A 57,671-nucleotide genomic window follows, 5' to 3' on the forward strand; every position below is an offset into this window, starting at 1 on the left:
GGAGCACACCCATGCACGTTCACCACGGCGCGCGACGCCCCGGCGCGGCGCGCGTCACCCTGCTCACCGAAGGCACCTATCCCCACAGTCACGGCGGTGTCAGCGTCTGGTGCGACCAACTCGTCCAGGGCATGCCCGACTTCGACTTCGACGTCATCGCGGTCACCGGAACCGGCCGCGAACCCGTGGTCTGGGACCTGCCCGGTCACGTCGTGGGCGTCCGGCCCGTCCCGATGTGGGGCGACCCGCCGGAGGGCCACGCCCCCCGGGGTCGCGCCCACCGCCGGCTGTCCGCCGTCTACGAACAGTTCCTGACCTCGCTGCTCGACCCCTGCGCCGAGGACCGGTTCGGCCCCTCGCTCTACGCGATGGCGCGCGCCGCCGCCGACGGGGCCCTCAGCCCCTTCCTCCGCGGCGACCACGCCATCGCCATCCTGGCGGCGGTCTGGAACCGGCCCGGCATCGCCGCGCGCGAGGCCAGGCCGACCCTGCGCGACGCGCTGACCGCGACCTCACTGCTGGAACACGCCCTGCGCCCGCTGGCCGCCCCGCCGCCGCAGCACGGGGTGGCGCACGCCGTCAGCGGCGGCGTCGCCGTCCTCCCCGGGCTGGCCGGGCTGGACCGGTACGAGGTGCCCCTGCTCCTGACCGAACACGGCGTCTACCTGCGCGAGCGCTACCTCGGGTACCGCACCGCCCCGTACCGCTGGCCCGTGAAGGCCGTCGTCCTCGGCTTCTTCCGGCTGCTGGCCGAGGAGAGCTACCGCAGGGCCGCGCTGATCACCCCCGGCAACCGCTACAACCGGCTGTGGGAGGAACAGGGCGGCGCCGACCCGCAGGCCATCCGTACCGTCTACAACGGCGTCGATCCCGCGGCCTTCCCGCCGGCCGGACCGGAGCCGCAGGCACCCACGCTCAGCTGGGCCGGGCGGGTCGACCCCATCAAGGACCTGGAGACCCTGATCCGCGCCTTCGCCCTCGTCAGGGAGCGCGTGCCCGAGGCCCGGCTGCGCCTGTTCGGCGGCACCCCGCGCGGCGGCGAGGCCTACCGGGAGCGGTGCGAGGCGCTGGCCCGGGACCTCGGACACGCGGACGCCGTGACGTTCGAGGGCCGGGTCGAGGACATCAAGGACGCCTACGCGGCGGGCAACGTCGTGATGCTCTCCAGCATCAGCGAAGGCTTCCCCTTCACCCTCATCGAGGCCATGTCCTGCGGGCGGGCCACCGTGTCCACCGACGTGGGCGGGGTCCGGGAGGCCGTCGGCGACGCGGGTCTCGTGGTCCCGCCGCGCGACCCGGCCGCCATGGCCGAAGCCGCGCTGGAACTGCTGGGCGACGCCCGGCGGCGCGCGGCGATGGGCGAGGCGGCGCGGCTGCGCGTCATCGAGCAGTTCACCCTGCGCCAGACCATCGACACCTTCCGCTCCATCTACCAGGACCTGCCGACGCTCGGCCGGACCCGGCGGACCGCCGCCGTCCGTTCCGTGGCGCCCGTACCGGCCGGCCCGGCGCCCGTCGCCGCGCACGCCGCGCATGCCGCCGGGGCCTTCACGCCCGCACCGGCGATCCGGCTGGGGGCGACGGACGGACCGTCACCGCGCGCCGCCCAGGCAACGTCCGTCACCGGCACGGGGAGTCTGGCCGGATGAGCGGACCCATGGCACTCGAACCCGGCGGAACGGAACAGGACACGCTGGCGCTGCGGCTGGCCGACACCCGCAGACGCGTCCCCCGCCGGCTGCCCGCCGACGCCACCCTCACCCTGCGGCTGCCCGGCTTCGGCCCGAACGAGGAAGAGGTCAGCCGGCTCGCCGCCGAACTCGCCGACCGCGTCGGCCCCGCCGTCCACCCGTACGAGGTGGCCGCCCTGCTGGAGGCCGACGGCCTCTCCGCCGACATGATCCGGCAGCGGTACGGGCACCCCAACATCTTCTCCCTCGCGGCCGCCCTGTACGAACGGGTGCCCCGCGTCTTCCCCGAGCCCGCCGCGACGCCCGACCCCTGGCGGCCGGACCACGTGCGCTGCCTGCTGCGCGGCGTGCTCTTCGCCCTCCCCGGGCTGGCGTACCTGCTCACCGCACCCCTGTGGCACCCCGGCCGGCACGCCGCCGCGCTGATCGTCGCCGGCGTCATCTCGTGGGCCTGGGGACAGGCCCTCGGCCACCGGGCCTACCTGCGGATGGTGGCCGGGCAGCGCGAGGCCGGCCGGACCCTGCTGGTGGGAGCCCCGGCCGGGGCCGCCGCCGCCACCGCCGGCGCCGCGCTGGCCGCCTGGGGCGGAGCCGTGACCTGGGCGGCGGCCGCCCAGTCGCTCTACCTGGCGGCCGCGGGCGTCCTGCTCGTGCTGGGCCGGGAGCGGCTGCTGCTGGCCGCGCTCACCCCGCTGATCGCCGGCGCCGCCGTACTGCCCTGGTGGGAGCCGGGCCCGCTGCTGCGCACCGGCCTCCCGGCGCTGGCGCTCGCCGCCACGCTCGCCGCGGCCGGCCGGGCGCTGCGCGCCGCCCACACCGCCCCCGCCGCGGCCGGGGAGGCGGGGGCCCGGCCACCGCTGCGGCGGTCCCTCCCGTACGGGCTGTTCGGGCTGGCGGCTGCCGTACTGGTGCTGCTGGAGGGCCGGCAGGCGCCGTACGCGGTGATCGCGCTGACCGTCAGCATGGGGCCCGCCGAATGGCTGCTCTACCGCTTCCGCGGACTGTCGGCCACCGCCCTCGGCGCGGCCGCGACACCCCTCGGCTTCCTGCTGCGATCGGCCGGAGTGCTGGGCCTGTGCCTGTTCTCCTACGTCCTGCTCCTGCTGCCCGTGGCCCTGCTGACCGGCGCCGCGCCGGCCGCGCTGCTGCTGCTCGCGGCCACCCTGTGGACCGCACTGCTGCTCCAGGCCTTCGGGGTGGGCTGGCCGCCGGCCGTGGTCTGCCTGACGGCCGCCGCGGCGGCGGGCGCGGTCACCTTCCTCGCGCCGGTACGGGGCCCGCTGATCCTGCCGCTGTGCTGCGGCGCCGCCGCGCTGTGCCTCGCCGGATGCGCGCTGTGGGTCCTCGGCCGCCCCGCCCGGCACGCCTGATCTCCCGTCCGAACACCCGTCAACCAACAAGAAGGAAACCTCAGTTGACCACCGCACCGCTCGCCGCCGTCACCGGAGCCGAGGGCTTCATCGGCTCCCACCTCACCGAGGCCCTGGTCGCCCGTGGTCATCGGGTCCGCGCCATGGCCCAGTACAACTCCTTCTCCTCGTACGGCTGGCTGGAGACGCTGGCCCCCGACGTCCTCGACCAGGTGGAGATCGTCCTCGGTGACGTCCGCGACCCCGGCTCCGTCCGGGGCCTGCTCGAAGGCGCCGAATCCGCCTACCACCTGGCCGCGCTCATCGCGATCCCGTACTCCTACCGGGCGCCGCACAGCTACGTCGACACCAATGTCACCGGCACCCTCAACGTGCTGGAGGCCGTCCGCGCGCTGGGCACCCCGCGCCTCGTGCACACCTCCACCAGCGAGACCTACGGCACCGCCCAGACCGTGCCGATCACCGAGGACCACCCCATCAACACCCAGTCCCCGTACGCCGCCTCCAAGGCCGGCGGGGACCGGCTGGCCGACAGCTACCACGCCAGCTTCGCCACCCCGGTGGTGACGCTCCGGCCGTTCAACACCTTCGGACCGCGCCAGTCGATGCGCGCCGTGATCCCCACCGTCATCGGCCAGGTGGCGGCCGGGGAACGCGTCATCACCCTCGGTGACCTGCGGCCCACCCGCGACTTCAGCTACGTCAAGGACACCGCGCAGGCCTTCCTCGCGGCGGGCACCGCCCCCGCCGAGCAGGTCGTGGGCCGCACCTTCAACTCCGGCACCGGCGGCGAGATCTCGGTCGGCGACCTGGTCCAGCTGATCGGCAAGGTGATGGACGCCCCGATCGAGGTCCGCGAGGACAGCGAGCGGCTGCGGCCCGCAGCCTCCGAGGTGATGCGGCTGGTCGCCGACGCGAGCCGGCTCACCGCCGCCACCGGCTGGCAGCCCGCGCACACCCTGGAACAGGGCCTCGCGCACACGGTCGAGTTCTTCCGCGACCCGGCCAACCTGGCCCGCTACAAGACCGGCATCTACAACATCTGACCGCCGGGCGTTCCGCCGACGCACACGCACATCCCCACGCCACGCAACGTCCCCCACGCAACCTAGGAGGAGACCCATGTACGCAGTGATCCTGGCGGGCGGCAAGGGCGTTCGGCTCCGGCCCTACACCACGGCCCTGCCCAAGCCGCTCGTCCCCATCGGCGACCAGCACGCCATCCTGGAGATCGTGCTGCGCCAGCTCTCCGCGGCCGGCTTCACCCGCTGCACCATCGCCATCGGCCACCTGGGCGAGATCATCCGGGCGTACGTCGGCGACGGCTCGCAGTGGGGCATGAACATCGACTACGCCACCGAGGAGAGCCCGCTCGGCACCATGGGCCCGCTCCTGAACCTGCGCGACCGGCTCCCCGAGAACTTCCTCGTGATGAACGGAGACGTCCTCACCGACCTGGACTACGCGGACGTGCTGCGCAGCCACGAGGCGTCGGGCGCCCCGCTGACCATCGCCACCTACCCCCGCAAGGTGCACATCGACTTCGGGGTGCTCACCACCGCCGACAGCCGCGTGGTCGGCTTCACCGAGAAGCCCAGCATGGACTACCACGTCTCCATGGGGGTGTACGGGCTCAGCCGGTCCACCCTCGACGGCTACACACCCGGTCTGCCGCTCGGCTTCGACGAACTCGTCATAGACCTGCTCGGCGCCGAGAACCCGCCGCACTCCTACGCCTTCGACGGCTACTGGCTCGACATCGGTCGTCCCGACGACTACGACCGGGCCAACGCCGAGTTCACCAGCCGCAAGTCCTTGCTTCTCAAGGGAGCCTGAGCACGTCATGCGCATTCTCGTCCTGGGCCGAACCGGCTACCTGGGCGCCCACGTCGCCGACCGCCTGCGCGCCCTCCCGGGCGCGCGGGTGTTCGACGGCGGCCGCTCTCCCGACGCCGACTTCGGCGTCGACCTCGCCGCCGACCCGCCCGACCGGCTCGCGGCGGTCCTGGCCGCCGCGGCACCCGACGCGGTGGTCAACTGCGCGGGCGCGACCGGCGGGGACGCCGTGACCCTCGCCGAGGTCAACGCCCGCGGCCCCGCCCTGCTGTGCGCCGCGCTGCACGAAGCGGCGCCCGCGGCGCGCCTGGTCCACCTGGGCTCGGCCGCCGAGTACGGCCCCGGCGAGCCCGACACCCGGGTCGCCGAATGGGCCGCCACCCGCCCCGTCACCCCGTACGGCGCGACGAAACTGGCCGGCACCGTCGCGGTGACCGCCTCCGGCCTGGACGGCGTGGTCCTGCGGGTGGGCAACCCGGTGGGAGCCGGCGCACCGGTCACCGGGCTGCCGGGCCGGATCGCCGCGCTGCTGCGCGGGGCCGGGCAGGACCCTGACGCGGTGCTGCGGCTGGGCGACCTGTCCGCCCACCGCGACTTCGTGGACGTACGCGACGTCGCCCGGGCGGTGGCGCTCACGGTCACGACGCCCGGACCGCTGCCGCCCGTACTGAACATCGGCGCCGGGCGCGCCGTACCGGTCCGCGACCTGGTGCACACCCTGGCCGCCGCGGCGGGGTTCCGGGGGCGGATCGAGGAAGAGGAGGGCGGCTCGGCCCGCTCGTCCCAGGTGTCGTGGCAGTGCTCCGACATCACGGCGGCGGGCGAAGCCCTCGGCTGGCGCCCCGCCCACGGGCTCGGCGACATGCTCGCCGCGCTGTGGGCGGCGACGGCCGCGGAAGGCAGCGGAGCACCGTGAGCCTGCTCGTTCCGCTGTACGTCCACCCGGCCGAGGAACCCGGCCTGTGGCACCGGCTGATCACGGACGCCGCCGGCACCTACGGGGTCGTGCTCAACCCCGCCGACGGACCGGGCACCCGCCCCGACCCGGCGTTCACCGCGGCCGCCGCGGCGCTGCGCGCGGCCGGGGCACGGCTGCTCGGCTACGTGGACACCGACTACGGGGCACGCAACCGGACGCAGATGGTGGACGAGATGCGCCGGCACCAGGAGTGGTACGACGCCGACGGCTGCTTCCTCGACCGGGTGACGGCGACCCCGGACGGGCTCGGCGAATGCCGTCGGCTGGTCCGGTCGCTGCGCCGGCTCGGGGCGGCCACCGTGGTGCTGAACCCGGGCGTCCACCCGACCGCCGGGTACGTGCGCCTCGCCGACCTGACCGTCACCTTCGAGGGGCACTGGTCCACGTACGTCTCGGCCTTCACCAGACCGGCGTGGACGGCGCGTCATCCCCCCGAGCGGTTCTGCCACCTCGTCTACGGGGTACCCGAGGCCCTGATCCCGCTCGCCGTCCGCACCGCGCGCGAACGCGGCGCCGCGGTGTCGGGGCCGGTGACGGGCGAACCGCCCAACCCCTGGAACAAACTGACCCCCGCACTCACCGGGATGGAACGATGAGCCGCACGATACTGGCCCGAGCCGGCCTGCTGACCGCCCTGACGGCCTGCGTCCTGACGGGCTGTTCCACCCCGGACGCCGACGAAACCCCACCCCCGACCGCCCCCGCGGAACCCTCCCGGTCCGCGACCCCGGCACCTTCGGACGGACCGTCACCGGAGGCGTCACAGGGAACACCACCACCGGCAACACCCTCGCAATCCCCGGGGACCTCACCCGCACCACCCGACCAGGCGAAGTCCCGCTGGCACCCGGAACCCGGCCTGGCCTGGCAGTGGCAGCTCGACGGCCGCTCCGACCCCTCGGTCGACGTACCCGTCTACGACATCGACGGCTTCGAGAACTCGGCGGCCGACGTGGCCGTACTGCACCGGGCCGGCCGCAAGGTGATCTGCTACATCAACGTGGGCGCCTGGGAGGACTTCCGCCCCGACCAGGCCGACTTCCCGCGCGCGCTCCTCGGCCGGCCCAACGGCTGGCGCGGCGAACGCTGGCTGGACATCCGCCGCATCGACCTGCTGCGCCCGATCATGGAGAAGCGCTTCGACATGTGCCGGGCCAAGGGCTTCGACGCGGTGGAGCCCGACCTGATGGAGGGCTACGGCAACGACACCGGCTTCCCGCTCACCGCCGACCACCAGCTCGCGTTCAACCGCATGATCGCCGCCATCGCCCACGCCCGAGGCCTCTCGGTCGGCCTCAAGAACGACCTGCCGCAGATCCCGCAACTCGTCGGCGACTTCGACTTCGCGGTCAACGAGGAGTGCGCCCAGTTCGAGGAGTGCGCGTCCCTGACCCCCTTCGTCAAGGCGGACAAGGCGGTCTTCCACGTCGAGTACGAGGGCTCCACCGCCGCCTTCTGCGCCGACTCCCGCCGCCTCAAACTCTCCTCGATGCTCAAGAACCCCGAACTGGACACCTGGCGCAAGCCCTGCTGACGGAGGCAGGGTTGACGCATGGCGATGCGCATGCGGGGCGAGCGGGTACCGACGAGGCCGAGCGAGACCCGCCAGGGGATCGAGTGGCTGACCAATTTCGCCCCGGGTGACACCGCCGCGGCCCAGCTGTTGCTCAACAGCCTGCACGTCGTCTCGGAGACGACGTTCAGGCAGGAACTGTCGGAGCAGCTGAGGTCGACGTTGACGACCGATGCGAACGTGCCGGCGGCTCTGTACAGCGTCCGCTCCTGCCGGCCGACGGACACGATGTTCATCGGCGATGTGTCGCCGCTGGTCTCCAGTGGCGACGGGGGCGGCAGCGAGTTGATCGTTCAGAACATCCTCCGGCCCACGGAGCGGAGTCTGGACACCGCCGTCGTGGCGCGCAGCGCCACGACGATCGACGTCCTCCGGGCGAGGCGTGTCCGGAGCCTCGTGTTCGTCTCCGACTACGCCGGCTCCGGCGAGGAGTGTCTGGCATACGCGCGGGCCTGGCTGCGGAATGCGACGATCCGCAGTTGGCGCTCCCTGAAGCTCGTCCGGCTGCACCTGATGCTCTTCGCGTCGACGACGGCCGGGCTGCGGCGCATCCGCTCCAGTGGGCTCTACGACCAGGTGTCAGTGATCCATCACGGGATGGACTTCGCTTCGATGCAGTGGAGTCGGCAAGAGGCCGAGCGGGTCAGCGAACTGTGCGTGGAGTACGCGCGGCGCCCCGAAGAGGGACTGGGCTGGTCGCGCAGTGGGGGACTCCTCGTGTTCGAGCACACGGTGCCGAACAACCTCCCGGCCATCCTGCGCCAGACAAAGGGACGCACCAGGCGTCCTGACGGACAGTGGGCGCCGTTCTTCATGAACCGCGTGGTCCCGCCGGGACTCATGCGGGAACTCGTCGGATACCGACCCGAATACGATCCGCTCCTGGGGCTGCGCGCTGTGGGGCAGGTGCGACTGGCGCGGGCCGGCGAGCACCACACCCGTGCGCGCGGCGGGATTCGTCATCTCGTCGAGGTGCTGGCCCATGTCGCCAAGGGCCGCAGGCATCCCGAGCAGTTGGCGAGCGCGGTGGCGGTCTCCGTTCCGGCGGCCAGGGAGATCCTCGCGCAAGCCCGCCGGTGGGGCCTCGTGGATGACCAGACCCGGTTGACCGACGCGGGACGGGACGAACTTCGAGCCGCCAAGATCCGTCCACGACAAGTCGTCAGTCGTTTGCGGGGCAGTCAGGAGCCCTACTACCCTGTTGCCCTGCGGGAGAGTCAGTGACGTCTAGCGCGATCGGCGAGGTCATCGCCGAGTCAACGACCCGCACGCGCGGGTCAGGCTGCGGTCGTGAACCGCATGCTGTGGACAAGCTGTCGAACGCCTGGATCTCGCGAGGCGCCGGTGCTCCTACGTGGGCCTGGCGCGCGACTCGCGAGCGCCTGGCGGCATGCACCGAAGGTAGGCCGTCATCGACTCTCCCGCGCGCTACCGGAGCGAAGGCCGACGAAGAGGCGTCCCGTCCGACGTCATCGAAGAGGCGCTGGCGCAGACGCGGCGGCTACAGGGGCGCGATCTCACGCCCGTACTGACCCTGGCGCACCTTGCTCACCAGACGGGCGCACCGTACATCTACCTGCGGGAGATCGTCCAACGGGTCCGGGACCCCTACGCGGAGTTCTCCCGTCCCAAGCGCGAGCCCGGCAAGGCCCGTGTGATCGCCGCACCGGACGGTGTCCTGATGGACGTACAGCGCTGGCTGCTGGCAGGCCTGTTCGGCAGGATCGCGCCCCATCGAGCGAGCTATGCCTATCAACAGGGCCGCTCTGCCGTGCAGTGCGCGCAGCGTCATCTGGGTGCCTCCTGGCTGCTGAAGTTCGACCTGCACGACTTCTTCCACTCCATTGACGAGCGCGCGGTCCAGGCACTCGTCCGGGAGGCCGGCTACAACCGGCTGGTCTCGTTCGAGATCGCCCGCGTCTGCACCCGGCTCCCGGGCGGGAACACCGCGCCGTACACCAGAAGTGCGTACCAGGGCATCCCCACGTACAGAACGGGGACCCTGGGATTCCTTCCCCAGGGAGCCCCTACGAGCGGGGCCATCGCGAACTTGATCGCTCGCACACTGGACGACTCGCTCGTGGCCATCGCCGACCGGTACGACATGACGTACACCCGCTACGCGGACGACATGACGCTCTCCACTTCGCGGAACCTCGACCGCTCCGTCCTCACACGCTGCGTCGCCGAGATCTCGGCAGCGGTGGCAAGGACACGGTTTCGACTCCACAGGAAGAAGACGCGGATCGTCCCGCCGGGCGCCCGCAAGATCGTCCTGGGCCTCCTCGTGGACGGCGACAGGGTCCGGCTGCCCCGCCATACGCGCAGGAGGCTCGAAGACCACGTCCGGGGCACGACGTCCTTCGGCCTCACCGCCCACGTCGCTCATGCCGGATACAGCTCGCTCCAGGGGTTCGTGAACCACATCGACGGCCTGCTGTCCTACGCCCGAGGTGTGGACGCCGCCTGGGCCGACCAACTGAAGGCGAAGTGGGAGGAGGCGATGGCCGCCGAGGGCCTGACCGGCCTGGAACGCCACGCGTGGTGAATGCCCATCTTTACTACTTGGCCCCGACGTGGAACAGCCAGACGTCCAGGCGCTGGTTTCCGGCGGTGGTCGTCTTCTGGAAGACCGCCCCCTTCCTGAGGGGGACGCATACCACTTCCCAGGCGTCCAGTCCGATGTTGAACAGCTGCACACCGTTGTACCAGGAGTTGATGAACTGCTTCTTGCCGGATTCGTCCCTGACCACGGCGATCATGTCGGCCGGGACGGCGTAGGAGTATACGTTTCCGTTCCACGCGAGCTTGGTGACAGCGGGGAACAGACCGCTGATCGTTCCGCTGAGCGTGGTGGGTCCCTTGGCGTTGAGGGGCCCCATGGTGTTGACGGTGGCTGCCGCCGCGGTGTCGAAGCGGCCCGTCTTCAGCCAGAGGTACCCGTCGGCTCCGGGGTCGACGGTGAGGTTCTTGGTGGTGGTGGAGCCCTTGAGGGTGGTGGCGCCGGCGACGGTCAACGTACTCGCGATATTGACTTCACGGCCCTCGGTGGAGAGGGTCAGGCGTCCTCCGATGGCGAGCGAGCCGTAGTCGCCGCTGCCTTCGATGGTTCGGACATGCAGGGTGTTCGCCTTGTTGACCGTGAGGTCCTTGGTGGTGGTGGCGCCGTTGAGGCTGGCGGCACCGTTGAGGGTGGTGATGCCGGTGACGGTCAGTTTGCTCGCGACGTTGACCTCACCGGCCGTGGTGGAGAGGGTCAGCTTTCCGCCGATCTTGAGGGCCCCGCTGGCGCCGTTGCCTTCAATGGTCTGGGCGTACAGCGTGTTTGCCGCATTGACGGTGAGGTTCTTGGTGGTGGTGGCGCCATTGAGGTTGGTAGCGCCGTTGAGGGTTGTGGTACCGCCGGCGGTGATGCCGGTGACGGCGATGTCCGGGTTGTTCACCTTGACGTAGGTGGTGAGGTAGCGGACCTCGTTGCCCATCTTCGCTTCGAGCGTGAAGCTGCCGTCGTCCACCAGGTTCTCCGGTGACGTCCATGAACCGCCGGTGGCCGGCGACGACCCCTGAGTACCGTTCGGCTTGCGGTAGTACATGGTGTACGTCGCGTTGGCCGTACCCTCCCAGTGGAGGACGGGCTTGGTGTTGCGGCTGATGGCCACCGAGGCCGGGCGGAAGCTGTGCAGGTAGAACGAGTCGTCGCGCTTGCTGACTTCACCGCGGCCGATGCGTCCCTCGTACGGGCCGTTGGGTCCGGTGGCGGAAGTGGACTCCTCCCAGACGATGCTGACCGGCCCGACGCCGCCGTTGACCTCGATGCCCCAGAGTTTCAGTTCGACGTGCCAGGTTCCGTCGAAGGCGGCGGGGTCGTCCGGCGGCGGTGTGCAGGTGAAGACGGTCTGGTTGGGGTCGCGGGTGTCCCGGGCGACGTTCCACTCCCGTTTGCCGGCGGGCACGGTCAGCTCGTGGCGGATCAGAGCGGGTTCACTGGTGAGGGCGGACGCCTGACGGCCCGTCGGAATGCGGACCTTGAACTCCTTGCAGTGCACCGGCCAAGTGGCGGAGCCGGCCTTGGTCTTGCCGTAGGTGAACGTCAGGTCGGCGTACTCCGGTTTGGCGAAGGTCGAGACCCGCAGCGGGCTCGGGCTCTCCTCCTTGGCCGGGGGCAGCAGCATGGGGAGTTCGGGGGTCGTCACGGTGGGAGGTCTCCTTGGTGCCGGGGGTGGTGAGGGCGTCAGCGGGTGTCGTGGGCGGCGGTGAGGTGCGCGTTGCCGGCGCGGCGCTGCGGGCTGTCGTCGCCGAGCGCGGTGTCCTCGGTGACGCGGCTCTCGGCACCGATCGGTGTGCTGATGTCGAGGGTGAGGGTGAGGGCCCAGGTGCCGTCGAAGAGGGCGGGGTCGGCGGGGGTGAGGGTGAGGAGGGTGGCGGCCGGGTCCGTGGTGGTGGTCTCGACCAGCCATTGCCGGCCCCTCCCGGGGCCGCGGGGGAGGTCCAGCCGGGTGCGCAGGACGACGGGCTCGTCGCTCGTCGCGGACGCGCCGGTGGCGTGGGGGAGGTCGAAGGTGATCCCCCGGCACCGCACGGGCCAGGTGGTGCGGCCGTCGGGGCCGTCGCCGACGGTGAGACGGACGCGGTGGAGGGCCACGCCGCCCGGTTGCGCGGCCGTCGCCGGGGTGTGCTCCAGGAGGTAGGGGAGGAGCAGGGCCGGATGGGGGCTGGTCACGACGTGGGTCCTTCCGGGGCCGGGGTGGTGCGGGTGTGCCCTGGGGCGGCCGGTTGGAGCTGGAGGTAGCCGGAGCGGGCGACGGGGAGGGGCGCGTCCGGGTGGGAGAGCTCGTCCGCGTGGTGGATGACGTGCTCGTCCCAGGAGGGCAGCCGCGGGCCGGTCGCCGTTCCGGCCACGAGCAGCGGCTCGGCCCAGGTCCAGTCGCCGTGCCAGGCCGCGGGGCGGGGCATCACGAGGGACTTCTCCGGCGGCTCGGCCACGGCCGTGAACGCGCGGACGGCGCACGGACCGGCGGCGGGGCTGGTGTGCCGCAGCCGCAGGAAGCGGGCGGTGAGGGGCGCCGGGGGAGTGTGGTGGATCTCCGTCGCCCGGGTGTCGCTACGGAGCACGGTCCACTGCTCGCCGTCCGCGGAGGCCTCCAGGTCGGTGGCCACCGGGACATGGCTGCCGTCCGGGCGGCCGAGGAGGACGCTGACGGCTTCCACGCGCCGTTCGGTGTGCAGGTCGAGACGGACCCAGTCGCCGGTCGCCGCGGGCTCGGCGCTCTCGTAGGCGGTCGTCGGGTCGCCGTCGGCCATGGCCGAGGCCGGGTGGCCGGCCAGGGACGGGGCCGAGGCCGCCGCCGTCGGCGGGCCGAAGCGGTCGGGGGCGAGGAGCGGGTTGAGCCGGAAGGAGGCGCGGATGCGGGCGAGCGCCCGGTGGGTGGTGTCGGCGTCCACGGCGATCTCGGCCACCGGCAGGATGTCCGTGGTGGCGTGCACGGCGGTGTGCGGGCAGGCCAGCAGGGTGAGGTGGTGGGTGGCGGGGCGGTCGGCGGGGCGAGCGGGCAGCGTGAGGTGCGTGCCCTTGCCGATGGCCGTCAGATAGGCGTTGGCCGGGCCCGTCGGGTCGACGGCGTGCAGCTGGTCGTAGCGGGTCGGCCGGTCGTGGTCGTCGGCGGCGAAGTAGCCGATGAGGCCGTCGGAGAGCCGGTCGGGGTCGCCCAGGCGCACGGTCCAGCGGAGATCGGGGTACGTCTCCTGCGGCGGCTCGAAGGCGTGCTCCCAGCTGGGATCGGTCAGGGGTTCGCCCATCAGGTCCAGGTTGAGGCCGACGCGGACGAGGGCGACGGGGCGGCCGATCAGCCGGGCCGGGGAGCGGTCCTCGGCGGGCGAGGGTTCGAGGATGTGGTCGAGCGCGCCGTCGATCGTCTCGGCCAGGGCGTCGAAGGCTTCCGGCCCGTGGGCGAGCAGGCCGCGGGCGAACGCCGCGAGGTGCGGGTAGGCGGCGGCGAAGTCGTCGTCGTCGGGGTGGCGGTGGGGGGCGTGCGGAAGCGCGTTCCAGGCGGTGGTGCGCGTGTTGCGGGCGTCGCGCACCACGCGGAGTTCGCCGAGTGGCTCTCCGTCGGGACCGTAGGTCAGCAGCGTCTTGTCGAGGTGGTTGACCAGGAGCCAGCCGGCCACCGGCGCTTCGGCGCCCGGGCGGGGCGCGACGTCACCCGAGAGGGCCGTCCCGGCGGGTGGACCGTCGGCTCGCAGCGGCACGGCGTCCAGGCGGACACGGGCCGGTTGGACGAGCCGGGGCGGCAACTGCACGAAGCGCTGGGGTCCGGGCGGGTTCGGGAACAGGTGCTGGTCGGGCAGGACGCTGGGCGCGCGGACCGGCTCGAACTGGATGGGCTGGGTCTGGTTCGGCTGTACCAGTGAGCACACCCGTCCGAAGCGGTCGATGACGACCAGTTCGATGAAGTGGAACTGCCCCGCGCGCACGGGCTGGAACCGCCGCGCGCCCGAGCCCTCGGCGCCGTCGGGCACGTGGTGGGTCTCGCCGGCCAGGGACAGAACCGAGTGGTCGGTGACGGCCTGGGCGGCGCCGTCGTGGTGGACCAGCCAGTCGTGGAAGCCGTCGAGGGCCTGGGAGAGCACGTCGATGCCCTCCAGTTCCTCACCCATGGCCCTTAGCTGTCCGGCCAGTTGGGGTGGAGCGTGCGCGGCGAGCCGCCGGGCCTGTTCGCGGAGCACGTACCGGGTGGAAGGGGTGACGAAGGAACGTCCGCCGAAGGCCGTCCACCTCCGTCCGCCGTCACCGTTGCCGGGGGCGGCGTTGCCGCCCTTCCAGCGGTAGCGGTCGCCGTCGAACTCCCAGGCGGGATCGGTGGATCCTTCGCTCCGGTAGGGAGTGGCGCAGTGTTTGATCTCCCACTGCAGGTAGAGGGGGAGCCAGGGCTGGCGCCATACGCGGGTGTACTCGGGCCAGGGGCCCTCGCTGCGGGCGGCCGGGTCGTCGACGATGTCGTGCAGCGCCGTGCGACCGGGCGCACCGCCGGTGGCCGGGGTGCGCGCAGCCTGGTCGAGCAGGGCGAACTCGGCGATCAGCGGCGTGATGACGCCCGGAATCCCGGGCGTGTTGGCGGGCAGCAGGGGGTCGGCCGGGGCGGGCACCGGCGCGTTGCCGATCTCGACCCGGGTGAGGAGCCGGGACGGCAGACGGCAGGGCAGCGGGTCGTCCTCGTCGCGGCCGAGCGACTGGCCGGTGCCCTTGCCGCTCAGGGCGAGGACGGGGTCGGCGGGGCGGTGGTAGCTCTGCCGGGGGGTCCGCTTGAGCTCCAGGTCCGCGGGCAGTCTCCTGACCTTGGTGTAACCGTTGATCGCGGCCTGGACCTCTTCCGGGGTGCGACCGTGCGGGACCGCGCGGCTCAGCCGGTCGACCTCGGCCCGGCATTCCGTCACCTGGGACCCGACGGCGGCGATCTTCTCGTCCCAGGCCGCCTCGTCGAGCTCGAAGCCCAGCGGACGGCGGCCTTCGGGCAGGTGGCGCAGCCACCACAGCGTCCACAGCCGCCACTGCGCGGCGCTGAGCCGGTGGATCGCCCGATCGTAGGCGTCCTGGTCGTCGTTGAGAGCGTCGACCCAGTCCGGCTGGACGGGCGGCGGTGCCTGTGCCTCGGTCTGGTCGCCGGGCCGGTTGACGACCCGCCAGGTGGCGCCGCCCTCGTGGCCGCTGAACCAGGACCGGCGGGTGATCTCGTCGAGCGAGTTCCGCCAGTCGGGGCCGTCGAGGTCGTCCGGGTTGCCGTGGTAGAGGGCACGGACGAGGTCGGCGGCGCGGTTGCTGCGCGTCTGGTGGGCGGCGAGCGCCGCGGCAGCGTCCGCGGTGCTGTGACCGACCGCGACCTTGACGTCCCGGCTCGCGGGCCGGTCCGAGTCGTGGTGTCCGCCCTCACGGTCCCACGGGATGCCGAGCACGGTGCCGGCGTACCGGGTCCGGACGATCGTGTCCGGCATGCCGTCGGGGGCGGCCCAGCCCAGGGCCCGCAGCACGTCGGCCGTGCTGTCGGGGTCGGCGTCCGGGGGCAGCAGGCCCTCGACGTCCCGCGCGGTGCGGAGGATGTCGGCGTCGTCCTGGCTGTACCAGCCGATCACGCGGTAGCTGACGGTGCACGGCGGCGGATAGCTCTCGTTGGCCTTGAGGTCGGCGAGGGTGTCGTGGAAGAGGAAGACGTTCTCGTGGTACGGAGCGAAGGCGGCGAAGGCGGGCAGGCCGCTGCCGATGGCGGTGAGGAACAGCGGACGCCGCGCGGGCTCGCTCCAGGGGCCGTCGGTCAGCGGGTGGACGCGGCCGATGTAGTCGGAGCGCGGCGCCTCCTTGGGAGAGGCCGGGTCGACGAACGGGGTGAACGCCGATTCGGCGGGCCCTCCGTCGGCCTTCTCCAGGTAGTCGCTGTGCACGAGGAACCCCGCGGCCTTCAGCTCACCTCGCACCTGGGCGTAGCGGATGACCAGCCAGCGGTTGGGCACCAGCGGGAAGGCGCTGACGCCCGTGACGGGGTCGATCACCCCGGTCGCCAGGGCCTCGGGCAGCTGCCACTGCACGTGGACGCCCTCGCCCGGGCTGCCCTCGGAGCTGTGGATGGACGGCTCGGCGTTGCTGCGGTGGCCCTCGGAGAACGTCCACGCGTACTTCGGGGTCCACCGCCGGAAGTCGTCGTACTCGTTCACGGAGCGGGTGGCCAGGAGCGCGTGGACCTCGATGGGGACGATCAGATCGGTGTCGGTCATCGGGCGGTCTCCTGGCAGGGCGCGGGATCGAGGGTCAGGCGCTGCTCGACGGGGGCGTTGACGAGTTGCAGGGCGAACTCGCCCGGTGCGAGGTCGTCCAGGCCGGGGTCCAGGGCGGCGGCGAGGGCGGGGACGAGGCCGCGCTCGCCGCGCAGGGCGAGGACTTCCGGGGCGTCGTCACCGGTGGACCGCCGCAGGTGGCGGGTGAGCAGGCCCCCGTCGGCGGGATAGTCGCGGCGCAGCGGGTGGCCGAGGCCGGTCCCGGGCCGGTGATCGCGCAGATTGATGACGCTGTTGTCGCCGGTGGCGCCATTGGCGTCGAGACCGAAGTGGATGCCCTGCCCGGGTTCCCGGATGACGATCTCGTCGGGCATCGCGTTCAGGAGGATCAGCAGGGTGTCGGGGGCGGGGTGGTCGCGGCGCAGTTCGCCGAGGCTCCGGCCCGCGGCGGTGGCGAGGAGGTCGAACTCCGGCCAGGCCCGCACGAGGTCCGAGCGGATGAGCAGCCCGGCGGCCGGCCGGGAGGCGGTGGTGCGGGCGCGGCGGCGGTCGACGCCGGCGGTGAGCGCACGGTCGACGAACGCGTCCAGGGAGGTGTGGACGCCCACGTCCCGCGCCCCGGCGAGCAGCGCCTCGGTCCAGTTCGCGTCGATACGGAACAGCCGGATCGACTCTGGCGGGAGCATCGCGGGGTGTGGCACCAGATAGTTGAACGGCACCCTGCGGAGCAGCGTCAGCTCGTCCAGCCACGCCGGGATCGTACGGGTGTGGCGCTCGGCGGCGGCCTGTAGGGCCGCCGCCCCGGGCTCGTCCGCGAGCACGGCCCGGCCGGCCTCCCGGGTGAGGCGGGTGCGGCGGGCGGCGGGAGCGGGGGCCTGGCCGGGCGGGGCGAGGGGGCGGGCGAGCGCCTCGCGCAGGCCGGCGGCGAAGCCCGAGTCGGCCAGCTCCCGCAGGGCCCGTCCGGCCAGGTCGCCGGGGGCGGTGGCGGCGAGCGTCGGCTCGGTGGCCACGGCCATCATCGTCGCGGCGGTGTTGGCCAGCTCGCGCCGGGCGCGGGTGATCTCCTCGCCGTAGCCGGGGTCGCTCAGCGCCAGGGTGCGGCCCAGCGTCCAGGCGGCCGCGTAGGAGATGTCGAACAGGCCGTGCTCCGGCTCGTAGATCAGCGCGTGGTCGGCGGTGGTCTGCGGGGCGTCGCGGGCGAAGTCGCGGGTGGCGGCGGCCATGACGGGCAGGAACGGGCCGCGGTACCAGCCGTAGGTGGTCTCCCCCGACAGCAGCCGGTACGGCAGCGGGACGTAGCCCAGGTGCAGTCGGCGCTCGGTGTACCGCTCGGCTTCCGGCGCGGAGCGGGACGCCACGCTCCCGCCGGGGCGCAGGCGCAGCGCCAGGTTCTCCCGGTCGGTACGGGCGGGCGCGACGAGGTCGCTCAGCAGGGAGGCCGGGGCCCGGGTGCCGCCCGGGTCGCTGGTGAACGTCCACGAGTGCAGGGCGCACAGCCGCACCGCGTTCGTACCGGCGGGGAGCCGGCCCGGTTCGAGGCTCTCCTCGAAGCCCTCCAGGGAGACCAGGTGCGCGGTGTAGGTGCCGGGCCGCCCGGGGAAGCGGTTGGCGGCCAGGACGGCGTACTGGCCCTTGGCGAGGACTTCGCCGTCCTCGGCGCGCTTTCGCGGCCGTGGGGAGACGTCGCGGACGTGGGCGAGGTAGTGCAGTTCCTCCTCGCGCGGCACGAGGGCGGTGAACAACGCGGCCGGGACGTCGATGCTCTGGCAGCGACCGGCCTCGATGGCCGGGGTGATGCCGATGTCGCTGAGGTCCGGCCCGAGGGTGCCCGCCGGTGGGCGGCGCAGCTCGGCGACGGTGCGCGTGGTGCTCAGGCCCAGACCTTCCGGGTCGTCGGGCAGTTCGCCCGCGCGGAAGACCATCAGCGCCAGCCACGGCGCCTGCCCGGGCACCGCGCGGGCCTTCAGCAGTCGCTCCCAGGGCAGGATGGAGCGGTTGAGGGTGATGTGCGGGAGGGTGCGGCCGAAGTCGCCGACGGCTCCCTCGGCCGGATAGCGGGCGTGGACGGACGAGGGGTCGAGGACGAACCGGACCGCACGGATCTCGAACCGCTGCTCCGTCGCGGGGATCGCGGGTGAGTCGACCCGTGTGTCGTCCTTGGTCAGGCGGTGCTCCGCCGTGAGGGTGTAGACGCCGGCGGCGGCTTCCGGCCGACGGTAGTCGTGGAAGGCGACCCGCAGGTCATCGGTGGCGCTCAACGTCGGTTCACCTCTCGGCTGTCGTGGTCATGGGCGGGTTGGTGAACACGGTGTGCGCGAGCCGGGCGTAGTCAGCCAGCGGATCGTCGGTGCCGGGGGCGAGGCCGAGAGCGGCCAGGGCGGCGTGCACCGAAGCCCTGCGGTCGGCGGTGCCGGGCGAGGCGATGCCGGTGTCCGGGTCGACGATGGCGGCGATGGCCGTGTCGCCGTCCTCGTCCACGACGGACGGCGGCCCCTCCGGCTCCGAGCCCAGCAGCGGGATCGCCGCGTCCGGCAGTCCGTCGGCCTCCAAGGCCTCGGCGTCGACCCAGCCGACCGCCGGGGCCAGCTTGGGCGCGGGGATCTCGAAGGTGATGCCGGCCAGGCAGCCGTCCAGCACTCCGTCGCCGTCGAGGACATCGCGGGGGTCGGCCGGCGGCGCCCCCCACATCGCCTTGGGCATGCCCTGCCGGAACGGGGTCACCGTCCACCCGGTGGGCGTGTACTCGTCCTCGAAGCGGCGCAGCGTGACCAGGTGTTCGGAGACCACCCCTCGCAGGCCCATCGGCCGGATGTCGATGGTGTCGGTGCCGGACCCGGCGAAGGACTCGGCGTTGAGGACGAGGTGACCGGCGGGGACGGCCGCCTCGGTGCGGACGGCGAACCCGTCGGCGGAGACGAGCAGTGGCTCCCCCGCCGCGGACCGGCCGGCCGCCTCCTCGGGGTCGACGTCCACCAGCAGCCCCCGCAGCGGGGCGATGGACAGCGGGGCGGGCAGCTGGACGCTGAACTCCGGCCAGGCGATCGACGGCACGCCGTCGCGGCCGGTGCCGAAGTCGATGGTGAAGGTGATGAACCAGACCTTCACCCGGGCGCGCCCACCGATCGGCGGCCCCCACAGGTCCAGGGACACCCCGACTTCCAGGGAGACCCGGACGCGGACGAACAGCACCTTCACGGTGGCCGCGACGCCGATGCTCAGCCCCATCGACAGGTCGAAGTAGAACGGCTTCCACTGCACCAGCGCGTCCAGCCAGGCGGTGAACCACGCCTGCAGCTGGATGCCGTGGCCCGAGTCGTAGTTCGCGGAGAGCTCGCCGCCGGCCATGAACGCGCCGTCGGTCAGCGCGGCGTACACCTGGCCGCGGATGGTCACCGGGCCGCGCGCCCATCGCCATCCGACGCGGGGCGGGTTGGGATAGTAGGCGGGCCGTTTGAAGCGGTCATGGTAGCCGCCCAGGGTGAACACGAAGCCCTTGCCGCCGCCCTGCGCGGTGCGGTCCTCGCCCCAGATGTAGAGCGACAGCCCGCCGGTGAGCTCGGCCGCCGGGTCGATGACGTACGAGCCGGGCGCGACGACCGCGTCCATGGAGAACAGGGCCTGGTCGTGGTGGTAGCCGATGGCCAGGTCGATGACGAGCCGGGCGATCGGGTCCTTGAGGGCCTTGCTGCGCGGCAGGTCGATGGTGGTGCGGCCGATCAGCATCACCTTCCAGGACTGGCCGCCCTCCACGAGCAGCAGCGCGCGGGTGCGCAGGAACTCGAACGAGCTGAACTCGATCCCTCCGGCTCCCCAGTACTGGCCCTCGCGCGGGGTGATCCACCCGCCCGGCCCGGCGAGCTGCTCCAGCACCTGCTCCGGGGTGTCACCGCCGCCACCGCCGTCCAGCCGGTTGACCAGCGGGAACCGCCCGACCTGGTCGATGGACGGGGTGCGGACGGTGCTGTTGACGCCGAAGCCGAGCGAGATGCCGATCACCCGGAACGGGGGCGGCCCGAACAGCCCGCGCTCGCCTCCCGAGACCTCGCCGAACAGGAACATCGACGACCAGCCGTCCACCGCCTTGGCGTACGAGCCGGCGGCGTGCAGCGCGAAGAACCCGGTCTCGATCGCGGCGAGCCCGACGAACTGCTCCTTGAGCCCCGGAGAGACCTCTGCTCCGGTGCGCCGCTCCACCATGCCGGAGATGTGGAGAGGCGGTTTGTCCATCACCACCCCGGCCCCGCGCAGCGCCGGGGTGATCTCGAAGCTCGGGCTGACGCCGATGCCGAGTCCGAGCAGCACCAGCTGCACCGGCCCGACGGTGAGGACGGCGTCGAGGGAGAGGAACAGGCTGCCGTCGCGGTGGGCGAGCCCCAGGCCGCTCAGCCGCACCGGGCCGAGGACCAGGTTCATCTCCTGTGACGCCGCCTCCTCGGCCCGGCGTTCGCGCCCCAGGACGACGGCCGGCCGGGGAGCGCCCGGGCGGACGACCAGCGGCGGCAGTTCCTTGTTGTCGGCGGTGACGGTGACCCACGCCAGGAGCCCCCGGGCGAGGTCTTCGTCGGGGAAGCGCGGGAGCCGTCGCGCGGTCGTGTCGTCGGCCGCGCCGACGAGCCCGTTCAGGGCTCGGACCTGGGCGGCCGTCCACAGGGCGGAGGCATGGGCGAAGTGGAAGCCGTCCAGTACGACGTCACGGCCCGGTGGGATGGCCTCGCCGATCAGCGGCAGGTCCGAGGCCCTGGCGTCGATGCGCCCCCGTACCCCCACCAGCCGCACGGAGCCCGGTCCCGACGCGGCGGGCACCTGTGCCACCACCATGCCGAGCCGGTCCGTGGCGGCGGTCACCACCAGCGACCCCGGCCCGGTGCTGGTGCGCTCCCAGGCCAGGGACGCTCCCGTTACCACCGGCCGCAGCTCTTCGGGGAGTTCCCCGAGCAGGTCGGCCGCGCCGTCGAAGCCCAGGCTGTCGAGCAGGCCGGTGATCGGCACTCCCGCGCCGCCCGTCTCGGCGGAGGTCTGCCACCTCGCGCTGATACCGGTGCTCCCCGGCTTCGACACCCACTGCGCGTCGAACAGGAGGGGCATGGTGCCCGGCTCCGCCGCCAGGTCGTCCACGGCCAGCGTCGCGCGCAGGACGCTGCTGCCGCCCGTGCCCTGCCGGTCCGCCGCGAAGTGCAGCCGTGCGTGGATGTCGCCGGACACCAGGCCGCTGTCGCAGACGAAGGTGAAGTCGCGGCTGGTGAAGTCGTAGGTGACCACCAGTGCGTCCACCGTCACCTCGGGGATGACGGGGACGTCGATCCCGAAGGCGTCGGCCGCCCATCGGGCGAGGTCGGAGAGGGACAGGCCGCCCAGGGCGCCGGTGGCCGTCCAGCGGTCGGACCGCTCCAGGCTGACGCCGAAGGACACACCCTCGACGGCGGCGGCCGCGTGGACGGAGAGGGCGAGACGGGTGGCGGGGCCGTGGGAGGCGGTGACGTACAGATCGGTCAGCGTCAGGGGGCCCATCGCGATCTCGCCTGCGAGAGCGCAGGTCAGCGACCACTCCTTCGTGCGCAGGCTGCCACGGGCCGACACCGTCAGGCCCGTACCGCCTTGCTGCGGGGGCAGCCCCAGCCCGTCCAACTGCTGCGCCACGGAGGCCGGGAGGACATCGCTCGCGCCGGATCCCACGGGCAGGGAAGCGAACAGTTCAAGCGTCAGATCCGGCACCGAGACCGTGGCCACCAGTTCGGCACCGCCCAGCACCACGGTGGCCGAGAGCCCCATGGCGGCCGACGCGTCCAGCCCGTCGCCGGGGAGGACGAGGGCGCAGTCCACCATCACGTTCTTCAGGGCGAGGGGCAGATCGCCGCCGAGTACGGACCACTCGCGCAGCAGACGTACCCGGGCGGCGACCGACCGCAGAGCGCCTGAGGAATCCACGGCGAAGGACGCGCCGTGCAGACGCGGATCGCCGGCACCCGCAGCCGGTAGGCCCTCGGGCAGCTCCGGGACCAGGCTTCCCGGGCCGGGCAGGAAGTCCAAGTCGGCGAGCGCGGAGAGGGCGATGCCCTCCTCGTCCAGCGCCGACGAGAGGCGGCAGGTGCCGTCGGGATCCACGGCCGCCTCGAAGGGGACCTCCGCCCCCGGCCCGGGCAGGTGGACGAAGACCCGGCTCGCCGCAGGACCGTCCACGGCCGCCGTGACGCGGGCCCGCGCCGCCGCCCCCGCCCCCAGGTGCCCGCGCAGGCCGTTGAGGTCCCAGGAGGTGTCACTGTCGTGGTAGCGCCAGTCCGGGAGGGGGAGGTCCAGCCGTACGGTGTGCACCGCCGTGTCCCCGGTGAAGGTCACCGTGACATCGGCCCGTTGCTCCCCGCCGGCCAGGCCGACCGAGCCGACGGCCGCCACCTCGCCGGCGGCGCCGGGCAGACGGCGCGGTGTGCTCAGGACGACGTCCTCGCCGCCGCCGACGAAGTCCCACAGGGCGGCGAACGACACGCCCACCTCCTGGGCGCCGACGGTGAACGGGCCGCCGCCGGAGACGGCGTCGTCGAGGCGCCCCCCGATGGTGTCGAGACTCAGGTCAGCCATTGCCCGCCTCCTCGGCGACGTGACCGTAGACGGCCTCATGGCCCACGGTGGAAATGACGGCGCCGCAGTCCGGCGGCCCGTCGCCGGCCACGCCCGCGACCACGATGCGGCGTGGCCGCCCGCTGTGGTGGTCCGGGACGGGCGGGCCGAACTGGGCGGGCAGGCCCTGCGTCCAGGGCCACCACTTCCCCGCCTCGGGGCTGGGTCTGCCGGTCACCACGGCCAGGGAGGCCGGAGGCGTGAACACGGCCGGCGCGCCCGCGCCCTTCAGGATCTTCTCGACGGACCGGGCGGCGGCCGTGTCGGCGTCGGAGGCCAGCAGCAGCCGCACTCCGCCGTACGTGACCAGGAGAACCGCGCTGCCGGACGCGCCTGCCTGCCCGTGGGCCGAGCCGTCGAGGTGGGCTCCGAGGACGTGGACTGCGGCGGCCCCCGCGGTCAGCAGCGGGCGCTTGAGCGTGGAGAACGCCGCGGGGAACTCCCGGGCGTCGTGCTCCTTCAACCACTCGGAGGCAGGGATGCCTCCTTCGAGCGACGGCGCGTTGTACGCCGGTGCCGGGGAGGTGTGGTGCACCATGCCGACGGACAGCCCCTGGGTCGCCGCGGCCAGCATGTTGTAACGGCGGGGAACGGAACGGGAGATGACGACAGCGTCCAGATGCCTCCTGCCGTCGGGGGCGGTGGGGAGGACCCGCTGGAACAGCGCCCTCAGTTCCGCCACCACCGCACCGCCCCGGGACCGGTCGTCACATCCGCAGTCGACGAGGACGGCATGGGCCGGGGGGCCCGGGACCACCAGCAGGTGGTAGTCGACCGCACCGTCGTCCGGCATGTAGAGGTGTACGGGCGCCTGCCGCGAGCCCGTACGTCCGGACAGCGGCCGGGCCCCCGCCCCCGGGGTGCTCACGTGTACGACGCTCGCCGTCACCGGGGAGCCTGCGGGGGTCTTCCCGGAAAAATAGCTCTCCACCTGGGCCCGCACGTACGGGTCCCGAGCCGGGGTGAGGGCCGATCGGACCAGCGCCCAGACGTTCTTCTGGTAGCGCAGGGCGCCCTTGGCCTGCTCGGCGCCTTTGGAGTCGGCGACGAAGACGTTGTACTGGGCCTCGGTGGCCACTTTCTCCTGCGCTTGCCGGTCCGTCGCCAGACCCGGTCGCGCGACACCGGTCTCGACGGCCGTCAGGGTGTCGGTGACCAGTCGGGCCAGGACTTCCGTATAGGCCTCGTCCACTTCGGTACTGACGTCTTGCAGGCCGCAGCCGAGACCGGAGTGCGCGTGCATGAGCTCGTGGGCGATCAGGTGGCGGCGCGCCGGGCCGTGGCGGTCCGCGCTCAGCGTCAGCTGGTAACGGACGTCCGCGGGGAGGCGGTCGGTCATGATGTCCCGGTGGACCGCCACGACCCGGGCCCTGGACAGGGCGGGCGTCGGCGTCTCGTCCGTACCGGGGAAGAGGACGTCCTTCGGCAGGCCCTCGATCTTCGCCCGCGCTGCCCTCTCCCGCGCGGCGTCCCCGCTGCCCAGGTCCTTGATGTCCGCCGGCGTGAGGTAGTCGTCCCACGTCCTGCCGGCCGGCAGCGTCGAGTTGAGCCGGGCCAGGAGTGAGATCCCCTCCGGGGACATGGGGACGACCCGGCCGCGCAGGTCCGGTAAGACCTCGGGGCACGTGACTCCCAGGACCTCGGCGAGGGCCCGGAACACAGAGGGCACGGCGATGTCGAGCTGGGCCAGGTCGTCGAGCCCCGGGGTCAACCGCGGCGAGGCCGCCACGGCCGCCTTCGCGACGATCTCCCAGTACCACCCGGGGCGTCCTTCGGGGGACCACACCTCTTCGTCCTTGCAGGGCGCGTACCAGTAGTTCTTCTGATCCCATTTCACCGAAAGGGGAAGTTTCGGCGGGACTCCTCGCTTGGTGGTGAGCTGGTACTTCGTTTCGAGACCGCTGCCGGTGACCTCAAGGACGTACCTCTCGTCATTGGGCCGGTGCAGGGTCTCGTCCACCTGGCGGCCGAGCCCTGGACAGGAGTGAATCTCCGTGTTCTGCAGCTCTTTCACTCCGAGATCACTTTCCCTTCGCCTGCCAGGCCGGGTAGGCGGGTTTGATCTCGCTGGGGCGGCCGAAAGGATAACGAGGGCCGTCAGGCCGCTCGTACTCCTGCTTCCCCGACCACTCGGCGGCGGGCAGGTCGGGGAAATCCGAACTTCCGGGAGCGTACGGGTGGCCGGGATCCCCGGAACGGACCGGCGCCCAATATCCGATGAGGCCCTTGTAGGGCCTCCTGCGGGTGATCGAGTGCTCGATGCCGTAGGGGTCGTAGACGACATTGGCGTCGTACTTGGCGTTCTTCCTGGCTTCGAGCAGGACGTCATGCACCAACGAGGCCGGCTTGCCGGCCTGCTGCTTGAGCCGGGTGAAACGCACCCTGACCGCTTCCTTGATGCTCTGCGTCTGGATGTAGAACGGCACGGCCCACTCGGTGGCCTCTTTCGACAGGGCCACGGCACGTGCGCCGGCGAGCCGGTCGCGGCTCGGATCCTGGAGGTTCTTCTCGACGCTGATGTAGTACGGCGTCGACTTGATGGTGTACACCCACCCCTCGACCCAGGCGGCGGACTGACGGCTGTCGGCCAGGTCGTTGACCTTGAAGAGGACTTCCAGCTCCTTGGCGTACAGCGCGGCCAGCTTCAGGGCGTCCCTTACCGAAGGGATGGGCGCCAGACTCTCGCTCTCCCTGATCTGCTTCGTGATCACTCCGTACTTCTTGGCGTACTGCGCCATCTCCACGTCCATCGACCACGCCTTGAGGAGGTCGTCCTTCTTCACCTTCCAGCTGATGAACATGTCGATCGCGGTACGGACATCCGAAGCCGTACTGATGAAACCGGAGATGCGCTGGTAATCGGAGAAACCGGCCACGTGCCGACAGAGATCCAGCCCGGTACCCCAGGCCAGGAAGCCGTCTTCGAAGATCTCCTCCGGAGCCCTGGTGTCGAACCGGTACAGCCACTGCGGAACGGGAATGCGGAGGTAGGGGAAGATCGGAAGCTTGGGCAGTCCGGCACGTGGTGCGTCACGGTCGGGTGGCGTTGAGTTCTCGGCACTTTCGAGCTGCGTCGACACCAATGGCCTCTCGTCTCTTTCCGATGACCGTTTTCTGCTACTGACCGAACAGATGGGAACGGGACTCGGCGTGCGGGGCGGCAAGGAGGCGGACCCCGCTGCCGTCGGAGCCCCGTCACCTTGCGAGATGATCACATCACCCCCCGGGTGCCTCTTGGGGTGGAAAGCCGAAATTTCGCCACGCAGGCGACCGAAACCCCATTTGTTGTCACCCCTCACCTGCGGTGCCCGTACGGAAGTTCGCCGCTCGGCACGGGCGGCTCCGGCCGGCGCGCCGACCCGGCGGCGGGTGAACACGGCCGAGCCGCGGGCCCCGTGGGACGGCAGGCAAGCAAGGAGCCTTCTCGCCGGAGGGGGTCGGATGCTCCCGATGATCCTCGATCTCGCGCGTGTCGATGCAGAGCGAAGACCGGACCGCGATCAGCACCACGATCGAGCGATCACGAACCGAGGAAGACGGGACTTAACGCCCACTGAGTGGGCCTTCCGGAGCTGGCCGCGAGGCCACTGGCCTGGCCCCCCGCCGTCTCGCCCGGAGGTCAGCATCGCCGGACCGGGGTCCGGTCACGGACGGGCTGCCAGTGGCGCTTGCTGCCGCACGATCTGCCGTCCTGGTCGGCGGTGTTCTACTACCTCCGCCTGTGGCGTGAGGACGGGCTGGACCAGCGGATTCGGGAACTCCTGCGCTGCCAGGCCCGCGAGAAGGCCCGCCGGTTAGAGGACCCGTCCCTCGTGATCACCGACATCCAGTCCGTCCGCGCGGCCGCCGGCGTCCCGAAGACCACGACGGGGCTGGACGCGAACAAGAAGGTCTCGGGACGCAAGCGGGGCTGGCTGTGGACGTCCTGGGGCTGGTCATCGGTGTTGTCGTGCTGGCCGCCTCCGCCCACGACAACGCCGTCGGCACCGCCCGGCCCGAGGCGGCGGCCTACGGGGCCGTTCTGGGACGGCGGCAGCGCGTCTGCCACGGCATGGCCGTTCCCGGCCTCGCCGGCGTCTTCGCCGCCCCGCCAGGCCGCAGCACCGCCGCCCGCACCGGTGACGGCCTGAACTCCGAATTCCAAGCCGTCACCTTCGGCGGTGCCCTGTTCGAGGCCCTACTCGGAGCGGGCCTCGCGCCACGTTGCGAGTACTTCTTCGATGTCGAATTCGGAGAGCCTGAGGGGCGGTCCAGGCGGGGGCATGCGCAGCGCCGTGCGGATCTTCTCGTTGATCTCGGTCAGGATGGCCCGCACCTGGCGCTCGGAGCGCGCCGCGTCGACCGCCTTCATCGCGTCCTCTGCCTCCTTGCGCAGCGCGAGTGCGGGCGGTAAGGCGGAGAATCCCTCGCGGTGCAGCTTGCCCTTGATCCACCACAGCTCGTCATAAGGGGTGTCAAGAGAGGGCAGCGGCTTCCCCTGTCCCGGTAGGTTCTCGAAGGCGCCGCGGTCGCTGGCCTCCCTGATCTGGCGGTCCACCCAAGACTCGAAGTCCATACCAGGCGGCTTGCGGTCGGTCACGGTTCCTCCCCGGGGTCACCTCAACTGTGCGCGGCGCCTGCTAGGGACCTCTCCGCCAACAGGGCTTCACGCGGGCGCTTTTAATCCAGCGTCAGCGTATCGCGCGCCTCCGGGCCCGGTCCCGGAGGGCTGACCCGCCCTATGGGGCGCAGGCCGCACCGGGACGGGCCTCAGCGCTGAGCTTTGCCGATACCGCGTTCCGGAACAAGGGCCTACGGGTGGAGATCGTCACTACCTCCGGACCCGGTCCGACGTCGGGCAACTGTGCACAGTCGGCAGATGGAGCCCCATCCAACTGGGGTGACGTGGATCGATCGAGGCGGGTGGGTTCGAGGCCTTCAGTCTTGTCGGTGATCCATCTCACCATGCGATCCATTGTGAGCTGCTCAAGCCTGCTCGAAGACCCTTGCGGGGGAGCCGCGCACCGCCGAGGTCGAAGAAGCTGTCTCATCGACCAGCCGTTCAAGACCGGCACGCGGCCGCCCAGGGAATCACCAGCCCCTACAACTACCGCGGCGAGGCGAGTGGCTCATCCGATCTACCCCGGCTGAGCCCGCTGCCCAGGGAAGTCCACCTTCAGGCCGAGCTGTTCGAGGGCGTTGAGTACCTCGATGAGGCCCGTCCGGTCGTCCTGACCGCGGCGCATGGTGGTCAGGACGGTCGCGGCGGTACCGGACTCCTCGACGCTCTGCCACAGCGCCGGGGCGAGCACTGGGTGAGCGCTGACCTCGACCAGTACGTCATGGCCCGTCAGCAGCTCGGCGGTGGAGTCGGCCAGCAGGACGGGCTGGCGCAGGTTCTGGGCGAAGTAGCCCGCGGTGGCCTGCTGCCAGTCGAGCGCTTGCCCCGTGACCGAGGAGATCATCGGGATCCGCCCGGGCCTGGGGGTGAGCTCACCTATGGCCCGTTCGAGGTCCGCCAGGATCGGATCGATCGCCGGGCTATGGGCCGGCAGGTCGACTCGGACCATCGCGCACAGCACGTCCGCGGCCTGGAGCTCGGCGACGATGGCCTCCAGCTCGGACCGGTCACCGGACAGCACGGTGGTCCGCGGTCCGTTCCGCGCGGCGACGCAGACGTTCCCTTCAAGCCCTCGCAGGTGCTTTGAAAGGTCGACGGCCGAGAGCTCCACCACGGCCATGCCGCTGTCAGGGTTGGCCACGCGGCGTTGCTGATCGCTGTAATGGTGGACGAGCCGGACCGCGTCCGGCAGGTCGAGGATGCCTGCGATGACGCTGGCGGCGATCTCGCCGACGCTGTGACCCGTGACGGCGGCCGGTCGGACGCCCGCCTCTTCCAGCCAGCGGGCGATGCCCACTTGGATCGCGAAGACGATGGGCTGCATGACGCCGACGTCGTCCGTCCTGGCTTCGGGTTCGTCAAGGAAGAGCTCGTGGACGAGGGACCAGCCGGCGTGCCGGGCCAGCTCGCTGTCGCACTCCTCCAGGGCCGAGCGGAAGGCGGGTTCGGTGCGGAACAGGGTCCGTCCCATGCCGACCCACTGCTGGCCGTAGGGGGAGCAGACGAAGGCGATCCGGGTGCCGTCCGCCGCGGTCAGCTCCCTCCCGGCGGACGGGCTGCTGGTCAGCTCATGGACGGCTGCCCCGCCGAGTTCGCTCAGCCGCAGACCCGGAGCGGCGGCCACGGCGTCGAGCAGCTCGGTGAACTCCCGGGCCAGCCGCTCGGCATCCGCGGGGGCGAAGAGGTCGAGGGCGTAGGTGAGGCTGCCGTCGATGCCGTCCGGTCTCCGCTGGTCGGTGAATCCCTCGAACAGCTCGAAGCGGAGGTCGAAGCGGGTGATCCCCTCCGTCACCGGCTCGGTCCGGACCTCCAGGCCGGGAAGGCGGAGCTCGACGCTCGCGTTGTTCTGGAACGCGAGCATCACCTGGATGAGCGGGTGCCACGCGGGGGAGCGCGGCGGGTTGATGGTCTGGACCACGTGGTCGAACGGCACCTCCTGGTGAGCGAAGGCCGCCAGGTCCGTGCTGCGCACCCGGAAGAGCAGCTCCCGGAAGGTCGGGTCGCTGTCGGTCCTGGTGCGCAGCACCAGGGTATTGACGAAGAATCCGATCAGGTCGTCGAGGCCCTCGTCGGTGCGCCCGGCGGTGGGGATGCCGATGGCGATGTCGGTGCCGGCTCCGCGCCTGGTGAGCAGGGTCGCAAGGGCGGCCTGCACGACCATGAAGACGCTGGTGCCGGTCTCCCGCGCCAGCTGGTGCAGTGCCAGGTGGGTCGCCCGCGTGACGTGGAAGGGGACTCGACCGCCTCGGTGTGAGGGGGTGTCCGGACGCAGGGCCGCCACATCGATCCGCAGGCGGTCGGGCATTCCCGCCAACTCGCCAGCCCAGAAGGAGAGCTGGCGATTGACCAGGCTGTTGGGGTCCTCCGGGGCGCCCAGGAGGTCGTCCTGCCAGAGCGTGTAGTCGACGTACTGGACCGGTAGTTCGGGCCGGGCCGGCTCCTGCCCGAGGCGGCGGGCGGCGTACGCGCGTGCCAGATCGCGGTTCAGGGGGAGCAGCGACCATCCGTCGCAGGCGATGTGATGAATGGTCAGGAGCAGGAGATGTTCGTCCGCGGACAGCCGGAACAGCTGGGCCCGTAGTGCCGTCTCGGCGGTGAGGTCGAAGGCGCAACCGGCCGCAGCGCTCAGCGCCTCGGACAGGCCTGCCTCGGTGACGTCTTCGACCGGCAGCTCGACCGGAGCCTCGTCCGGGTCCAGGACGACCTGCTGGGGCCGGCCGTCCCAGTCGGGGTATGCGGTGCGCAGACTCTCGTGCCAGGTGACCAGGTCGTCGAGGGCGAGTCGCAGGGCGGACCGGTCGAGGTCGCCGCGCAGCCGGTAGGCCATCGGCATGTTGTAGTGTCCGGCCGCGCCGTGCAGGCGGTTCAGGAACCAGAGGCGCCGCTGGGTCTGCGAGAGCGGGATCTCCGCCGGACGGTCCCGGGGGAGCAGTGGCGGGCGCCGGCTGCCGGAGCCCTGCTCCAGGTGGTCGGTGAGTTGGGCGACGGTCGGGGCCTCGAAGATCGTCCGGACCGGGACCTCCACGTCCAGGGCGGCCCGGATGCGACCGGCGAGCCGGGTGGCCAGCAGGGAGTGGCCGCCCAGCTCGAAGAAGGAGTCGTCGATGGTGACCCGGTCGAGCCCGAGCACCTGGGCGAACACCGCGCAGAGGATCTCTTCCTGTTGGCCTCGCGGAGCGCGGCCCTCCTTCTCACCCATGGGTCAGCTCCCGCTGACGACGGAGCGGACCTGGGCGGGCCACGCTGTGGTGTCGAGACCGTACTGGCAGAGGAAGGCGTAGACGAGCCGCTCCAGGCCGAAGCCGACGCAGCCGCTCCGGATCGGGCCGTCCGCACCGTGGCCGATGCCGAAGGCCTTGCCGAAGAGGTCGTCGTGGAAGTTGAAGGAACCGACGGCGATCGTCTTCCCGGGCCCGACGTGGAGCCGCAACTCGTACTTGAGCTCCATCATCCGCTGGGACCAGATCCGCTCGGAGGTGTCCGTGCCGCAGAAGAACGGGTCGTTGCCCACCTCGCAGAAGCCGCTCAAGCCCAGCTCCTCGACAAAGGCGAAGACCTTCCGCATGAAGCGCTCACGGGAGTTCAGTACGTCTTCCCGGGAGCCCATGAAGACCATCTCCCGGATGGTGAAGTCCCAGAGCCGCTCCAGGCCGGTGGCGTACGCCGCCTCGAAGCGGAACGACTTGCCGCGCGAGGTGACCACGTGGAGTCGGCCCGCCTCCAGCGTGCGATTGCTGTGCTGGTTGAAGGTGTGGTAGCACATCGTGGGCGGCAGGCAGTAGTCCACGTTGGCGCAGGAGTCCAGCACCGCGGAGTCGATGCCGGTGACGGCCTGCTGCTCCTGGAAGGTGCGGTAGACGTCCAGGTCGTTGCGCAGCCGCGTGACGAACATCAGGTGCTGCGGGAAGGACTTGAAGTAGCCCGCCGTCTCCAGCGCCTTCGTTCTGATCAGAGTCGGGTAGCGGTACTCCCGGACCTCGTGCTCCTCGGCCAGCAGGTCGCAGACGGCCCGGTCGAAGTAGGTGAAGAGAGAGAGCAGCGGCTCGCCGACGGCGACCTGACCCTCACCGACCTCCGTCACCGCGCCGGTCTCGGAGAGGAGTTCGAAGACGTCCTGGTGCGGGGTGCGCTGATGCGGCGAGGTCCAGACGGCCTTGGCCGGCGTCACCCACTGCCTCCGGACGTCGTTGTCCACCATGGAGTTGACCTTCTCGGTCAGTGCGTCGTGCGGGAGCGGCTGCTCGGAGCGGAGTGTCACGGAGCGCACCTCGTCGCCCTCCACGGTCACCTCGAAGCCGGTGATCTCGGGCGACACGAAGAAGAGTCGGCGCTCGATCTCGGCGGCCAGCGCTTCGGGGATCGGGCTGTGAAGGTCGATCCGGGTGAGGACCTCGTTGGGGTGCGTCATCGTGGTTCTTTCCTCGCCGATGGGAGAACGGTCGAACGGGTCGGCGCGCGGCGGCGCAGGCCGCCGCGCGTCCGCAGGTGGGACTAGGCCGCCGTCGTCGTCCGCGACGTGACCAGGCGGACGAGACCGCCGACCGTGCGGAAGTTGTCGAAGTCCATGTCCGCCGGGCCGAGGGTCAGGGCGAATTCCTTCTCCACGAAGAGCGCGAGCTGCATCGCGAAGAGAGAGTTGACGTAGCCGAGGGCGAAGAAGTCGTCGTTGTCGGCGAGCGGCTGGCCGGCCAGGTGCGGGGCGAGGAACTCGCGGACCCGGGCGCGCACGTCGTCGTTCGTCATATCAGGTTTCTCCTTGGGTGGTTCGAGAATCAGTAGGTGTAGAAGCCCTGGCCGGTCTTGCGGCCCAGGAGTCGCGCGTCGACCATCTTCTGAAGCAGCGGAGCCGGGCGGTACTTGCTGTCCTTGTAGCTCTCGTACATGACCGTGATCGAGTTCAGGATCGTGTCGAGACCGATCAGGTCGCCGGTCTCCAGGGGCCCCATCTTGTGGCCGAAGCAGCCGCGGAACATCTTGTCGACGTCCTCGGCCGAAGCGATCTGGTCCTGGACGCAGAAGATGGCCTCGTTGATGGTCACCATGAGGACCCGGTTGGTGATGAAGCCGGGGGCGTCCTGGACGACGATGCCCTCCTTGCCCATCTCCGACAGCAGGCCGAGCGCGGTGTTCAGTGTCTCCTCGCTGGTGAAGTGGCCGCTGACCACCTCGACGGTGTCCATCATCGGGACGGGATTCATGAAGTGCAGCCCGAGGATCTCGGCCGGTCGCCCGGTGATCGAGCCCACCCGGGTGATCGGCACGGCCGAGGTGTTCACGCCGAAGATCACTCCAGGACGACAGATGGCGTCGATCTGCTCGTACACCGCGCGCTTGATGTCCCAGTTCTCGGTGACGTTCTCGATCACGAAGTCGGCGGCGGCCAGCGCGGTGAGCTCAGTACCGGTGGAAATCCGGGCGAGGACGGTCTTGGGGTCTTCCTTCAGCGGCTTGCCGAGCAGCATGGGCTGTACCAGCAGGTCACGGCCGATCTGGGCCACGGCGCTGTCGAGTTGTGCCTGCGAGATGTCCACGAGGACCACTTCGAACCCGTACTCCGCGAAGGACTGGGCGACGCCGCGGCCGATCGTGCCGGCGCCGACCACGCCTACGGTTCGGATACTCACGGGGGTTACCACCTTTGTTGGATGGAAGGGGAGTTGGGGGTGCTGGTCAGCCCTGGGTGTCCCTGGTGTCCAGGTGATCGGCGAGATCCGCGATCGTGACGTAGCGGAACAGGTCGACCATTGAGACCCGGATGTCCATGATCTTCTGGATGCTCTGGGCGATCCGGAGTGCGGTCAGGGAGTCCACCCCGAGCGCGAACGAGGTGTCATGCACGTTGAGTTCGGCGAGACCGAGCTCACGGGCCCAGATCCGGGCGAGCGCGCGCTCGGTGTCGCTGAACTCGCCGCTCTCCTTGCCGAAGAGCTTCGGCTCGCCGTCGGGCGGCGAGCCGTTCGCCGTAGCGGCCAATTCGCCGGCACTGCTGCGGGCCGCGGCGATGGCCTGCTGGATCGGGGCGGCCAGTACCAGCGGTGCGCGGCGCAACAGCTCCGTGAGCCCGCTGGACCTGCCCAGCTGCGGGTAGTTGACCTCGCCGACGATCACCGGGGTGCAGGCCGAGGCGAGGATCTCCTCGAAGCTGCTGAGACCGTCCTCGACCGACACCGACCGGAAGAAGCCCTGGTCCTGCTGGACTCCGTGGTCGAAGGCCATGCCGGTGTCCAGCCAGTCGCTCCAGTCGACCGTCACCGTCGACTGGCCGCGTGCGGCGCGCTGCTCGGCGAAGTGGTCCAAGTAGCTGTTGGCGGCGGTGTAGTCACCTTGCCCGGCCGCACCGAAGATCGCGACGGTGGAGCCGAAGTTGACCATGCGTTCCGGCGGATCGTCCTGGGTGACGAGGTCCAGTACGGTGGCGCCGAGCACCTTGGGGTTCAGCGTACGGCGGAAGGTCTCCGCGTCCTTGCGGAACAGGAAGCCGTCCCCGGCGACGCCGGCAGCGTGGACGATACAGCCGATCGCGCCCAGTTCGGCGCGGATTTTGGCGACGACGTCCCCCATGGCCGCCGGATCGGTGACGTCGCCGGAATAGCTGCGCACTTCGGCGCCGTTCTCCGTCAGCTCGCGCAGCGCTTCGATCTGCCTACGCAGCTTGGCATCGGTGACCTCGTCCCACCGATCGCCCGGCGGCAGTTCGGTGCGGTTGACCAGGGCGAGCCGCACACCCGGTATCGAACGGCTCAGATGGCGGGCGACCGCGAGTCCGAGTCCGCCCAGGCCGCCGGTGATGAGATACACCCCGTCCGGGCGGACCGGCGCAGACCTCGGCCGGTCCCGCAGGTGCACCGGCGCGAGCTCCGCGACATACCGGAGCCCGTCGCGCAGCGCGACGGTGGTGGGTGTCCGGGATCCGAGCAGTTCGGCACAGACGGCCTCGGCGCCGGTGTCGCCGGCGATGTCGAGGCAGAACACGTCGGTGTTCTCGTACTCCTGGCCGATCACCTTCGCCAGGCCGAAGAGCGTCGCGTGGACCGGGGCCGTCTGAGGCTCGGTGCCGGTCACCCGTGCCACCAAGGGGGCGATCACGCTGAACCGGGCCGGGGCGACTCCCCGCCCGGAGAGGCTGCGGGCCAAGTGGAACAGGCTGTGGACGCCGTGGTCCAGCCTGTCCTCCAAGGCCGCCAGATCCTGCTGGACGCCGCCGTCGGCAGGGGCCGCGACGTGCACCACCTCGTCCGGAAGCTCCGCACCGAGGGTGTCCAGCAGTTGACCGAGACCCTCCGGGGTGGGCGGCACTTCGTACCGGTCCGGAAGGGTCTGCATCCACCGGTCCGCGAGTACCGCCTCGGCAACGCTGATGCCGCGCGCACGCAGTACGGCACTCAGCTCGGCGCTCGTGCTTCCCCGCTCGCCGATCACCAGGACTCGGGTGGGTGGGGTGTGGCGCTCCTCGGGTGTCGGTGCCGGGACCCAACGGAGGGTGTGGTGGCGGGTGTGCGGGCGCAGCTGGGCGACCGTGCCCTTGGCATCGGCGACGCGCTTGACGGTGAAGCCGCGGATCTCGGCAGCGGTGGCTCCCGACTCGTCGCAGATCACCACGTCGACCTTGCGGAACTCGGCGTTGTTCACATAGCCCGTATGCGGCTGGACGAAGCTCAGGCCGCTAGCGGGAAGCGGGCCGTGCAGGAGCAGCGAGTCGTAGCCGACCGGGAGGAAGAAGTCCCTTTCTCCGAGGGCGAGTCGACGGTCGTCGGCAGTCTCCAGGACGGCGAAGCCGCTGAAGCCGGTGGCCTGATCGAGCAGGGCCGGGTGCAGGAGGTGGTCCTGGCACTCGGCTCGGTACTGCTCGGGCAGGTCGAGTACGCCGAGGGCGGCCCTGACACCGATGTGCACGGTCGGGAGGCTGCTCCGCCAGCGATCACCGAACTCCATCACCTTGTGCTCGGTCTGCCGCCGGGCGATGTCCACGCTCTCCAGCGAGCAGAGTTCACGCAGAGCTGCCGGATCCTGCTGCGGCGCGGGTGCGGTGTGCGGCTTGACGCCAACCACGCCCTGGACGTGCACCGTCCAGTGGTCGCTCGCCGGGTCGTGGCTGGAGACGGTGAACTCGGCTCGCAAGTCGTCCAGTTCGCGGACGGTTGTGTGTGCGGTACGCGGGGTTCCTTCCTGTACCAGCAGCGGGACGAGGAAGGTGACGTCACGGAGCTCGGTGACGGGCCGGCCGAAGTGTAGCGAGGCTGCGGCGCGGGCCATCTCCAGGTACGTGGTTCCGGGGACGATCGCCTCTCCGAGCAGCTTGTGCTCGGAGAGCACCCAGTGCAGCTCCAACGAGAACTCGGTGAGGAAGACGGACTGGCCCATCGACCGGAGCAGGACCTGGTCCAGCAACGGGTGCGGGCCGGGCGTGTGCCGGACCGGAGCCTGCGGGATCTGAGGTTCGAGCCAGTAGTGCTTGTGTTGGAAGGGGTAGGTGGGGAGGGGGATGCGGCGGCGTTGTTGTTGGGTTTGGTAGGTGTTCCAGTTGGGTGTGGTGCCGGTGAGCCAGAGGTGGGAGAGGGTGCGTTGGATTGTTTCGTTGGGGGTGCGGGTGTCGCGTTTGTGGGGTAGTGAGGTGAGGGTGGTGGCTTGGGTGGCGTTGTTGGTGAGGATGCGGCGGGCGAGGCTGGTGAGGGTTTGGCCGGGGCCGATTTCGAGGAGGGTGGTGCCTGGTTCGGTGGTGGCGGTTGTGATGCCGTGGGCGTATTCGACGGTGGCGCGGATGTGGTGGCCCCAGTAGGTGGGGTCTGTGGCCTGTTCGTCGGTGATCCAGGTGCCGGTGAGGTTGGAGATGAAGGGGGTGTGTGGGGTGTGGCGGGTGGTGGCGGCGATGGCGGTGGTGAATTCCGCGATCATCGGTTCCATGAGGTGGGAGTGGAAGGCGTGGGAGGTGGTGACGGGTTGGGTGGCCCAGCCGTGTTGCTCGGCGAGGGTGGTGAAGGTTTGGATGGCTTCGTGGGTGCCTGAGACGACGCAGTCGCGGGGGCCGTTGTGGGCGGCGAGGGAGAGGTTGTCGGGCAGGGAGGCTTCGATGGTGGGGCGGTCGGCCATGATGTTGAGCATGGCGCCGGGTGTCTGGGCCTGCATGAGGCGGCCGCGGAGGGCGACGAGGCGGAGGGCGTCGGGGAGGGTGAAGACGCCGGCGAGGCAGGCGGCGGTCCATTCGCCGAGGCTGTGGCCGAGCATGGCGGTGGGGGTGATGTCCCAGGAGTGCCAGAGCTGGGTGAGGGCGTATTCGATGACGAAGAGGGCGGGTTGGGCCCACTGGGTCTGGTCGAGTCGCGGGTCGGGGGTGAAGATGATGTTGCGGATGTCCTCGCCGAGGTGTGGTTGGAGGAGTTCGGCGCATTCGTCGACGCAGCTGCGGAAGGCGGGTTCCTGCTGGTAGAGGTCGTGGGCCATGCTCGGGTGTTGTGAGCCCTGGCCGCTGAAGATGTAGATGAGTGGTGGGGCTTCGCGTGTGGTGTGGTTGGTGGTCACGTGAGCGGGGTCGCGGGTTTCGAGGGCTGTCGCGATGCTGTCGGGGGTGTTGCCTGTGACGGTGCGGCGGTGGGGGAAGACGCGGCGGCCGGTGGCGAGGGTGTGGGCGGCGTCGGCGAGGTTGGGCTGTTCGCGGCGTAGGTGGGCGGCCAGGCGGTCGGTGGCTTCTTCGAGTGCTTTCGGGGTGCGGGCGGAGAGGATCAGTGTTTCGGTGGGGCGTGTGCCGGCGGGGGAGGGTGGGGTGTGTGGGGCTTCTTCGAGGATGAGGTGGGCGTTGCTGCCGCCGAAGCCGAAGGCGCTGATCCCGGCGCGGCGGATGTGGTTCTCGGTGCGGGGCCATGGGCTGGGTTCGGCCTGGACCCGGAAGGGGCTGTTGGCGAAGTCGATGTCGGGGTTGCCGCGGGTGTAGTTCAGTGAAGGCGGCAGCAGTTCGTGTTTGAGTGCGAGTGTGGTTTTGAGGAGGCCCGCGATGCCGGCGGCGGCGTCGAGGTGGCCGATGTTGCCCTTGACCGAACCGAGAGCGCAGGAACCCGCACCACCGAACGCCCGCGACAACGCCTGCACCTCGATCGAGTCGCCGATCACAGTGCCGCTGCCGTGCGCCTCGACGTAGTCGATGTCCTCGGGGTCAACCTCCGCGATGGCCAGTGCCTCCGTGATCACCTCGGCCTGACCGCCGACGGTCGGTGCCGTGAAACTCGCCTTGACCCCACCGTCGTTGTTGATCGCCGAACCCCTGATCACGGCATGGACGGTGTCACCGTCGGCCAGCGCGTCCTCCAGCCGCTTCAGGACCACCACGCCGACACCGTTGCCGAAGACCGTGCCCCGGGCGTCCGCGTCGAACGGGCGGACGTGCCCGTCGGGGGAGAGGAAGGCTCCCTCCTGGTAGGGGTAGCCGGTGTCGTCCTGCACCTTGTAGGAGGCGGCACCCGAAAGGGCCATGTCGCACTCATAGTTGAGCAGGCTCAGGCAGGCGCAGTGCAGCGCCACCAGCGAGCTGGAGCAGGCGGTCTGGACCGGGAAGCTCGGCCCCCGCAGGTCCAGCTTGTAAGACACCCGGCTGGTCAGGAAGGCGAGCTCGAAGCCCAGGCCGACGTTCTCGCCCTTGATCGCCTCTCCCTGCTCCAGGTTGCCGAGGATGTTCCCGAGGTAGGCGGTGGTACTGGCGCCGCCGAACACGCCGATGCTGCCGTCGTACCGAGCGGCGTCGTAGCCGGAGTGCTCCAGCGCCTCCCAGGCCGTCTCCAGGAAGAGCCGGTGCTGCGGGTCCATGATCTTCGCCTCGCGGGCGGTGTACCCGAAGAACTCCGCATCGAACAGGCTGATGCCCTCGAACTTGGGCCCGGCTTTGACGTAGTGGGGCTGCCCGAAGACCTCGGCCGGCACCCCCGCCGCCGCCAGCTCCTCGTCAGTGAGGGGAAGGATCGACTCGACGCCGTCACGCAGGTTCGACCAGAACTCGGCCAGGTCCCCCGCGCCGGGGAAGCGCCCGGCCATCCCAACGATCGCGACACCGTCCCGTGCCGGGAGGTCCGTGAACTCAGTGGTCATCATTCGCCCCTTGCCGTCCGACGCCGTTGCTGGTGCTGCCGTCGGCGCTGCTGCAGTTTCTCTCTTCGTTCCTCAAGTGCCTTGCGGCTGTCGCCCGTTGTCTGCTGTACGGGCTTCTCGGTCAGGGTGGCCAGGTGTGACGCCGTCAACCCCTCGTACAGGTCACCGAGAGCGAGCTTCGCGTCCAGCCGGGTGTTGATGGTGCTCACCAGCTGGATCGCGATCAGGGAGTTGCCGCCCAGGTCGAAGAAGCTGTCCTGGACGCCGACCTTCTCGATGCCCAGCAGCTCCTGCCACACCTCGCAGATCGTGCGCTCGGTGTCGGTGCGTGGTGCGACGAACTCGGTAAGGATGTTCGGGCGTTCGTGCGCGGCGCCGCGTGGCTCCGCAGTGGCGCCCTGCTCCACCGAGAAGGCGTTCTCGAAGAGCGCCGAGAGCTCGGCGGGCGACACGATGACCTGCGCCTCCGAGACGCCGGCCAGGATCGTGTCGAGGGCCCACAGCCCCTCGGCGGCCGACATGGCGCGCTGGTCCGCCTGGTCGATGCCGGACGACGTGGCGGTACCTGCCGCCATGCCGATCTCCCGCCAAGGGCCCCAGTCGATCGAGACCACCCGCCGGGTGCGGCCGCGGTCCTGGGCGAATGCGTCGAGGAAGCAGTTGGCGGCGCAGTAGTCGACCTGGCCGGCACTGCCGACGTTCGCGCCGTTCGAGCCGAACAGGACCAAGAAGTCCAGCTCCTGGTCTGCCAGTGCCTCCTCCAGCACCAGGGTCCCGCGCACCTTCGGGAGCAGGACCTCGGCGGCCGCCCGGAGGTCCTTGAGCTGGATCAGACCGCCGCCGGCGACGCCCGCCGTGTGGAAGGCGCCGTGGATGCGCCCCCAGCGCTGGGTGGTCTGCCGGACGGCCTCGCTCATCGCCGCCCGGTCGCTCACGTCCGCCTGCAACACCAGGAGCTCCGCACCTGCGTCCCGCAGGCGAACCAACTTGCGTACGACATCGGCGATTCGGCCTCGTCCCGGGTTACGGGCGAGCCACGAGTCCCATTCCGCGGCGTCGGGCAGCCGGGTGCGCGCGGTGAGCGCGATCCGTGCCCCAGCTGCCGCGAGATGCCCGGCCAGGGCCAGTCCCAGGCCGCCGGTGCCGCCGGTGACCAGGTAGACACCCCCCTTGCGCACCACCGGTGACCGGTCGCCCCGGGGTAGCGGCTGGGGCAGGAAGTGCTGGGACCAGCGGTGGCCTCCCCGGTGCGCCACCGTCTCCGGGCCCTGCTCCGGCTCGGCAGCCAACTCGGCTAACAGGCGCGTCAGTTCTGTCTCGGTGGGAGCGGTCAGGCAGTCGAGGTCGACGCTGCGGCAGGTGGTGCCAGGCAGCTCGCGGGGCAGCACGCGGCACGGGCCCAGCAGGGTGGCCTTCAGCGGCGAGAGCGGCTCGGCGCCGGTGACGTTGTGCAGGCCGTTGCTGAGCACCCAGATCCGGCGCGGCTCGCTGTCCGGGTGCTGAACGAGGGCCTGGGTGAGACGGATCAGGCTCTCGAAACCGCGCTGGAGGCTGCCCTCCTCGCCCGGCGCGGTGACGCTCCAGCCATGGACGATGCGGGTAGGCGTACCGGCGGGGCTGTTCCGCAGGGTACTGATCAACCGCTCGTAGTCGGAGCTGTTCGCCGGGTCGATGGCATAGCGGCCGTCTCCTCGGTCGGACCAGGCGTCGGCTGCCGCCACGACGGTGACGGTGGCGCCGGCGGCTCGCAGCCGCTCGGCCACCGCCTCACCCACGCCCAGGCCGTCGGCAAAGACGAGCCAGTGCCGGGTGTGGTCCGGCTGCTCCCCGGCGGGGAGGGGAGCCCGCTGCCAGGAGGGGGCGTAGAACCACTGCGTGATGTCGTCACGGCGCGTCGTGGCACTGCCGACAGCCCGGGTCGTGGTGGCCTGTCGGTCGAGCCAGTAGTGCTTGTGTTGGAAGGGGTAGGTGGGGAGGGGGATGCGGCGGCGTTGTTGTTGGGTTTGGTAGGTGTTCCAGTTGGGTGTGGTGCCGGTGAGCCAGAGGTGGGAGAGGGTGCGTTGGATTGTTTCGTTGGGGGTGCGGGTGTCGCGTTTGTGGGGTAGTGAGGTGAGGGTGGTGGCTTGGGTGGCGTTGTTGGTGAGGATGCGGCGGGCGAGGCTGGTGAGGGTTTGGCCGGGGCCGATTTCGAGGAGGGTGGTGCCTGGTTCGGTGGTGGCGGTTGTGATGCCGTGGGCGTATTCGACGGTGGCGCGGATGTGGTGGCCCCAGTAGGTGGGGTCTGTGGCCTGTTCGTCGGTGATCCAGGTGCCGGTGAGGTTGGAGATGAAGGGGGTGTGTGGGGTGTGGCGGGTGGTGGCGGCGATGGCGGTGGTGAATTCCGCGATCATCGGTTCCATGAGGTGGGAGTGGAAGGCGTGGGAGGTGGTGACGGGTTGGGTGGCCCAGCCGTGTTGCTCGGCGAGGGTGGTGAAGGTTTGGATGGCTTCGTGGGTGCCTGAGACGACGCAGTCGCGGGGGCCGTTGTGGGCGGCGAGGGAGAGGTTGTCGGGCAGGGAGGCTTCGATGGTGGGGCGGTCGGCCATGATGTTGAGCATGGCGCCGGGTGTCTGGGCCTGCATGAGGCGGCCGCGGAGGGCGACGAGGCGGAGGGCGTCGGGGAGGGTGAAGACGCCGGCGAGGCAGGCGGCGGTCCATTCGCCGAGGCTGTGGCCGAGCATGGCGGTGGGGGTGATGTCCCAGGAGTGCCAGAGCTGGGTGAGGGCGTATTCGATGACGAAGAGGGCGGGTTGGGCCCACTGGGTCTGGTCGAGTCGCGGGTCGGGGGTGAAGATGATGTTGCGGATGTCCTCGCCGAGGTGTGGTTGGAGGAGTTCGGCGCATTCGTCGACGCAGCTGCGGAAGGCGGGTTCCTGCTGGTAGAGGTCGTGGGCCATGCCCGGGTGTTGTGAGCCCTGGCCGCTGAAGATGTAGATGAGTGGTGGGGCTTCGCGTGTGGTGTGGTTGGTGGTCACATGGGCGGGGTCGCGGGTTTCGAGGGCTGTCGCGATGGTGTCGGGGGTGTTGCCTGTGACGGTGCGGCGGTGGGGGAAGACGCGGCGGCCGGTGGCGAGGGTGTGGGCGGCGTCGGCGAGGTTGGGCTGTTCGCGGCGTAGGTGGGCGGCCAGGCGGTCGGTGGCTTCTTCGAGTGCTTTCGGGGTGCGGGCGGAGAGGATCAGTGTTTCGGTGGGGCGTGTGCTGGCGGGGGAGGGTGGGGTGTGTGGGGCTTCTTCGAGGATGAGGTGGGCGTTGCTGCCGCCGAAGCCGAAGGCGCTGATCCCGGCGCGGCGGATGTGGTTCTCGGTGCGGGGCCATGGGCTGGGTTCGGCCTGGACCCGGAAGGGGCTGTTGGCGAAGTCGATGTCGGGGTTGCCGCGGGTGTAGTTCAGTGAAGGCGGTAGCAGTTCGTGTTTGAGTGCGAGTGTGGTTTTGAGGAGGCCCGCGATGCCGGCGGCGGCGTCGAGGTGGCCGATGTTGCCCTTGACCGAACCGAGAGCGCAGGAACCCGTACCACCGAACGCCCGCGACAACGCCTGCACCTCGATCGGATCACCCAGCGAGGTGCCCGTGCCGTGCGCCTCGACGTAGTCGATGTCCTCGGGTGTGAGGCCCGCGCTGGTGAGCGCGGCGGAGATGACCGCGGTCTGGCCGGTGATGCTCGGGGCGGTGAAGCCGACCTTGACCCCGCCGTCGTTGTTGATCGCCGAGCCCCTGATCACGGCGTGGACGGTGTCACCGTCGGCCAGCGCGTCCTCCAGCCGCTTCAGCACGACCAGACCGACACCTGTCCCGAAGACCGTGCCCCGGGCGTCCGCGTCGAACGGGCGGACGTGCCCGTCAGGGGACACGAAGGATCCGTCCTGGTGCAGGTAGCCGGTGCCCGGGTTCGGGTCGACGTGGACGCCCCCCGCCAGGGCGAGGTCGCACTCCCCGGCGAGCAGGCTCCGACAGGCGGTGTGGGCGGCGACCAGCGCCGTCGAGCAGGCGGCGCGCAGCGAGACCGCGGGGCCCTTCAGATCCAGCTTGTACGACACCCGGGAGGCCAGGAAGCCGAGTTCGTTGGCCACCAGGATCTGGGTCTGGCCGAGGGTGTCCACGATGTGCTGGTGCGAGTAGACGTGCTGGACGTAGCGGTTGGCTCCCGCTCCGCCGAACACGCCGATGCTGCCGTCGTACCGGGCCGCGTCGTGGCCGGAGTGCTCCAGTGCCTCCCAGGCCGTCTCCAGGAAGAGCCGGTGCTGCGGGTCCATCACCTCGGCCTCGCGGGCGGTGTACCCGAAGAACTCCGCGTCGAACAGGTCGCTGCCGGCGAAGGCGGGAGCGGCCTTGACGTAGTTCGGCTGCTCGAAGATCTCGTGCGGCACCCCGGCCGCCGCCAGCTCCTCGTCGGTGAGGGGAAGGATCGACTCGACGCCGTCACGCAGGTTCGACCAGTACTCGGCCAGGTCCCCCGCGCCGGGGAAGCGCCCGGCCATCCCAACGATCGCGACACCATCGCGCGCCGTCGTCACTGCGCTGCCCGGAGGTCGTCGATGAGCGCGCCGAGGGTGCGCACGGTGGGGCCCTCGTAGACGATGGTCAGTGGTACGGCCACGGTCAGTTCCTGACGCAGTCGGTGGACGACCTGAAGGCCGAGCAGTGAACTTCCGCCCAATTCGAAGAAGTTGTCCTGAGCGCCGACGCCTTCCACGCCGAGCACCTCCTGCCAGATCTCCGCCACCTGGTGTTCGGTCTCTCCGTTCGGGGCGACGAACGGGTTGCGCAGGTTGGGGCGCTCGTGCCGTGCGGCGGGGGCCGACGGCTCGGCCGACGGGTCGGACCACAGCTCCTGGCGCAGCATCAGGTCACCTGTCGAGGTGATGATCTGCGCTTGGGGCACCGCGTCGAGCAGGGCGTCGAACACCTGTCGGCCCTCGGCTGGTGTGAGCGCCAGCTCACGTACCGCGGCGCCGAGGTCCGAATCCGCTCGTTCCTGGTGCGAGAAGTACCAGGCCTCCCAGTTGACGCTGGTCCAGGGCCGGTCCGCGCTGTGGTGTCGCTGGGCGAAGGCGTCGAGCGCGGCGTTCGCGGCGGCGTACGCGCCGAAGCCGAGTCCACCGAGCAGTGAGGCGATCGAGGAACAGATGATGGCAAAGTCCAGCCGCTGGTCGGCCAGCACGTCGTGCAGCACCTGCGTGCCGTAGAGCTTGGGGCCGAAGTGCCAGGCGGCCTCCTCCGTGCCCAGGGCGGCGACTTCCCGGTGGGCCGCCGTGCCGGTCGTGCCGGCGCAGTGCAGAACGCCGTCGATCGGGCCGAACTCCTGCAGAATGCGCTCCTTCAGGGCGAACATGGCCGTGCGGTCGGAGACGTCCGTGGCGCTCACCAGCACCTGGGAGCCGAGTGCCTCGACTTCCCGGACGGCGCGGATCGCCGACCGGACGGCTTCCGGGTGCTGCGGATCTGCCCAGCTCTCCCGGGGCGGCAGACCCGTCCGCCCGACCAGCACCAGGCGCACCTCGGCCCGGTCGGCGAGGGCACGGGCCATCAGCAGGCCGATCTTTCCGAGCCCGCCGGTGAGGAGATACACCCCGCCGGGGCGTATCGGGGAGTCGCCCCGTGAGGGCGGGGCGCAGGTCACGTAGGTCGGCGCCCAGCGGTGCCTTCCGCGCAGCGCGATCGTGCGCTCGCCGGGCGGGGCGCAGAGGTCGGCCAGCAGCTGGTCGACCAAGCCGGTTACGGCCTGCGGCCCTTCGAGACGGAGGTCGAACTGGACACAGCTGAGCGAGGGGTACTCCTGCGGCAGCACCCTGCACAGGCCCTGGACGGTGGCCTTGGGCGGGCACAGAGGCTCGTCCCCGAGGACGGCGTGCACCTCGGAGGACAGCACGTCCCAGCGCTGCTGTCGCGTCATGAGCTCGGCCTCGACGGCCTGGGCCCAGTGGACCAGGCTGTCGAAGGAGCGGTGCAGCAGAGCCCGCACGTCCTCGGGTGCGGTGGCCCGGTCGGCGTCGTCGCCGACGCTCCAGCAGTGCACCAGCCGGCCGGGCAGCGGTCCCTCGGCGCGCAGCGCCTCGGCGAGCCGGTGGAAGTGTTCCGGCCGGGCGGGGTCAAGGACGTACTCGCGCTCGCTCTCGTGGTGCCACTCGGCTCCCCGGGAGACCACGCGCACGGTGGCACCGAGGCCTTCGAGGCGGTCGGCGAGGTGGCGGCCGACACCGGTCTCGTCGCAGAAGACGAGCCAGCGCTCGGCGGCCAGGTCGGCCTCGGCGGGCTGCGGCGTGCCGGCCAGCCGTTGCCAGGACGGCGTGTAGAACCACTGGGGCATGTCGCCGCGCCGCTGCTGGGCCGCGCCGCTGCCGGGCTGGGCGGTGCCGGGCTCGACCCAGTAGGTGCGCCGTTCGAAGGGGTACGTGGGGAGTGGGACCCGCCTGGCACCGGCCGGGGCCGGGAAGGGGTGCTCCCGTCCGGCGAGCCAGAGGCGGCCGGCGGCCCGCAGGAGTGCGGTGCGGGCCGTCTGCCCGAGGTGGGCGCCCTGAAGGGAGGGGACGACGACCCGGTCGGTGCCGGCGGCGGCGGGATGCTGAAGGGCTCCTGGGGTCAAGGTCGGCGCGGGACCGATCTCGACGATCGCGATGTCCGGGACGGACCACAGGGTGGCCAGGCCGTCCGCGAACCGCACGCTCTCCCGGACGTGACGGGCCCAGTACTCGGGGCTCGTGGCTTCCTCGTCGGTGATCCAGGTGCCGGTCAGGTTGGAGATGAACGGCACGGCGGGAGCGTTCAGCCGGACCGAACGGACCAGCTCGGCGTAACGCTCTACGACCGGATCCATCATCGGGGAGTGGAAGGCGAAGCGGCTGGTCAGCCGGCGCGTGGCGACCCCGGCGGCCAGCAGTTCGCCGGCCACCCGCTCGATGCCCTCGACGGTGCCGGAGAGCACACAGGTCTGCGGGCCGTTGATCGCGGCGAGGCAGACCTCCGCGTCGGTGTACCGCGCGACGGCTTCCTCGGAGAGTGGCACGGCGAGCATCGCGCCCTCACCCTGCTCCTCGATCAGTCGCGCGCGCTTCACGACCAGGCGCAGGGCGTCGGGCAACGAGAAGACCCCGGCCACGCAGGCCGCGACGTACTCGCCCAGGCTGTGGCCGATCATCACCTCGGGCTCGATCCCCCAGGTGGCCCAGAGCTTGGCCAGGGCGTACCCGAAGGCGAACACCGCGGGGTATCCGAGGAGTGGCTGGTCCAGCGGGTGCTCGCTGCGTTCCGGTTGGAGCAGCAGTTTGCGGAAGTCGAAGGGCTGCCCGGGTGCGGCCCCGGACTCGTCGGCTGTGAGGAGGAAGCCGCGGATGTCCGTGCCGAGCAGCGGCTCCAGCAGTTCGGCACACTCGTCCAGAGCGGCCCTGAACTGGGACTCCTGATCGTAGAGTTCACGCGCCATACCGGGAAACTGGACACCGAAACCGGTGAACATGAAGGCCACCGGCCGGTGCGCGGCCTCGGGCGCGGTTGCGGTGAGCAGCCGGCCGTCGTCGCGGGCGTCGAGCGCCGCCAGCGCCTCCTCGGTGCTGCCGGCGACCAGCATCCGCCGGTACGGGAACGCCCTGCGGCCCTGCTGGAGGGTGAACGCGACATCGGCCAGCGGAATTTCGGAGTGTGTCCGGAGATGGTCCTGCAACTGGTCGGTGGCCGCCTCCAAGGCCTCCGGGCTCTTGGCCGAGAGCACCAGCAGCTGCTCGGCGCCGGCCATCGGCTGAGGCCCGCGCGGCACCTTCGGGGCCTGCTCAAGGATGACGTGGGCATTGGTGCCGCCGAGGCCGAAGGAGCTGACTCCGGCGCGGCGCGGGCCGTCGCCCTCGGGCCAGGGCAGCAGCTCGGTGTTGACGTAGAACGGGCTGCCGGTCAGCTCGATCCGGGGGTTGGGCTTCTCAAAGTGCAGGGTGGGCGGAAGCTGCCCGTGTTCCACCGCCAGTACGGCCTTGATCAGGCCGGCGATCCCCGCGGCCGAATCGAGGTGACCGATGTTGGTTTTGGCGGATCCGAGGGCGCAGCTGTGCTCTCCCACCCCGGAGTAGGCCGAGACGAGTGCGGAGTACTCGATCGGGTCGCCCAGGATGGTGGCCGTGCCGTGCAGCTCGACGTAGCCGATGCTCTCGGCCGGCACGTCCGCGTTCCCCAATGCGGTGGAGATGACGGCGGACTGGGTGGCCGCGCTGGGCGCGCTGAAGCCGGCCCGGCGGGAGCCGTCGTTGTTCAGTGCGGAGCCCTTGATGACCGCGTGGATGTGGTCGTTGTCGGTGATGGCGTCCTTGAGGCGCTTGAGCACCACCATCCCGACGCCGTCCCCGCCCACCGTCCCCTGGGCGCGGGCGTCGAAGGTGCGGCAGTAGCCGTCCGGAGAGAAGATGCCATCCGGACGGTAGACGTAGCCCTTGCTCCTGGTTCCGTCGACGGCGACACCGCCGGCCAGCGCTGTGTCGCACTGGTAGGCCAGCAGCGCCTGGCATGCCTCGACCACAGCAGCCAGCGAAGTGGAGCAGGCGGACTGGATGTTGAGGGCGGGGCCCTCAAGGCCGAGCTTGTAGGAGACACGGCTCGCGAGGAAGTCCGGCCGGTTGCCGATCACCGTCTGCTTGTCGCCGAGGATCTGCGCGGCGCCGGGCTGGGAGGCGATGTTGAAGAGCAGGTAGGTGTTGTTGCCCGCGCCCGCGTAGACGCCGACCAGGCCGTCGTGGCGATCGGTGTCGTATCCAGAGCTCTCCAAGGCGGCCCAGGCGCATTCGAGCAGCACCCGGTGCTGCGGGTCCATGAGCTCTGCCTCGCGCGGGGAGTAGCCGAAGAAGGCGGCGTCGAACTTCTCGCTGTCTGCCAGCACGTAGCCCGCGCCGACGAAGTCCGGGTCGGCCAGGGTGGCGGCGTCCACACCCCGGGCGGCGAGCTCCTCGTCCTCGAAGCGGGTGACGGAGCACACCCCCGCCTTGAGGTTGCTCCAGTACTCCTCGACCGTACGGGCGCCGGGGAAGCGACCGGACATGCCGACGACGGCGATGTCCAGACTGTCCTCAAACTCGGAGAACGCGTCGGCCTGTTCGGGTGCCGGCTCGGCGCCTGCGGTGGGGTCGAGTTCGGGGGAGAACTCACTCATGGTGACCTCGCTTCGCTTGCAACTGCTGCTGGCGGCGCTTCATCAGGGCGTTCTGTTGAGCCCCTCTGCCACGGGTGCGGGCGGGGGCCGCTCCCTGGCTCTGCTGCGAGAGCAGCTCGGCTTGGGCCCGGACGGTGGTGTGCTGGAACAGGTCGAGCAGTTCGATCTCCCGGCCGGTCGCCGCCCGGAGCCGGTGGTGCAGCTCGACCACGAGCAGGGAGTGCCCGCCGAGGTCGAAGAAGTTCTGGTCGGTGCCTACCGTCTCGGTGTGGAAGACCTCTTGCCACATCTGCGCCACCAGCCGCTCCAGCTCGTTCCGCGGTGGCAGCGGCGCGGTCGCGGCGGGCTCGGTGGGCCGGGGCAGCTTGCTGCGGTCGACCTTGCCGTGCCCGGAGAGCGGCAGCCGGTCAAGCGTCACCACCGCCTGCGGCATCATGTGCGGGGAGAGCCGCGTCCGCAAATGGCGTTCCAGCCCGGCGGTGCTGAACTCGGGTCCGTGCGGCTCGACGTAGGCGACCACCTGCCGGTCGCCGGGGACATCCTCGCGGACGATGACGATGGCGTGGCGCAGCTCGGGGTGGCTCTTCAGCGCGGCCTCGATCTCGCCCAGGGCGACCCGGAAGCCGCGGACCTTGACCTGGTCGTCGCGCCGGCCGAGGAAGGCGATCGTCCCGTCGGCCAGGCGACGGACGATGTCGCCGGTGCGGTAGAGGCGGGAGCCCGGCCCGCCGCCGAGGGTGTCCGGGACGAAGGCGGCAGCGGTGAGGTCGTCCCGGCGGTGGTAGCCGCGGGCGAGGTTGTCGCCACCGATCAGCAGCTCCCCGACGACGCCGACGGGCGTGGGGCGGCCTGCGAGATCCACCACGTGGGCCTGCGTGCCCGGGAGCGGAACGCCGATCGGCGCGGTCTCCCACTCCGCCTCCGGGTGGTCGGCCACGGCGAGGGTAAGCACGCCGACGCTGGTCTCGGTCGGGCCGTAGTGGTTGAAGACCCGGCAGTGCGGCACGAGGCGTTGGAGGGCGCGCAGCCAGCGCCAGTCGGAGGCCTCGCCGCCGATGACCAATAAGCGGCGCGGCAGGAGCTCGGCGAAGCGCGAGGAGGACTGGAGAGCCCGGAGGTGGGAGGGGGCTATCTTCAGGCAGTCAACCCCCCAGGTCTGCACCCAGTCGGCCAGCTTCCCGGCGTCCAGTGCGACGTCCCGGGAGATCAGCTGTACCTCGCCGCCCGTGCACAGCGGCGGGGCGAAGGCCGTGACGCTGGAGTCCACCGTCAGCGGTTGCACCATCGCGAAGCGGAGCGGCCCGTCGATGCCGAGCCGCCGGATGACGGCGCGTGTGTAGCTGACGAGCTGACGGTGCTCGATCACCACGCCCTTGGGCTTGCCGGTGGAGCCGGATGTGTAGAGCAGATACGCGGCATCGCCGCAGGCCGAGGGCTGGAGGGGCGGGTTCTCCGTCGGGCGGCCTGCCAGCACGCTCAGTTCGGCGTCGAGTTCGATCACACGGTGCCCGGTGTCGAGCGGAGCCGTCGCCACCACGATCCGCACGGCCGCGTCGTCGAGGATGCCGTCCCGCCGCTCGACCGGGTCGTTCGGATCCACCGGTACGTATGCGCCGCCGGCCTTGAGGATGCCGAGCACAGCCACCATCAGCCGCACGTCGCGATCGGCACAGAGGCCCACCGTCACCTCGGGGCCGACCCCGACCTCGCGCAGCAGGTGGGCCAGCTGGTTGGCACGGGAGTCGAGTTCGCGGTAGCTGAGGGCGGCGCCCTCGGCCCGGACCGCGATTGCCTCGGGGGTGCGGGCGGCCTGCTCCTCGACGAGCTGGTGGAAGCTCCGGTCCGTCGGCTCACCCGCGACGCCGTTCAGCGTGGCGATGGTGTGCTCCTCCGCGGGGGTGAGCATGGGCAGCTCGGCCACCGGCTGGTCCGGATCGACCGTCGCGCCTGCGAGGAGCCGGAGCAGGTGGTCCACTGCACGGCGGGCGGTAGGGGGATCGAGGACGTCGGTTGCGAACACCAGCTGCCCGCTCAGTTCGCCGTTGAGGTCGCAGAGCTGTAGATCCAGGTCGCGGTATGTGGTCTCGGGCGCGACACGCGGAGCCGGTCCGCAGGAGAAGCCCGGCAAGGGGTGCACGGCTGCGGCCGTGCGGGCCTGCTCGGCCTCCGCCAGCCGGGCACCCGCCAGCCGGACCAGGTCCCGGAAGCTCCCACCGGCGTCGGCGCGGACCGCCGTGGTCACCCCGGCGCCATTGGTCACCCCGACCGCGAGCTCGGACTGTCCGCCGTACCGGTGCAGCAGTGCCAGGTAGAGGGCGAATGCCCCCGCCGGGAGCCCCGCTCCGCAGGCTTCACCGAGCTGCCGCAGTGCGGCCGTTGCGGCAGCGGGGGCGACGAAGGGGACGGAGCCGGCCCGGAGGTCACGCCGGGCCGGATGCGCCCGGTCGAACGGAAGCTCCGGCGCGACGGGCAGCTCGGCGAGGCGCCCGTCGGCTCCGGGGTCCGGCACGGGCGTTGCGGGGTGCGGGAATGTCATGGAGATTGCCTTGAGGAGTTCGGGGCGAGGACGTACGTCACCCGTCCTGCCGGAGCGGGTCACGGCTACGCGGGTCGCTTGGTGCAGAGGTAGACCTGGTTACGACGGCGGTCGGCGGGGACGTCGATGATCTCGACCGACTCCGAGAGCGAGTGCAGCAGCGCCTCGAACGGCCCGGCGGCGTAGCGGTTGAGCCAGATGTATCCGTTGGCCGTTTCCCGGCGCAGCAGTACCTCGGATTCCTGCGGCACCTGGAACATACAGATCGCCACAGTGCGCCGGGAGACCCGGAACAGCTCGCGGACGGCAGTCTCGTAGTACGGCAGGTGTTCCAGCACGTGGCGGCAGTTCACCACGTCGAACGAACCGTCGGGGAAAGCGAGGTCGGTGATGCTCATCCGCTCCCACCGCGCCTCGGGGTGGAGCTCCCGGCAGTCGGCGATGGCGGCCTCGCCGATGTCGATGCCGGTGTAGTCGACCTCCACTCCCGCCGCCAGCAGGTGGCGGTAGGTGACCCCGGAGATGACACCGCAGTCGAGCAGTTCGAACGGCGCCCGCGAGTACTGTGCCGCGATCCGCTCGGTCACGACATCGTGCGAGGGATGCCCGGCTCTGAAGTCCTCGCCCATGTGACCCACGTTGGAGGTCTGTGCCCAGAGCGATTCCGTGTTCACTGTGCTGATCCCCCGTACTGCTGAAGCAAAGCCGGTCGTGACGGCACGGCCGTCCGACTGCCGGCTGGTGACTGTGAGGAGCGGGGCTCTCGCCGGAAGGCGCCGAACCAAGGCCGTTCTGACGGCGGTTCGGTCGATCGGCGGGCAGGAAGCGGTGCGGATGACCGCTCCAGGGCCCTCAACTGCGATCTTAGGGCCTTCGGCACCCTCCGGACCAGGGAAAATCGCTGAAGTTGACGGTGCGCCAAGTGACATCTGTCTCGTGAGGCGGATTGATGACTCGTCAGATGCGGCGCAACCAAAGGGAGTTGGCGGCAGGTCAGAAGGCCGCGCCTTCCTGGGATTCGGTGTCGAAGACGGCGGTTGGCCCGAACATCCGTGCGTGCTTCGCGGCGGCGAGGGTCAGCGTGCCGCTCGCATCCCGGGCGCTCGCGACCTCGGCCAACTGGTTGACCATGGCAGGTGTCGCCAACGCCTGATCGCGCAGCTCCGGGGAGCGGGACATCAGGACCATGGCTGCAGGGGTGTAGCCCGACTCGACCCAAGACTCCCAGATCGCGTCGCGGTCCTGCTCCTGTCCCGCGAAGAGCTCCTCGCGACGATCGTGGCGGCGCGTGGGGGCCGGGCGGCCCCGGTCGTGGGCCTCCGTGCGCAACCGGACCCGGCGGCCCTCGATGTAAGCGACGGCGGCGCCCTTGCGGATGGCGAAGTTCAGGGCCTGTGCCGCCGTGTCCACCACCGGCTCACCCTTGTCGTTCAAGGAGGTGTTGCACACCATCGGCACACCCGTGGCCTTCCGGAACGCCTCGATCGCCCGGTAGAGCAGGGGGTTGGTCCCGGCGGACAGGGTCTGACGCCGGGCCGAATCGTCAAGGTGGAGGATGGCCGGGACCAGCCGGCGCTTGGACTCGGTCACGTACGCCGTCTCAAGCATGTAGGGCGAGGGCCAGGGGTCCTCGAACCACTCGCCGCTGTACTCCTCCAGGACGATCGGGGCGACGGGACGCCACCACTGCCGGCTCTTCCAGTCGTTCAGCAGGTCCTTCGACCGGGGCGAGCGGGGATCGGCGAGGATGCTCCGGTGGCCCAGCGCACGCGGGCCGATCTCAGCCGCTCCGTCCGCCCACACCAGTGGTCCGTTGGAGAGATCCTCGACGAACTGCGCCTCGCTGAAGTCTTGGACGTCCTCGATGAAGTCGTCGAAGTGCTGCAGCGCACTCTCGACATCGGTCAGTTCGGAGCCGTAGTAGGCGGACGTGAGCTGGAAGCCACCGCCCGGGAGCAGGCCCTCGCCGAGGAGACCGAGGAGGCCGAGCCCGAGGGACTGGCCGGAGTCGTTCGCGCTCGGCGGAGTGAGCAGGCCCTTGAAACCGTAGCGGCGCAGGAGGAAGGAGTTGGTCGGACAGTTGAGGGCGAAGCCTCCGCTCAGGGAGAGGTACGCCTGCCTCGGGTCCACCGCTGCCGACTTGAGCAGCCGGTCGACGTTGCGCACCATGACGAGTTCGCAGGCCGTCTGGACGATCTTCATGACCGCGGACTCCACGTGCTCCCGCTCGCTGAAGCGGCTGTCCAGCTCCATTGACGGCAACTGGGATTCGGCTGCACGGATCACGGCCTGGACGAACGGAAGTGTGTCGACCAGCGGTACCCGCCGGCCTCCGAACAGCTCCAGCTCCCGCACCGCCGCCTCGGTGTCGAAGACGATTTCGGTCGGGCAGGCCGACGCCAGGGCCATCAGGGTGCCCGGCTCCTTGCCGAACTCTGCTGACGCAGCGTCATAGATGGGGGCTGGGGACTCGACCGGGGAGAAGTCGACGTCACCCTTGGAGGACACGCAGCCGGTGTACCAGTACTTCTTGCCCGCCTGGTCAAGGCCGAAGTCGGGCCGGCCGTCCAAGGCCAGTCCGATGATGGTTTCGGTGCGGAACACCTCGGAGTCGAGCAGCAGTCCGCTGTACAGGTGGGCGAGGCTGTGGACCGGGAAGTCCTCGGCGCCGGCCGGCAGCTTGATGTCCGCGTGGTGCGGCAGACCGGGCGTGCCCCAGGACAGGCTCACGTCCTCCGGGGAGAGACCCTCGGCCGCGAGCAGGTCGGCCAGCACCTTGTTGTACCGGTCAACGGTGAAGAGGGGCCAGAAGTGGTGCTTCTGACCGCTGATACGTTCGAGCTCCCAGACTCTGACCAGTTCGACCCGAGAGTCGTGACTGCGCCAGAGCGCGATGTTCTGGTCATGGCGGGGCGCTATGACGGACAGGCTGCCAGGCGGAGAGATGTAGCTCGACAGGAAGTACTTCGCGGCTGGGTACGCGGTCACGATGTCTCTTTCGGCGGTTGGACAGTGGCTACTGCTTCTTCGGGCCAGACGGTTCTGGAAGCGGCCGGCGCCGTCGGTCGCGAGATTGGCGGGGCGTGCTCGACCGTGCCCCCGCGCCCGCCGGCGACGTCGGGTGCGACAGACTGTTCCGGGCGGGTGGTATCGGGCCTCGGGCCGGAATGCCGGCGGCCGCCCGCACAGGGGCTTCGGCCCGTCTGCGGGGCCTCGGGGCGGGACCGGCGGAGACCGCCAGCGTCCCCCCTCATCCGTATACGTCGGCTCCGGGGCAGGCGACGAGATCGCTTGAGCCCGGTCGCGCCGTCCGTGCCGGGACTACTTCGGAGCCGGAACCCGCTCCTCGACGAGCTGGACCAGTTCACCGACGTTGGCCACGGTGAACATGTCGACAACGTCCAGATCCACGTCGAACGCGCTCTGGATCGAGACCATCAGGCGCAGCAACGACACGGAGGTGGCTCCGAGGTCATCGAAGGTGCTGTCCAGCGAGACTTCAAGAGGAGCGAATACTTCGGAAATCACCGACATCAAGTTGTCGGACTGTTCGTTCGACATTTCGTATTTCCCAGATCTCTTCTATTCAAGGCCTATCCGGGTAATTGACCCTACGACGCCGGTGAGACAGCGTCAAGTCCTTTTTCTACGTGGGGGATACGTGCCGTCCGGCTCGCGCCATGCCGTGCTAGTCAAAAACGGAACTAAAAGTTCTGGCGTGAAACGGACATACTCGACCAATTGTTCACCGCTGCTGCCAAGTTCGCCCTGGTCGGGGCTCGACAAGCCGCACCTACCGTGGGGTATGGTGCTTGATAGTTTCATTGCGCAGCCACAGTTCGGGGGTACTGGTGTTAGAAATCGGTTTGCTGCCTCTCACGCCAATCACTGGCGCGGAGGTGGAAGGTGTCGATCTCGCTACGGACCTGTCGCCGAGCGTTGTGGCCCGCCTCCGTGAGGCCCTGCTACGCCACAAGGTGCTCGTCTTCCGGAATCAGCCGATGAACGACGCGCAACAGGTCGCACTCACCAATGCTTTCGGTGGTGCCACCGCGGCACATCCCATCGTGAACGGCCTGCGCGAAGACCCCGCCGTGTTACGGACCGCTCTTTCCGAGGAGCGACGAGCCCTGGTCGAGGCCGAGGCCGGCCTCAGCCATCCCTTGAAGGGATCGACGCCGCGGCGCCTGCGGACCGAGTGGCATGTCGACAGCACCTTCGTGGTCAATCCGAACGCCATCACCATTCTGCGCGGAATCGAGATTCCACCGGCCGGCGGCGACACCCTCTTCGCCAATCTGGAAGCGCTCTACGAGGGGCTGTCACCTTCCCTCCGGGGATTCCTCGACACCTTGCAGGCGATACACTCCCGGCACGCCCCGTCGGCGGCGCCCCGCTTCGATGGCAAGTCGGCCGGTCCCTTCGCGGCCGTCCATCCGCTGGTCCGGGTTCACCCCGAGACCGGTACGCGCAGCCTGCTCGTCAGCGCCGTCTTCATGCAGGCCATCCGCGGTCTCAAGCCCCGCGAGAGCACGGCCCTTCTGGACTTCCTTCTCGACGAGCTCGCCGGCCGGGACGAAATCCATGCCCGGGTCCGCTGGGAGCAGGACACCCTCGTCATGTGGGACAACCGCGCAGTCGCCCATGCCGGCCCGGTGGACGGCCTGATGTTCCAGGAAGAGCGGATCGTGCACCGCACCACCGTCGTCGGCGATCTGCCCTGCGGGCCCGACGGCTTCGTCTCGCGCGCCCTCATGGGGGGCCGGTTCGAGGCGCTGGCTTGAGAGCCCGCGTCGTGACGTCATGGCGATCGTACGGGCCCGCCCCGGTGCCGAGTTCCGGGCCGGAGTACCCCGAGGGCCTTTCCGAGGAACGTCATCGATGGGTCGCCAGGTAGTCCATGTACAGTCAACCCGGTAGTAAATAGATGTACTGGCATCGCGACGCGACGTAGATTCGGGTCAGTCGGTTCATTCTCCGGGAACTTTTGTGGGGGAAACACAAAATGCCCGTCGCCAACCACCGTGAAATAGCCCAACCATCACCCAAGTACCACCTTTCATGTGTCAGTTGCGGCTGGGAGTCCGATCCGGAATTCAGACTGCGATGTCCCCGATGTTCGGGCGCACTCGATCCCAGGATCAACCTGGAGAACGTCACCGAGCGTGACGGCGACCAGCCGGAGCTGACCTACCTGGACTTCCTCCCGGTCGAATCCGAGCACTTCCTCGACGCCGACGTCAGCGTGCGAACCCCCTGCCATCCGGCCCCGCGCCTCGGAGCGGCCATCGGTCTGCCCCGTCTCTGGGTGAAGGACGAGTCCCAGCAGCCGACCGGGACCACCAAAGACCGGCTGGCCTCCGTGGTCCTGGCCGTGTTCCGGCAGTTCGGGATCAAGGAGTTCGTCGCCTCCAGCACCGGAAACAGCTCCACCGCCCTGGCCCGCGCCGTACAGCGCGACCACTCGATGCGGGCACACTTCTTCTGTGGCCGTGACTTCACCGGCGACCACGACATCGAGACCGGCGACCGGGTGTCCCTCACCGTCGTGGACGGAAACTACGCGCAAGCCACCCAGACGGCGCAGGAATTCGCGGCCCGGCACGGTCTGGTCTGGGAGGGCGGGTTCTTCAACTGGGCCCGCCGTGAGGGTCTGAAGCTCACCTACCTGGAAGCCTTCGACGCCATGGACGACGAGCCCGACGTCGTCGTCCAGGCGATCAGCAGTGGCATGGGGATGATGGCCGTGCGCAAGGGCGTGGCAGAGTACCTCGCCTGCGGCCGGCTCACCTCCTCGCCCCGCCTCCTCATGGTCCAGCAGGACACCTGCGCGCCCATGGCCGTGGCCTGGCGGGAGGGACGGGCCGAGCTGACGGAGGACGACGTCATCGAGCACCCCACCGGACTGGCCCGGGCCATCCTCCTCGGCGACGGCAGGGCCACCTATCCCTACATGCGGGGCATCGCCACCGAGAGCGGTGGCGCCATCGTCTCGGTGAGCCAGGACGAACTGGTCCAAGCCCGTACGATGCTCCGCGAGCTGGAGGGGCTGGACGTCTGCCACTCCTCGGCCGCGACCATTGCCGCGCTGCGCAACGAGGCCGCGGCCCAGCGGATCACCCCGGATCAGGTCGTACTGGTCAACCTGACCGGCCGTGAGCGGAACACCGCCGCCGCTGCCGGACCGGCCCTCGCCACCGCCAGCGTCGGCTGAGCCTCCTCCCCCGAGCCGGATGCCGCCGCTCCGACCGGAGGGTCGCGCCCGCCCTCACCTTCACAAGGATTCCGTTGATACTCAGTCACCTCTCCCCGCAGCAGGCCGGGCGTCACGCCGAGTTCCGTGCCTTCGCCGACCGTGCCCTGGTGCCGCAGGCGGACCTCTTCGACCGCGAGCAATCGATCTCCCGAGAGGTCGTCGCCGACCTGGCCGGGCAGGGCTACCTCGGTGCGCTCGTCCCGAAGGAGTTCGGGGGCCTCGGCATGGACTGGATCGAATACGGGCTGCTCACCGAGGAACTGGGCCGAGGCTGCCAGTCGATCCGCAACTTCGTGGCCGTGGACGACATGGTCGCCCACTCGATCCACAAGTGGGGCACGGAGGAGCAGAAGCGGCAGTGGCTCCCCCGGATCACCTCCGGCCGGACGCTGGCCGCCTTCGCCCTGACCGAGCCGGAGGTCGGCAGTGACGCCGCCGCCGTCGAGACCACGGCGACACCCGACGGCACCGAGATCGTCCTGCGCGGCACCAAGAAGTGGATCAGCTTCGCGCAGATCGCGGACCTCTTCCTGGTCTTCGCCAAGTTCGAGGGGCAACACACCGCCTTCCTGGTGGAGCGGGACAGTCCTGGCCTGTCGGTGGAGCCGATCGAGGGCCTGCTGGGGCTGCGCGGCTCGATGCTCGGCCGGATCACCTTCGACGACTGCAGGATCCCGGCCTCCAACCTGGTCGGGCGCCCCGGCCTCGGCCTTACCTTCGTCGCCTCCAGCGCGCTCGACCTCGGCCGCTACAGCACCGCCTGGGGCTCGGTCGGTCTGGCCCAAGCCTGTCTGGAGGCCTCGTCGGAGTACGCCGGCCGCCGCACCCAGTACGGCACCGAGATCCGCAACCACCAGCTGGTCCAGCAGCTGCTGGCCGACATGCTCACCGACACCATCACGGCCCGGCTGCTCTGCCACCACGCCGGGGTGAGCAAGGAGCGGGGGGAGGTGGAGGCCGTCAACCACACCCTGCTGGCGAAGTACCGGGCCTCGACGAGCGCCGTCAAGGCGGCCGCCGACGCGGTGCAGATCCACGGCGCCCAGGGCATCGGGGCGGAGGCGCCCGTCCAGCGTCACCACCGGGACGCCAAGGTGATGGAGATCATCGAGGGCACCACGCAGATACAGCAGACCATGCTCGGTCAGTTCGCCGTCCGGGCGGCACGGCAGTGAGCGAGCTCCGGACGGGCGCGGTGACCTATGGTCAGCTGTCGGTCCTGCGATCC

Annotated in this window: 32 protein-coding genes and 1 pseudogene (1 of these 33 running past the window's edge); 14 read left to right on the forward strand and 19 right to left on the reverse strand. The window is 70.6% G+C overall.

Features of this window, described 5'->3' with window-relative positions; genetic code table 11:
• Positions 1 to 11: 11 nt before the first annotated feature.
• The 9 genes from pelF to EES41_RS30740 all read left to right on the forward strand — a co-directional run bounded on the left by pelF (position 12) and on the right by EES41_RS30740 (position 9,997).
• A complete protein-coding gene (gene pelF / locus EES41_RS30700; protein ID WP_123081227.1) occupies positions 12 to 1,649 on the forward strand; it encodes a GT4 family glycosyltransferase PelF in 1,638 nt (545 codons plus the stop codon).
• Complete coding sequence (locus EES41_RS30705; protein WP_123081228.1) at positions 1,646 to 3,061, forward strand: hypothetical protein; 1,416 nt, start codon at positions 1,646 to 1,648, stop codon at positions 3,059 to 3,061. Before pelF ends, EES41_RS30705 begins: the two co-directional genes overlap by 4 nt.
• 44 nt (positions 3,062 to 3,105) lie before the next feature.
• Entirely contained in the window at positions 3,106 to 4,107 is a 1,002-nt protein-coding gene (locus EES41_RS30710; RefSeq protein WP_123081229.1) for a GDP-mannose 4,6-dehydratase, read from the forward strand.
• Positions 4,108 to 4,183: 76 nt separating this feature from the next.
• Positions 4,184 to 4,897 (forward strand): nucleotidyltransferase family protein, encoded by a 714-nt coding sequence (locus EES41_RS30715; protein WP_123081230.1) that lies wholly within the window; start codon positions 4,184 to 4,186, stop codon positions 4,895 to 4,897.
• A 7-nt stretch (positions 4,898 to 4,904) separates the two neighbouring features.
• Positions 4,905 to 5,813 (forward strand): NAD(P)-dependent oxidoreductase, encoded by a 909-nt coding sequence (locus EES41_RS30720; protein ID WP_123081231.1) that lies wholly within the window; start codon positions 4,905 to 4,907, stop codon positions 5,811 to 5,813.
• On the forward strand, positions 5,810 to 6,472 hold the full coding sequence (locus EES41_RS30725; protein WP_123082794.1) for a spherulation-specific family 4 protein: 663 nt from the start codon (positions 5,810 to 5,812) through the stop codon (positions 6,470 to 6,472). Before EES41_RS30720 ends, EES41_RS30725 begins: the two co-directional genes overlap by 4 nt.
• Entirely contained in the window at positions 6,469 to 7,410 is a 942-nt protein-coding gene (locus EES41_RS30730; protein WP_250569549.1) for an endo alpha-1,4 polygalactosaminidase, read from the forward strand. The genes EES41_RS30725 and EES41_RS30730 overlap by 4 nt, the downstream gene beginning before the upstream one ends.
• Positions 7,411 to 7,428: 18 nt before the next feature.
• Positions 7,429 to 8,673, forward strand: a complete 1,245-nt coding sequence (locus EES41_RS30735; RefSeq protein ID WP_123081232.1) for a hypothetical protein — start codon at positions 7,429 to 7,431, stop codon at positions 8,671 to 8,673.
• 361 nt (positions 8,674 to 9,034) lie between these two features.
• Complete coding sequence (locus EES41_RS30740; protein ID WP_302186192.1) at positions 9,035 to 9,997, forward strand: reverse transcriptase family protein; 963 nt, start codon at positions 9,035 to 9,037, stop codon at positions 9,995 to 9,997.
• A 13-nt stretch (positions 9,998 to 10,010) separates the two neighbouring features.
• Here EES41_RS30740 and EES41_RS30745 read toward each other — a convergent pair whose 3' ends face one another.
• Genes EES41_RS30745 through EES41_RS30775 form a run of 7 tightly spaced genes read right to left on the reverse strand, consistent with a single transcriptional unit; the run spans position 10,011 to position 25,901 of the window.
• Positions 10,011 to 11,642, reverse strand: coding sequence for a hypothetical protein (locus EES41_RS30745; RefSeq protein WP_123081234.1), 1,632 nt, complete (start codon positions 11,640 to 11,642; stop codon positions 10,011 to 10,013).
• A 38-nt stretch (positions 11,643 to 11,680) separates the two neighbouring features.
• Positions 11,681 to 12,169, reverse strand: a complete 489-nt coding sequence (locus EES41_RS30750) for a hypothetical protein (RefSeq protein ID WP_123081235.1) — start codon at positions 12,167 to 12,169, stop codon at positions 11,681 to 11,683.
• Positions 12,166 to 16,209 (reverse strand): discoidin domain-containing protein, encoded by a 4,044-nt coding sequence (locus EES41_RS30755; RefSeq protein ID WP_123081236.1) that lies wholly within the window; start codon positions 16,207 to 16,209, stop codon positions 12,166 to 12,168. The genes EES41_RS30750 and EES41_RS30755 overlap by 4 nt, the downstream gene beginning before the upstream one ends.
• A complete protein-coding gene (locus tag EES41_RS30760) occupies positions 16,206 to 18,467 on the reverse strand; it encodes a hypothetical protein (protein WP_123081237.1) in 2,262 nt (753 codons plus the stop codon). Before EES41_RS30760 ends, EES41_RS30755 begins: the two co-directional genes overlap by 4 nt.
• A 7-nt stretch (positions 18,468 to 18,474) precedes the next feature.
• Positions 18,475 to 22,782 carry a DUF6603 domain-containing protein gene (locus EES41_RS30765; RefSeq protein WP_123081238.1) on the reverse strand — a complete coding sequence of 1,436 codons (4,308 nt, stop codon included), beginning with the start codon at positions 22,780 to 22,782 and terminating at the stop codon, positions 18,475 to 18,477.
• Complete coding sequence (locus EES41_RS30770; protein WP_164495978.1) at positions 22,775 to 24,835, reverse strand: hypothetical protein; 2,061 nt, start codon at positions 24,833 to 24,835, stop codon at positions 22,775 to 22,777. The genes EES41_RS30765 and EES41_RS30770 overlap by 8 nt, the downstream gene beginning before the upstream one ends.
• Before the next feature lie 7 nt (positions 24,836 to 24,842).
• A complete protein-coding gene (locus tag EES41_RS30775; protein WP_164495979.1) occupies positions 24,843 to 25,901 on the reverse strand; it encodes a hypothetical protein in 1,059 nt (352 codons plus the stop codon).
• 561 nt (positions 25,902 to 26,462) lie between these two features.
• Between EES41_RS30775 and EES41_RS30780 the strand changes: the two are divergent.
• Positions 26,463 to 26,806, forward strand: a pseudogene (locus EES41_RS30780) (transposase); the annotation flags it as partial.
• Positions 26,807 to 26,998: 192 nt separating this feature from the next.
• Here the strand turns inward: EES41_RS30780 and EES41_RS30785 are convergent.
• The 12 genes from EES41_RS30785 to EES41_RS30840 all read right to left on the reverse strand — a co-directional run bounded on the left by EES41_RS30785 (position 26,999) and on the right by EES41_RS30840 (position 53,715).
• Positions 26,999 to 27,400: a DUF1992 domain-containing protein gene (locus tag EES41_RS30785; protein ID WP_123081241.1), complete on the reverse strand. Its 402-nt coding sequence runs from the start codon at positions 27,398 to 27,400 to the stop codon at positions 26,999 to 27,001.
• A 538-nt stretch (positions 27,401 to 27,938) separates the two neighbouring features.
• Complete coding sequence (locus EES41_RS30790; RefSeq protein WP_123081242.1) at positions 27,939 to 30,620, reverse strand: condensation domain-containing protein; 2,682 nt, start codon at positions 30,618 to 30,620, stop codon at positions 27,939 to 27,941.
• 3 nt (positions 30,621 to 30,623) lie between these two features.
• On the reverse strand, positions 30,624 to 31,829 hold the full coding sequence (locus tag EES41_RS30795; RefSeq protein WP_123081243.1) for a hypothetical protein: 1,206 nt from the start codon (positions 31,827 to 31,829) through the stop codon (positions 30,624 to 30,626).
• Positions 31,830 to 31,912: 83 nt separating this feature from the next.
• Positions 31,913 to 32,164: an acyl carrier protein gene (locus EES41_RS30800; protein WP_123081244.1), complete on the reverse strand. Its 252-nt coding sequence runs from the start codon at positions 32,162 to 32,164 to the stop codon at positions 31,913 to 31,915.
• A gap of 29 nt (positions 32,165 to 32,193) precedes the next feature.
• A complete protein-coding gene (locus tag EES41_RS30805) occupies positions 32,194 to 33,045 on the reverse strand; it encodes a 3-hydroxyacyl-CoA dehydrogenase family protein (protein WP_123081245.1) in 852 nt (283 codons plus the stop codon).
• Between the two features lie 46 nt (positions 33,046 to 33,091).
• Entirely contained in the window at positions 33,092 to 38,491 is a 5,400-nt protein-coding gene (locus EES41_RS30810) for a type I polyketide synthase (RefSeq protein WP_164495980.1), read from the reverse strand.
• On the reverse strand, positions 38,491 to 43,041 hold the full coding sequence (locus EES41_RS30815; RefSeq protein WP_302186175.1) for a type I polyketide synthase: 4,551 nt from the start codon (positions 43,039 to 43,041) through the stop codon (positions 38,491 to 38,493). The genes EES41_RS30810 and EES41_RS30815 overlap by 1 nt, the downstream gene beginning before the upstream one ends.
• A complete protein-coding gene (locus tag EES41_RS30820) occupies positions 43,038 to 47,651 on the reverse strand; it encodes a type I polyketide synthase (protein WP_123081248.1) in 4,614 nt (1,537 codons plus the stop codon). The genes EES41_RS30815 and EES41_RS30820 overlap by 4 nt, the downstream gene beginning before the upstream one ends.
• A complete protein-coding gene (locus EES41_RS30825; protein WP_123081249.1) occupies positions 47,644 to 50,187 on the reverse strand; it encodes an amino acid adenylation domain-containing protein in 2,544 nt (847 codons plus the stop codon). Before EES41_RS30825 ends, EES41_RS30820 begins: the two co-directional genes overlap by 8 nt.
• A gap of 65 nt (positions 50,188 to 50,252) precedes the next feature.
• Positions 50,253 to 50,861: a class I SAM-dependent methyltransferase gene (locus tag EES41_RS30830; RefSeq protein ID WP_164495981.1), complete on the reverse strand. Its 609-nt coding sequence runs from the start codon at positions 50,859 to 50,861 to the stop codon at positions 50,253 to 50,255.
• A gap of 319 nt (positions 50,862 to 51,180) precedes the next feature.
• On the reverse strand, positions 51,181 to 53,175 hold the full coding sequence (locus EES41_RS30835; RefSeq protein ID WP_123081251.1) for a carbamoyltransferase C-terminal domain-containing protein: 1,995 nt from the start codon (positions 53,173 to 53,175) through the stop codon (positions 51,181 to 51,183).
• 333 nt (positions 53,176 to 53,508) lie between these two features.
• Entirely contained in the window at positions 53,509 to 53,715 is a 207-nt protein-coding gene (locus EES41_RS30840) for an acyl carrier protein (RefSeq protein WP_164495982.1), read from the reverse strand.
• A gap of 323 nt (positions 53,716 to 54,038) precedes the next feature.
• On the opposite strand from EES41_RS30840, the gene EES41_RS30845 reads away from it, so the two are divergent.
• The 4 genes from EES41_RS30845 to EES41_RS30860 form a co-directional block, all read left to right on the forward strand.
• On the forward strand, positions 54,039 to 54,971 hold the full coding sequence (locus tag EES41_RS30845) for a TauD/TfdA family dioxygenase (protein ID WP_216827272.1): 933 nt from the start codon (positions 54,039 to 54,041) through the stop codon (positions 54,969 to 54,971).
• Between the two features lie 221 nt (positions 54,972 to 55,192).
• Positions 55,193 to 56,401 carry a pyridoxal-phosphate dependent enzyme gene (locus EES41_RS30850; RefSeq protein WP_123081254.1) on the forward strand — a complete coding sequence of 403 codons (1,209 nt, stop codon included), beginning with the start codon at positions 55,193 to 55,195 and terminating at the stop codon, positions 56,399 to 56,401.
• A gap of 74 nt (positions 56,402 to 56,475) precedes the next feature.
• On the forward strand, positions 56,476 to 57,618 hold the full coding sequence (locus EES41_RS30855; protein ID WP_250568680.1) for an acyl-CoA dehydrogenase family protein: 1,143 nt from the start codon (positions 56,476 to 56,478) through the stop codon (positions 57,616 to 57,618).
• On the forward strand, positions 57,615 to 57,671 hold the 5' end (the start) of the coding sequence (locus EES41_RS30860; RefSeq protein ID WP_123081255.1) for a condensation domain-containing protein. The gene runs 1,233 nt beyond the window's last position; only the first 57 of its 1,290 coding nucleotides appear in the window; the start codon lies at positions 57,615 to 57,617; its stop codon lies beyond the right edge, outside the window. Before EES41_RS30855 ends, EES41_RS30860 begins: the two co-directional genes overlap by 4 nt.

Source organism: Streptomyces sp. ADI95-16, from assembly GCF_003721495.1.
In the GTDB taxonomy this organism is placed as follows: Bacteria; Actinomycetota; Actinomycetes; order Streptomycetales; family Streptomycetaceae; genus Streptomyces; species Streptomyces goshikiensis.

Coding starts and splice junctions, on each gene's coding strand:
- EES41_RS30765 (WP_123081238.1), bottom strand. CDS start 22,782: ATGGCTGACCTGAGTCTCGACACCATCGGGGGGCGCCTCGACGACGCC.
- EES41_RS30810 (WP_164495980.1), bottom strand. CDS start 38,491: ATGACCACTGAGTTCACGGACCTCCCGGCACGGGACGGTGTCGCGATC.
- EES41_RS30755 (WP_123081236.1), bottom strand. CDS start 16,209: ATGACCGACACCGATCTGATCGTCCCCATCGAGGTCCACGCGCTCCTG.
- EES41_RS30720 (WP_123081231.1), top strand. CDS start 4,905: ATGCGCATTCTCGTCCTGGGCCGAACCGGCTACCTGGGCGCCCACGTC.
- EES41_RS30730 (WP_250569549.1), top strand. CDS start 6,469: ATGAGCCGCACGATACTGGCCCGAGCCGGCCTGCTGACCGCCCTGACG.
- EES41_RS30790 (WP_123081242.1), bottom strand. CDS start 30,620: ATGGGTGAGAAGGAGGGCCGCGCTCCGCGAGGCCAACAGGAAGAGATC.
- EES41_RS30850 (WP_123081254.1), top strand. CDS start 55,193: ATGCCCGTCGCCAACCACCGTGAAATAGCCCAACCATCACCCAAGTAC.
- EES41_RS30705 (WP_123081228.1), top strand. CDS start 1,646: ATGAGCGGACCCATGGCACTCGAACCCGGCGGAACGGAACAGGACACG.
- EES41_RS30800 (WP_123081244.1), bottom strand. CDS start 32,164: ATGACGAACGACGACGTGCGCGCCCGGGTCCGCGAGTTCCTCGCCCCG.
- EES41_RS30795 (WP_123081243.1), bottom strand. CDS start 31,829: ATGACGCACCCCAACGAGGTCCTCACCCGGATCGACCTTCACAGCCCG.
- pelF (WP_123081227.1), top strand. CDS start 12: ATGCACGTTCACCACGGCGCGCGACGCCCCGGCGCGGCGCGCGTCACC.
- EES41_RS30735 (WP_123081232.1), top strand. CDS start 7,429: ATGGCGATGCGCATGCGGGGCGAGCGGGTACCGACGAGGCCGAGCGAG.
- EES41_RS30825 (WP_123081249.1), bottom strand. CDS start 50,187: ATGACATTCCCGCACCCCGCAACGCCCGTGCCGGACCCCGGAGCCGAC.
- EES41_RS30820 (WP_123081248.1), bottom strand. CDS start 47,651: ATGAGTGAGTTCTCCCCCGAACTCGACCCCACCGCAGGCGCCGAGCCG.
- EES41_RS30715 (WP_123081230.1), top strand. CDS start 4,184: ATGTACGCAGTGATCCTGGCGGGCGGCAAGGGCGTTCGGCTCCGGCCC.